This is a genomic window from Paenibacillus radicis (ex Xue et al. 2023) (assembly GCF_024722015.1).
In the GTDB taxonomy this organism is placed as follows: Bacteria; Bacillota; Bacilli; order Paenibacillales; family NBRC-103111; genus Paenibacillus_S.
Genome location: NZ_JANQBD010000015.1, coordinates 172,854 through 230,524, shown reverse-complemented (window position 1 = coordinate 230,524; position 57,671 = coordinate 172,854). Strand labels below are relative to the sequence as shown.

58 protein-coding genes (2 of these 58 cut by a window edge) are annotated in these 57,671 nt (G+C 45.0%); 8 read left to right on the top strand and 50 right to left on the bottom strand.

Annotated elements, in window-relative coordinates; genetic code table 11:
• Window positions 1-50, bottom strand: partial view of a YjcZ family sporulation protein gene (locus NV381_RS21015; RefSeq protein ID WP_258215236.1) — the 5' portion only. The gene continues 49 nt to the left of window position 1, outside the view; the window shows 50 of its 99 coding nt (coding positions 1-50); its start codon is at window positions 48-50; its stop codon lies beyond the left edge, outside the window.
• Window positions 51-609: 559 nt separating this feature from the next.
• On the opposite strand from NV381_RS21015, the gene NV381_RS21010 reads away from it, so the two are divergent.
• On the top strand, window positions 610-1,347 hold the full coding sequence (locus NV381_RS21010) for a DUF4352 domain-containing protein (RefSeq protein WP_258215235.1): 738 nt from the start codon (window positions 610-612) through the stop codon (window positions 1,345-1,347).
• Between the two features lie 314 nt (window positions 1,348-1,661).
• Here NV381_RS21010 and NV381_RS21005 read toward each other — a convergent pair whose 3' ends face one another.
• From NV381_RS21005 to NV381_RS20985, 5 genes are all read right to left on the bottom strand, one after another.
• Window positions 1,662-1,970, bottom strand: a complete 309-nt coding sequence (locus tag NV381_RS21005) for a YolD-like family protein (RefSeq protein WP_258215234.1) — start codon at window positions 1,968-1,970, stop codon at window positions 1,662-1,664.
• A 48-nt stretch (window positions 1,971-2,018) separates the two neighbouring features.
• Complete coding sequence (locus tag NV381_RS21000; RefSeq protein WP_258215233.1) at window positions 2,019-2,426, bottom strand: hypothetical protein; 408 nt, start codon at window positions 2,424-2,426, stop codon at window positions 2,019-2,021.
• Between the two features lie 144 nt (window positions 2,427-2,570).
• Window positions 2,571-2,798, bottom strand: coding sequence for a hypothetical protein (locus NV381_RS20995; protein ID WP_258215232.1), 228 nt, complete (start codon window positions 2,796-2,798; stop codon window positions 2,571-2,573).
• A gap of 87 nt (window positions 2,799-2,885) precedes the next feature.
• Window positions 2,886-3,077, bottom strand: a complete 192-nt coding sequence (locus NV381_RS20990; RefSeq protein WP_258215231.1) for a hypothetical protein — start codon at window positions 3,075-3,077, stop codon at window positions 2,886-2,888.
• Window positions 3,078-3,218: 141 nt separating this feature from the next.
• A complete protein-coding gene (locus NV381_RS20985; RefSeq protein WP_258215230.1) occupies window positions 3,219-3,908 on the bottom strand; it encodes a peptidylprolyl isomerase in 690 nt (229 codons plus the stop codon).
• Between the two features lie 689 nt (window positions 3,909-4,597).
• Between NV381_RS20985 and NV381_RS20980 the strand changes: the two genes are divergently transcribed.
• Complete coding sequence (locus tag NV381_RS20980) at window positions 4,598-5,257, top strand: non-canonical purine NTP pyrophosphatase (RefSeq protein ID WP_258215229.1); 660 nt, start codon at window positions 4,598-4,600, stop codon at window positions 5,255-5,257.
• Window positions 5,258-5,336: 79 nt separating this feature from the next.
• Here NV381_RS20980 and NV381_RS20975 read toward each other — a convergent pair whose 3' ends face one another.
• On the bottom strand, window positions 5,337-5,450 hold the full coding sequence (locus tag NV381_RS20975) for a YjcZ family sporulation protein (RefSeq protein WP_258215228.1): 114 nt from the start codon (window positions 5,448-5,450) through the stop codon (window positions 5,337-5,339).
• A gap of 248 nt (window positions 5,451-5,698) precedes the next feature.
• The gene (locus NV381_RS20970) at window positions 5,699-6,361 is read right to left on the bottom strand and encodes a glycoside hydrolase family 73 protein (RefSeq protein ID WP_258215227.1); all 663 of its coding nucleotides are present in this window, start codon (window positions 6,359-6,361) and stop codon (window positions 5,699-5,701) included.
• Between the two features lie 890 nt (window positions 6,362-7,251).
• Here NV381_RS20970 and NV381_RS20965 point away from each other — a divergent pair.
• Window positions 7,252-7,578, top strand: coding sequence for a hypothetical protein (locus tag NV381_RS20965; RefSeq protein WP_258215226.1), 327 nt, complete (start codon window positions 7,252-7,254; stop codon window positions 7,576-7,578).
• Window positions 7,579-7,662: 84 nt separating this feature from the next.
• Here the strand turns inward: NV381_RS20965 and NV381_RS20960 are convergent, their stop codons facing one another.
• The 4 genes from NV381_RS20960 to NV381_RS20945 form a co-directional block, all read right to left on the bottom strand.
• Window positions 7,663-7,914: a YolD-like family protein gene (locus NV381_RS20960; protein ID WP_258215225.1), complete on the bottom strand. Its 252-nt coding sequence runs from the start codon at window positions 7,912-7,914 to the stop codon at window positions 7,663-7,665.
• Window positions 7,915-8,103: 189 nt separating this feature from the next.
• Window positions 8,104-8,559: a phage holin family protein gene (locus tag NV381_RS20955; protein WP_258215224.1), complete on the bottom strand. Its 456-nt coding sequence runs from the start codon at window positions 8,557-8,559 to the stop codon at window positions 8,104-8,106.
• A 203-nt stretch (window positions 8,560-8,762) separates the two neighbouring features.
• Window positions 8,763-10,106, bottom strand: coding sequence for a TrkH family potassium uptake protein (locus NV381_RS20950; protein ID WP_258215223.1), 1,344 nt, complete (start codon window positions 10,104-10,106; stop codon window positions 8,763-8,765).
• 256 nt (window positions 10,107-10,362) lie between these two features.
• Entirely contained in the window at window positions 10,363-10,977 is a 615-nt protein-coding gene (locus NV381_RS20945; RefSeq protein ID WP_258215222.1) for a nitroreductase family protein, read from the bottom strand.
• A gap of 165 nt (window positions 10,978-11,142) precedes the next feature.
• Here NV381_RS20945 and NV381_RS20940 point away from each other — a divergent pair, with 165 nt between their 5' ends.
• Window positions 11,143-11,700, top strand: coding sequence for a DJ-1/PfpI family protein (locus NV381_RS20940; protein WP_258215221.1), 558 nt, complete (start codon window positions 11,143-11,145; stop codon window positions 11,698-11,700).
• A 106-nt stretch (window positions 11,701-11,806) separates the two neighbouring features.
• On the opposite strand, the gene NV381_RS20935 is transcribed toward NV381_RS20940, so the two are convergent.
• Window positions 11,807-12,661: an RNA ligase family protein gene (locus NV381_RS20935; RefSeq protein ID WP_258215220.1), complete on the bottom strand. Its 855-nt coding sequence runs from the start codon at window positions 12,659-12,661 to the stop codon at window positions 11,807-11,809.
• Between the two features lie 103 nt (window positions 12,662-12,764).
• Here NV381_RS20935 and NV381_RS20930 point away from each other — a divergent pair, with 103 nt between their 5' ends.
• The gene (locus NV381_RS20930; RefSeq protein WP_258215219.1) at window positions 12,765-12,992 is read left to right on the top strand and encodes an alpha/beta-type small acid-soluble spore protein; all 228 of its coding nucleotides are present in this window, start codon (window positions 12,765-12,767) and stop codon (window positions 12,990-12,992) included.
• Window positions 12,993-13,072: 80 nt separating this feature from the next.
• Here the strand turns inward: NV381_RS20930 and NV381_RS20925 are convergent, their stop codons facing one another.
• From NV381_RS20925 to NV381_RS20835, 19 genes are all read right to left on the bottom strand, one after another.
• Window positions 13,073-15,451, bottom strand: coding sequence for an S-layer homology domain-containing protein (locus NV381_RS20925; RefSeq protein ID WP_258215218.1), 2,379 nt, complete (start codon window positions 15,449-15,451; stop codon window positions 13,073-13,075).
• Between the two features lie 209 nt (window positions 15,452-15,660).
• Complete coding sequence (locus tag NV381_RS20920; protein ID WP_258215217.1) at window positions 15,661-16,119, bottom strand: carboxymuconolactone decarboxylase family protein; 459 nt, start codon at window positions 16,117-16,119, stop codon at window positions 15,661-15,663.
• Window positions 16,120-16,231: 112 nt separating this feature from the next.
• Complete coding sequence (locus NV381_RS20915; RefSeq protein WP_258215216.1) at window positions 16,232-17,107, bottom strand: RNA polymerase sigma-70 factor; 876 nt, start codon at window positions 17,105-17,107, stop codon at window positions 16,232-16,234.
• An 82-nt stretch (window positions 17,108-17,189) separates the two neighbouring features.
• A complete protein-coding gene (locus NV381_RS20910) occupies window positions 17,190-17,624 on the bottom strand; it encodes a DUF350 domain-containing protein (RefSeq protein ID WP_258215215.1) in 435 nt (144 codons plus the stop codon).
• 33 nt (window positions 17,625-17,657) lie between these two features.
• Window positions 17,658-18,938, bottom strand: coding sequence for a glutathionylspermidine synthase family protein (locus NV381_RS20905; RefSeq protein ID WP_258215214.1), 1,281 nt, complete (start codon window positions 18,936-18,938; stop codon window positions 17,658-17,660).
• 62 nt (window positions 18,939-19,000) lie between these two features.
• Window positions 19,001-19,303, bottom strand: coding sequence for a hypothetical protein (locus NV381_RS20900; RefSeq protein WP_258215213.1), 303 nt, complete (start codon window positions 19,301-19,303; stop codon window positions 19,001-19,003).
• Window positions 19,304-19,381: 78 nt separating this feature from the next.
• Window positions 19,382-19,846, bottom strand: coding sequence for a hypothetical protein (locus tag NV381_RS20895; RefSeq protein WP_258215212.1), 465 nt, complete (start codon window positions 19,844-19,846; stop codon window positions 19,382-19,384).
• Window positions 19,847-20,004: 158 nt separating this feature from the next.
• A complete protein-coding gene (locus NV381_RS20890) occupies window positions 20,005-20,262 on the bottom strand; it encodes a DUF2164 domain-containing protein (protein ID WP_258215248.1) in 258 nt (85 codons plus the stop codon).
• A gap of 76 nt (window positions 20,263-20,338) precedes the next feature.
• Window positions 20,339-21,679 (bottom strand): right-handed parallel beta-helix repeat-containing protein, encoded by a 1,341-nt coding sequence (locus tag NV381_RS20885; RefSeq protein WP_258215211.1) that lies wholly within the window; start codon window positions 21,677-21,679, stop codon window positions 20,339-20,341.
• Between the two features lie 159 nt (window positions 21,680-21,838).
• The gene (locus NV381_RS20880) at window positions 21,839-23,611 is read right to left on the bottom strand and encodes a hypothetical protein (RefSeq protein WP_258215210.1); all 1,773 of its coding nucleotides are present in this window, start codon (window positions 23,609-23,611) and stop codon (window positions 21,839-21,841) included.
• Window positions 23,612-23,640: 29 nt separating this feature from the next.
• Complete coding sequence (locus NV381_RS20875) at window positions 23,641-24,870, bottom strand: efflux RND transporter periplasmic adaptor subunit (RefSeq protein WP_258215209.1); 1,230 nt, start codon at window positions 24,868-24,870, stop codon at window positions 23,641-23,643.
• A gap of 68 nt (window positions 24,871-24,938) precedes the next feature.
• A complete protein-coding gene (locus NV381_RS20870; RefSeq protein WP_258215208.1) occupies window positions 24,939-26,552 on the bottom strand; it encodes a DHA2 family efflux MFS transporter permease subunit in 1,614 nt (537 codons plus the stop codon).
• Between the two features lie 45 nt (window positions 26,553-26,597).
• Entirely contained in the window at window positions 26,598-27,251 is a 654-nt protein-coding gene (locus NV381_RS20865; RefSeq protein WP_258215207.1) for an HlyD family secretion protein, read from the bottom strand.
• Window positions 27,252-27,277: 26 nt separating this feature from the next.
• Window positions 27,278-27,703 carry a MarR family winged helix-turn-helix transcriptional regulator gene (locus NV381_RS20860; RefSeq protein ID WP_258215206.1) on the bottom strand — a complete coding sequence of 142 codons (426 nt, stop codon included), beginning with the start codon at window positions 27,701-27,703 and terminating at the stop codon, window positions 27,278-27,280.
• Between the two features lie 166 nt (window positions 27,704-27,869).
• Complete coding sequence (locus tag NV381_RS20855) at window positions 27,870-28,157, bottom strand: stage VI sporulation protein F (RefSeq protein WP_258215205.1); 288 nt, start codon at window positions 28,155-28,157, stop codon at window positions 27,870-27,872.
• 107 nt (window positions 28,158-28,264) lie between these two features.
• Entirely contained in the window at window positions 28,265-30,319 is a 2,055-nt protein-coding gene (recG, locus tag NV381_RS20850) for an ATP-dependent DNA helicase RecG (RefSeq protein WP_258215204.1), read from the bottom strand.
• A 1-nt stretch (window position 30,320) separates the two neighbouring features.
• On the bottom strand, window positions 30,321-31,172 hold the full coding sequence (locus NV381_RS20845) for a DegV family protein (RefSeq protein ID WP_258215203.1): 852 nt from the start codon (window positions 31,170-31,172) through the stop codon (window positions 30,321-30,323).
• Between the two features lie 51 nt (window positions 31,173-31,223).
• Window positions 31,224-33,092: a DAK2 domain-containing protein gene (locus NV381_RS20840; RefSeq protein WP_419182285.1), complete on the bottom strand. Its 1,869-nt coding sequence runs from the start codon at window positions 33,090-33,092 to the stop codon at window positions 31,224-31,226.
• A 69-nt stretch (window positions 33,093-33,161) separates the two neighbouring features.
• Window positions 33,162-33,524 (bottom strand): Asp23/Gls24 family envelope stress response protein, encoded by a 363-nt coding sequence (locus NV381_RS20835; protein ID WP_258215246.1) that lies wholly within the window; start codon window positions 33,522-33,524, stop codon window positions 33,162-33,164.
• 255 nt (window positions 33,525-33,779) lie between these two features.
• Between NV381_RS20835 and rpmB the strand changes: the two genes are divergently transcribed.
• Window positions 33,780-33,968, top strand: coding sequence for a 50S ribosomal protein L28 (gene rpmB, locus NV381_RS20830; RefSeq protein WP_028550362.1), 189 nt, complete (start codon window positions 33,780-33,782; stop codon window positions 33,966-33,968).
• 140 nt (window positions 33,969-34,108) lie between these two features.
• On the opposite strand, the gene spoVM is transcribed toward rpmB, so the two are convergent.
• From spoVM to NV381_RS20740, 18 genes are all read right to left on the bottom strand, one after another.
• Complete coding sequence (gene spoVM / locus NV381_RS20825) at window positions 34,109-34,189, bottom strand: stage V sporulation protein SpoVM (RefSeq protein WP_258215245.1); 81 nt, start codon at window positions 34,187-34,189, stop codon at window positions 34,109-34,111.
• Between the two features lie 516 nt (window positions 34,190-34,705).
• Window positions 34,706-35,362 (bottom strand): ribulose-phosphate 3-epimerase, encoded by a 657-nt coding sequence (gene rpe / locus NV381_RS20820; protein ID WP_258215202.1) that lies wholly within the window; start codon window positions 35,360-35,362, stop codon window positions 34,706-34,708.
• A 2-nt stretch (window positions 35,363-35,364) separates the two neighbouring features.
• Window positions 35,365-36,345: a ribosome small subunit-dependent GTPase A gene (gene rsgA, locus NV381_RS20815; RefSeq protein WP_258215201.1), complete on the bottom strand. Its 981-nt coding sequence runs from the start codon at window positions 36,343-36,345 to the stop codon at window positions 35,365-35,367.
• The gene (pknB, locus tag NV381_RS20810) at window positions 36,345-38,618 is read right to left on the bottom strand and encodes a Stk1 family PASTA domain-containing Ser/Thr kinase (RefSeq protein WP_258215200.1); all 2,274 of its coding nucleotides are present in this window, start codon (window positions 38,616-38,618) and stop codon (window positions 36,345-36,347) included. Before pknB ends, rsgA begins: the two co-directional genes overlap by 1 nt.
• 6 nt (window positions 38,619-38,624) lie before the next feature.
• On the bottom strand, window positions 38,625-39,404 hold the full coding sequence (locus tag NV381_RS20805; protein WP_258215199.1) for a Stp1/IreP family PP2C-type Ser/Thr phosphatase: 780 nt from the start codon (window positions 39,402-39,404) through the stop codon (window positions 38,625-38,627).
• Between the two features lie 8 nt (window positions 39,405-39,412).
• Window positions 39,413-40,495, bottom strand: coding sequence for a 23S rRNA (adenine(2503)-C(2))-methyltransferase RlmN (gene rlmN, locus NV381_RS20800; protein WP_258215198.1), 1,083 nt, complete (start codon window positions 40,493-40,495; stop codon window positions 39,413-39,415).
• 100 nt (window positions 40,496-40,595) lie between these two features.
• A complete protein-coding gene (gene rsmB / locus NV381_RS20795; RefSeq protein ID WP_258215244.1) occupies window positions 40,596-42,002 on the bottom strand; it encodes a 16S rRNA (cytosine(967)-C(5))-methyltransferase RsmB in 1,407 nt (468 codons plus the stop codon).
• A 173-nt stretch (window positions 42,003-42,175) separates the two neighbouring features.
• Window positions 42,176-43,123, bottom strand: coding sequence for a methionyl-tRNA formyltransferase (gene fmt, locus NV381_RS20790; RefSeq protein WP_258215197.1), 948 nt, complete (start codon window positions 43,121-43,123; stop codon window positions 42,176-42,178).
• Window positions 43,120-43,599 (bottom strand): peptide deformylase, encoded by a 480-nt coding sequence (def, locus tag NV381_RS20785; RefSeq protein ID WP_258215196.1) that lies wholly within the window; start codon window positions 43,597-43,599, stop codon window positions 43,120-43,122. Before def ends, fmt begins: the two co-directional genes overlap by 4 nt.
• A 92-nt stretch (window positions 43,600-43,691) precedes the next feature.
• The gene (gene priA, locus NV381_RS20780) at window positions 43,692-46,322 is read right to left on the bottom strand and encodes a primosomal protein N' (protein WP_258215243.1); all 2,631 of its coding nucleotides are present in this window, start codon (window positions 46,320-46,322) and stop codon (window positions 43,692-43,694) included.
• 2 nt (window positions 46,323-46,324) lie between these two features.
• Window positions 46,325-47,536, bottom strand: a complete 1,212-nt coding sequence (gene coaBC, locus NV381_RS20775) for a bifunctional phosphopantothenoylcysteine decarboxylase/phosphopantothenate--cysteine ligase CoaBC (protein ID WP_258215195.1) — start codon at window positions 47,534-47,536, stop codon at window positions 46,325-46,327.
• A gap of 63 nt (window positions 47,537-47,599) precedes the next feature.
• Entirely contained in the window at window positions 47,600-47,815 is a 216-nt protein-coding gene (rpoZ, locus tag NV381_RS20770) for a DNA-directed RNA polymerase subunit omega (protein WP_258215194.1), read from the bottom strand.
• The gene (gene gmk, locus NV381_RS20765; protein ID WP_258215193.1) at window positions 47,816-48,436 is read right to left on the bottom strand and encodes a guanylate kinase; all 621 of its coding nucleotides are present in this window, start codon (window positions 48,434-48,436) and stop codon (window positions 47,816-47,818) included.
• On the bottom strand, window positions 48,426-48,686 hold the full coding sequence (gene remA, locus NV381_RS20760) for an extracellular matrix/biofilm regulator RemA (RefSeq protein WP_009672664.1): 261 nt from the start codon (window positions 48,684-48,686) through the stop codon (window positions 48,426-48,428). The genes gmk and remA overlap by 11 nt, the downstream gene beginning before the upstream one ends.
• Window positions 48,687-48,756: 70 nt before the next feature.
• The gene (locus NV381_RS20755; protein ID WP_258215192.1) at window positions 48,757-49,638 is read right to left on the bottom strand and encodes a YicC/YloC family endoribonuclease; all 882 of its coding nucleotides are present in this window, start codon (window positions 49,636-49,638) and stop codon (window positions 48,757-48,759) included.
• A 39-nt stretch (window positions 49,639-49,677) separates the two neighbouring features.
• Window positions 49,678-51,570 (bottom strand): bifunctional homocysteine S-methyltransferase/methylenetetrahydrofolate reductase, encoded by a 1,893-nt coding sequence (locus NV381_RS20750; RefSeq protein WP_258215191.1) that lies wholly within the window; start codon window positions 51,568-51,570, stop codon window positions 49,678-49,680.
• 104 nt (window positions 51,571-51,674) lie between these two features.
• On the bottom strand, window positions 51,675-52,514 hold the full coding sequence (gene dapF / locus NV381_RS20745; protein WP_258215190.1) for a diaminopimelate epimerase: 840 nt from the start codon (window positions 52,512-52,514) through the stop codon (window positions 51,675-51,677).
• A gap of 166 nt (window positions 52,515-52,680) precedes the next feature.
• Window positions 52,681-55,467: a calcium-translocating P-type ATPase, SERCA-type gene (locus NV381_RS20740; RefSeq protein ID WP_258215189.1), complete on the bottom strand. Its 2,787-nt coding sequence runs from the start codon at window positions 55,465-55,467 to the stop codon at window positions 52,681-52,683.
• A gap of 184 nt (window positions 55,468-55,651) precedes the next feature.
• Here NV381_RS20740 and NV381_RS20735 point away from each other — a divergent pair, with 184 nt between their 5' ends.
• Entirely contained in the window at window positions 55,652-57,478 is a 1,827-nt protein-coding gene (locus NV381_RS20735) for an Rqc2 family fibronectin-binding protein (RefSeq protein WP_258215188.1), read from the top strand.
• A 149-nt stretch (window positions 57,479-57,627) separates the two neighbouring features.
• Window positions 57,628-57,671: the 5' portion of a hypothetical protein gene (locus NV381_RS20730; RefSeq protein ID WP_258215187.1), read on the top strand. Its footprint extends 235 nt past the window's final position; 44 of the gene's 279 nt are visible here — the first part of the coding sequence; it begins with the start codon at window positions 57,628-57,630; its stop codon lies beyond the right edge, outside the window.

Below are 57,671 nucleotides of genomic sequence, written 5' to 3'. Positions count from 1 at the left end.
ATTACTCCCGTACTAGTCCAAAGGCCTACGCCTGCACAACTTGCCCCCATAGATAACAGCCTCCTTCCATTTAGCCTACAACATATTATGTATATTGCAGATTTATTGATTGGACACTTTAAAATAATAGGCCCATTGCAAGCAAGACATTTCGTTCCCTATTGAGATATGGAGCAATGTTTCAATTTCCAACATAGATATCCACTGAATAGGCACCCTTACTATTTTTCAATTAAGCACAGGAATAATTCCCTGTCTTACAATGCATGATTTAAATCTTGAAGTGAAATGAGTTTATCATCTCCTTAAGAACACTAATATTTAATTGTATTAATTTTTGGAATGTCATTCGAAAGTACTTATATCTATTATCCAATTAGTTGAGTTAATGAAGTCTTTTAAAATGGACGTCCAACAATTCTATCAGAACATGAATAAAATCGATCTATTACCTCATCCATAATATTACATATATTTTGTCGAAATGGTATAATAGGCCTACATTCTTTGTTATAGCAGCTAGCTTGACCCAAATACTAAGGGTAGATGGCTCAGTAAGGGAAGCCAAGTACTGCCAGAAAAAGTCCTATCCAAAATGAGGTATTAATCATGACATCGACAATAATAGAAAGTCTAATGGGAAGTCTCTTTTTAATAATGGGAGTTGTTTCACTTGTCCCAGCTATCATCTTGTTAATATTGAGAGTGAACCTATTTAAATATTTTTTCCTAGCATCAGGAGTTGGTTTTTATTATTTTTTAATTATCTTGTTAGTAGTCCCCTATATCCCACCATTTGGATCTATGTCCACAGAAGAATCGAGGGAAACCTCCAAAGCTTTAGTAGAAGTGAATCTCAATGCCCTATCAACGGATAAAGCTAAAAAGGAAACCGATTTGAAAATCAAAGCCGAAGAAGCTGCCAAAAAGAAAGCAATGGATGAAGAAGCTGCTAAAAAGGCTGCGGCCGAGAAAGCGAAAACTGAATTTGAGATGAACGAGACCATAGCTGCTGCAGACAGGAATTTTAAGATAGAAGGGATTAGAAGAGAGCCTGCAAACTTTAGAGATGCCTCTAAGGGATTAGAATATATCTATGTTACCGTTTCAACTGAAAATAATGGCGACAAGAAAATCATCTATAACCCTAGTCATTTTAGGATGGTACAAGAACCCAACTTTCTTATTAGCAGCAAGCTACGCACGTATAAAGAACTGAGTCCTGGCGAAAAAATCACTGATGAAATCCAATTTTCTCAGAAAATTAATGAAACAAATATACAGTTAAAATGCGACTTCGAACCATTCACTTCATTTAATAAAATTTATTTAATTCATTTACAGTGAGTACCATAATGAATCCGGGTCTGCTCCTGATAGGGTATTGGTCTAGGATACATGGAACATGGTGGCGTATCTACTCCAGTTACTGCTCAGATCCCTACTAGTTCATCGGTCTCCACCGTGGAAGCTCTTGTTCCCGACTTTGAATAACGCGCAAAGCCCCAGGCTGCACTTCAATATATCCGGTTTCAACTAGTTTCTTAATACAAGAACGTACTTGGTGTCGGGGGCGAACAGAAAGTCGGCAAATGTGCTCTAAATCAGGACGAGACCAATTATTCTGGTACAAATTCCAAAGGATGCGTAATATTTTCCTTTCAGTATCCTGCATCATGCAAATCCACCCTGATTACATCTGAAAATTGAAACACTTCCCATGAAGGTCCAGACTCGACTTTTATAAGAGCATATCGCGGATCTATACTTGTTACAATTCCAAATATAGTCCGGTTTCCACTATCTCTAAACAACGTAATTGAAGCCTCCAGATTTTGCGATTTCGAGACTTTTAATCTCCTGAATAATTCTTGCTGATCCTCGTCTGTTAACGCTGGTTTAGTCAATTTCATTTTTTTCTTCTGACCATAAACTCTATTGATCCGATTCTTATGTTCCGGTAACATCATTCCACTACACTCCCATATACTGTTTTCTTCTAGTTTTGTTCTCATTGTTCACTCGCTATCTGTTAATGAAATATCCCAATACTGGCTACCCTTTTGAACAATGGCTGCTCTGACCTTCTTCCATTGAATCAAAAGATTGTGATCATAGCCACGGCATATGAATTGAGCCTGTACGCCATCTTTGGCGCGAATTTCTTCTAAAATCTTGATGTCTCGTTTTCTCAACTCTACCCTAAGCTCCATCAATTCCGAGTGGACACTTTCATGCGCATTGCTGAGACTCAGGGCATAAAGGACATTCAGCTTCAAGTTAGCTTGTTTAATTTTCTGGATATCACTTTGAAGCACATCAAGCATGATCGATAATATAAGCTCCATTTTAACTAATAGAAGCTCACCGGGAGTAACTAACTGCGCTGGATTCGTTTGAATGTATTTGTTCATCTTATCTGCCACGAACATCGCCTCCGCTCAAAAGAGAACATATGTTTGTATATTATCCAGAATAACGAACATTTAATCTAATTTCAATAGTAATTTCTAAGTATGAGCAAAAAAAATCCCCACCAGCCTGAGCTAGTAAGGGATACATCTACTCGTTTAACTTTCATTCCGCAATTTTTGCTTGGATGCTGTAACCTTCTCTGTTTTTTTATCCGCTATTTCAGATACTGCAAGTAAGCCCATTGATAATCCAAACATGATGCAGACCATTAGTATACCTAGAAGTATGTGGTTATTGATCTCTAAATAAATCATGAGAGGAATGGAGATCATTAGGCAGCAATACAAAGCTACTCCAATATGGTTTGCTGTCTTCCTTGTCATTATAAGCCCTCCACTAAATCGAGTTCTTATATTTTATTCAGAAATGCAACTATTAGACGTGTCAGGTCATATCTAAATGAAACTTCATTACTCGGACTCTTTCGCTGGATACTCTGCTTTTAATGCGTCTAGGCTATCGAATCTCGGTGTCTCGAACATGAATTTAGCCGGTGCTTTCTCCGTTCGGTCTTTGAGAATATGTCCGTAATATTTTCCGTTCTTCTCAAATACACACATAGTGCGTCCTGCTTCGTTTAATAATGGATACCGTTCGATCATGCCGTTGCACCCCCATTAAGTTCTAATTAAATTCTATCATATGGGATCTATTTGCAAAAGAAAAAAGCCTACGGAATACTTCGGAGTAGAATTGAAAAATTACCGGTAGTTACATGTGTTCGTTTATGGGCGTTTCAATTATCATTTCTCTGTCACGGTTATTGACTCAATGAATACTTTTTCAGACGGATGGCTTAATTCTCCGGTATTATTAGCCTTTTCAACCTTTGTATCAGCAATTTTTAATACCGTATCCATGCCAGCTGTAACTTTGCCAAAAATCGTATAGTTCGGGTATTGATCCAGACTCTTGCTGTCTTCCCCCGTACAAATAAAAAACTGACTACCATTAGTGTTAGGACCTGCATTAGCCATTGCAACAATACCCGGTTTGTATTTATACGTTGAGCTCAATTCATCTTCGAATTTATATCCGGGACCCCCAGTACCATTACCATTAGGATCACCTGTTTGAACCATAAAGGACTTTATAATTCTATGAAATAAAATATCGTTATAAAATCCTTCCTTTGACAGAAAGACAAAATTATTGACCGTTTTTGGTGCTGAGTTTGCAAATAACTCAATTGTGAAGTCACCTTGATTGGTCTTGACAAGAGCTTGATAAGACTTATTCGAATCAATAATCATTGCTGGAGGACTTGCGTATTTCTTCTCGATAACTACTTCTTTTGCACTTTCACTTTTGGTTATCTCCATCTTCTGCTCCACTACATTACTATTGCGCGTTACTGAGCTATTATCGCCTGTATTAATAAAGTGCAAGGAAGTGGCAAGAATCAATAAAATCCCTATAATACTTGTCCCCATTGTTGTCTCTCCTTATGATTTAACTACTTACAAATTTGAGTGCATTGGCTGCTACACTATTAAAAAAATTTCCCGGGCAACCGCAAAAAGTGACGAAATCTCTTAAATATTGTTATATTGTAACATAATTGAATTTCGATTGTATCCCAGGTGTGCTGTGCTTCCGAAATATTTTGATCCTCTCTTATTTCCTCTCTAACATATAATTCCATTAAAAGACCCCTTGAGTTTATTTGATTTATATCCACAGATAAAATCTGTTATTTCATTGTATATACTACCATAATTTTACTTTCTATTGTTGAAAAATATCGGTGAGCACTTGTCCTCTTCGGACCATCATTCCGCATAAATTTCTGCAAACCTGCAGTTACTTTTTATAAGTGGTAGCATTCGAGAAAAATAAAGGTTAAAGTGCAGTAATTTTCATCCAATACGGTCAGTTTCAGCTAAGTATGAAAAAAAAGATGCACTTTTGCATGAATTTAAGATTCCTACGATAAAGCGGCCAAAAGGATGTATGAATGCAGTTTTTTTGGGGAGAATCCAATCATATCTTGTGCGCTGCCAGTCCGATTTTCTTTAAAAAGGGGAAATAAATAGGGCTCTGTCTTCCCTTTTCTTCCCTCAATACTTTGACTACTATAGGATTGAAGGAACAACATTAGATAGAAGGATGTGGGAGCGCAGTGGAAATTTTATTAGCAACATGGAATCGCCAAAAGCTTGCTTGGATGGCAAACGGTCTGCAACAGGTTGGCCTTCCGATTCATATACTGCGAGACGGCGAGATTCCCGAGGCGGAGGAGTCCGGTAAAACTTGCGAGGAAAATGCGTTGTTAAAGGTTAGGGAGGTCCGGGCAGCTAAAGAAGCGAGAATGTCCGCTGCTCATAGAGCCTCTTCTTCCCTGCCAACATTATCGGAAAATAAGGCTACATTTGACACCATTATCGTTGGGGAGGACTCCGGCTTATTCATTGATGCATTAAATGGATTTCCAGGCGTACGAACCGCCCGGTTTGCTGCGGGAACCGATAATGATCGAAGCCAAATTATACTTGAGCGTATGCTCAGTCTGAAAGAGGGCCAACGAAAGGCCTGTTTCGTGAGTGTAGTCGCAGTCCAATTCCCGGATGGCCAGGAGGATGTTTATCGGGGTGAGTTCCATGGGGAAATTTCTTTTGCTCCGATGGGAACATTGAGTGAAGGTTATGCTCGTATATTTCAATTGTTGAATGGACAAACACTGGCCAGTCTTAACCCTGCACAGTGGGAAGGCCGAGATCATCGCCGCCAAGCTTTGTCATTAGCATCAGCGGGAATACTTAAATGGTTGGAACCCCGCTAATAAAAAACTAGCGGGGTACGTAGAAATTCCCTGACTAAACAAAAAACCTCAATCCCGAAGGAAAGAGGGCTGATGTTCATTAGATAAAGGCACGAGAAACGATAACAAGCAAGATGAAAAGTACGAGAATCACACCCGTAGAAGTAAACACACCTGCACAGCTACAGCTGCCTGCTCCAACTCCCAATCCCATAGTTTCTTCCTCCTTCCGCTCTAGCTGCTGTAGTTTATGAACCAATGAAGCCATGCGATTGGACTGTTTTAATAAATAGGCATTTACCAAGGGTAATAAGTCGTTCCAAATTTGATAGATTATCATACGATGTGGTATGGATCGGCCGCCAACTGGTCCATTATTTCCCCATAGATCCTTCTGGATAGACGGTTGCAGATATTGCGCCGTCTATTGTGCGTGGGAATGAATCAGCAATTTCTACTGACTTAAACTTCTATCTTCCGGTCTATACGGCCATCCAACACAGTATTTAAAAAGGCCAACTCCGAAGCTGTCAGCGTCCTGTCTACTATTTTTTGCATCCAGTTCCAGTCCAGTTGATCGGCATTATACGCTTTCCCCATCACTTGGTACAGCATATCCCACTGCCATTGCTCTAGTTTCATTGGCATATTCGTTTCATCCTCCTCAACTATAGCCTTTGCTAAAAGGTCATATGGTGCCAAACTGTTATTTTCAATGATACTGATTAACTTCGATGCATAGTTCGCATCAGTCGCGTAGCCTGCCGTCTGCAAAGCTTTGGCTGCCCCTACATAGTCTAACTCTGAGCATCGATCAAAAAATCCAGCCTTAGTATAACGGCTGTTTTGCACAAGAAAATTGCTATGATCGGTTACACTGCCTTCCCAACTGGAGTAAACACGAAAACCATCCTTAATCGTAACGAATGCTCCATTGATATATTCTTGCGTAGTAAGCTCTTGCCCCGTACCTTTAATGCCAAACAGGTTATTGCCAGGAGCAATTATCCCCCATGCTGATTCTAATGCTGCTTGAGCTATCGTAATAGATGTCAGGATACCTGTGCGCTTTTGATCCTCCACTGCCAGAGGAGTCAGTATTTCAATAAAAGATTTTTTATCCACAGCATTCCCTCCGTTCTCTTATATCTTATTCAGAATGGGACTTGCCCGAATCATGTAATTGTCCCTGTAGCTTAAGCGATTTATTATGGATCTGACCGGCTGCTGTATTATCCATATACTTATACATTTTACACATAAGTAGTTATAAACAATATGCAATTCTGTTATATGCGTTTGTATGTTATATTTGTGTTGTCACAAAACATTCAAATAATTCATTTCTACTCGGAAGGTGATTTAATGGATACCGATCTTGTTGTATTGGGTTTTATCATTTTACTTTCAACCATCCTCTATCTTCCAGGCAAATTGATATTAAAAAAGAAAAAGAACTCTAAGATCATAAACATTGAAGACTATAAAAAGAGCAAGATAAACAAGGAGCTCCCTTAACATTTACATAATAAAAAATGCCCTCATAGTCGATGCAACCAAACTCCACTTGCTGCGCGGAAATTGATCGAAATAGTGCAAATATGTATCGAATTTCTAATATTTCTATGGTAATCTGAATTTGACATATAGGGAGTTGAAATGAGGGAATAAGAGGATGGTTTTATTGTTTCTTTTTCTTGCTTCTTTATCTGTATACGTTTGCTATCGCTACTATGAGACCGTTGAAGTGGTTTTATTTTTGCTTGGATTTTACTCCTGTATCTTTTGGTTGGTCGTTGCGGCCAAGTGGATAACCGGTTAGTTAAATATAGATTGCTTTACGAAGTCCTCTGCGAATAGAGGGCTTATTTTATTTCATTGGCAAACGAAAAATCGACTGTTACTTCAGAAAACGAGAACAGATGTTACGAAAAATTTATTATTTCATGTCTGTTTGCCGATATATGTAGAGACAGATAATTGAGCAACAAATTGAAAGGCGGCTGAGAACGTACATGGACATTGAAAAACCTATTGTAACTAATGAGCGTTATGTCACGACTATTGAAATACTGGAAAAGTACGGTGCCAGAACCACACATTTAGAAATACTGATAGAACTAGGAAAAGTGCCCTCTGTAAAAGATTATATAGATTTATTCAGGGAACAGCTGGGCGTTGAAACAGAGATTAAGGATATTAATACTATGCCTCACTTTGATAAGCAGAGGTATTATTTGATGGATTTCAGAGTTCTGGAAGGGGCAACTCAAGAACTGCGAGGAATTAGAGTATTACGTACAAGCAAGGACTTTACCTATACACCGGTAACTAAAATATAGATTTTTCAAAATCTATTAAATCAGCCCTCGATTCCATTCTAAAAGGAAAGAGGGCTTGTATCTTGTATCCGGGTATTCTCAGAGCTAATCTCTTGGACTATCAACTTTCATAATATCCATAAACGGCACCTTCGTCAGTTCTTCGTTACGTTGAATATGTACCTTGCCGGTGCGCGAGTCTAAATTGGTAATCCACCCTCGCACTGGCTCCTCCCATCCCCAAACCGTCAGCTGAACCTCTGAATTCTCATTTTTGGCCTCAGTCAGCTGATTACCAATCTCCTCTAGCACAAACTCGTCTCGCGTCGGGCGCTTTGCTACTTTTGCCTTTGCCATATCGATCTCTCCCCTTATCCCTTTATTCTGTAAACTTGCCATTCGTTCCTAAATAATCCGCTGATATAATGTTAATGCATAGTAAATTAAATAATTTCCAACAAGACAGAACGAGGCAACAAAAAACCTCGGAATCATCCCCCGAGGCTTCCTACTCTATCATACCAAAACCTATCACAAAAGGGCTAATTATTTACCTTCTCCTTTATCTTTCAGTTGCTCCAAAAATTGTGTGATAATTCTAGGCAATGGTACACCAAGCACGCCGAGATTCTCAACAACCGACAACCCTTCTCTGCCAGCATAAAAATAAAGCACAAGGGTTCGAAATACGGGCGCCTGACCGCCAACAAACTCATCTAGCAATACGGATAATGCAATGACTCCCAGGACAATCGCCTTACGAATGCCACCCCAGAACATAATCTCACTATTTACCGTCTTTGTTTTGATTGCTCCTAGCAAGCCGCTTATGTAATCAGCCACCATGAGGTAGACCATTACTTTAAGGGCGATATCCCATCCCCCCAGAAATTGTGTTGCAATGATACCAATAAGCGAAACCGCAGACCCTATCAATGTCTCCGTTCTTTTATCGCCTATTGCCGCTGAAACTAGTAATGGCACAAGTTTGCTAGCTTCCATATAGTAGCATCAACCTCCCTTTGTACAAACTATGTAAAAGGGTTCCAAATGGTTTGGTCATGCTCCTAATTTGAATAAATGGACAGCAGCTTTTTGTAGAAATGTGCAAATTTGACTCCATACTTTAGTAAAGAAAAAGACCCCTAATTGGAGTCTTTATTCAAAGCTAAACCGGATTTACAAGACACACTATGTACACAGCATCAGCCTATTGTGATTTTGCCTTCCGGATATCGGTACAAATCTTTTTTATGTTTGGGTAAGAGAGAAAATGCTAAAGTCAACAGTCCTATCCGCCCGGTAAACATGAGTAAAATAATAATGATTTTACCTGTGAAGGTTAAATGCTGCGTTAATCCCATACTCAGTCCTACTGTACCAAATGCAGAAGCGGTTTCGAACAAAATCATTAGAAAATCCTGCCCCTGTAGAACGGATAATATCATAGTAAAAGTAACGACAATAAAAACAGCAATTACAGTTAAGGTTACAGCCTTATAAATATCCTTTTGAGGGAGCCTGTGACGAAACATAACCACATCTTCTTTGCCCCGAATCATTGATAACAAAGCCCCTACCAAAACCGCAAAGGTAGTTAGCTTAATCCCTCCTCCAGTTGATCCCGGTGCCGCACCTATAAACATCATTATAATCATAAGGAATTGTGTTGCCTCGTGTAAATTCGCTATATCAATAGTATTTACACCCGCTGATCTTAAGGTGATGGATTGAAATAATGATGCAACTATTTTCGTAGTCCAACTATGGTTTCCGAGTGTATTCGTGTTGGCATATTCAAATATAAATATACAGACTGCGCTGATCGCGGTCAGTATGGCCGTCGTAACTAAAACTACTTTAGAATGTATGGACAGCTTTCTTGTTTTGGGAAAATCCATAATATCTGAAATGACAATGAAGCCTATTCCACCTAACAAGACGAGCGCCATGGACACTATATTAATAAAATAATCATCGATATAAGGGGTTAAGTTCGTAAAGCCACCCATCAGCTCAAAACCTGCATTATTAAAGATAGACACCGAGTGAAAGATAGAGAAATAAACGGCTTTTCCCAGTGGCATTTCCTGCGACCAACGGATTAGAAATAAGACAGCGGCAATACTTTCTATCGTTAAGGAATAAATAAGAACCTTACGTATAAGGCGAACGATACCCTCCATCGTATTTTGATTTAAAGTCTCAGTCAGAATTAACCGGTCGCTTAGTGAAACCTGTTTTTTCAAAGCTATGGCAAACCAGGTTGCAACGGTCATAAACCCAACCCCGCCGGCTTGAATCAATAACAATAAAATAATTTGTCCGAATACGGAAAAATGAGTGCCTGTATCTACAACAATTAGGCCAGTTACACAGAGTGCAGAGGTGGCTGTAAATAAAGCGTCGATAAATGATATTGTATTCCCGCTTTTGAGAGAGATCGGCAAATACAAGAGAAAAGTACCCAAGCAGATAATCAATGCAAACCCGCCCGATAACACACGAGAAGGAGTCAGCTTAATAAATTTTGATAAACGCAACTTCAAGCACCCCAATTATTTTATTTCGATTGCGCCCATTGTTCACATATTAATTTGATACATTAAGATGATGCTCAAATAAACCAAATTCTATTATACAATATAAACGGAATGTTATACAGCGAGTATACACGAATCAACACTCCTTGAGGGCGAACACCTTATTAACGTTCGGCCAAGCCCGATATAGATGCATTTTTTATTCAACAAAAAAACTGCCTGGATATTCCCGGCAGCTTGTTAAGCCTATTTCAACTTTTGCTTATTTCTCAATAGCACCTTCAAAAACAACCTCACTCAGTGGAAGTCGGCCATTAGGCAGCTCACGAGCTTGAAGCGCTTCAGACAGTTGGCTCTTGTCACCATGATAACCGACCGCTATAACGGCATGCAGTTCAAACTCATCCGGCACATTTAGCAGCTGGCGTGCTTTTACACGGTCAAACCCACCCATTGCATGAGTCACAAGCCCAAGAATGGTTGCTTGCAAAGCCAGGGAGCCCCATGCTGTTCCACTGTCGAATGCATGTGCTACGTTAGCGTCCCCGTTACCTCTTAACTTGTTGGATGCTACTACTATTAGTACGGGTGCTTTAGATGCCCACGCCAGATTAAATTCGTTAATGAATTGATGGAAGAGATCGAGATGCTCTTGCGTTTTGGCAACAATAAATCTCCAAGGCTGGTCGTTCGAAGCTGATGGAGCCCAGTGAGCAGCCTCTAGAATGGTATTAAGGTCTTCATCACTCACTTTGCGATCGGAATAAGCGCGAGGTGACCAACGATTCAAAAACAAAGGGCTAACTGGAAAATCGGACTTACGATTATTTTCTACCTCTGGAGCCAATACAGTGAGATTGGAAGTTTCGTTACTCATCAATAAATACCACCTTTCGCATCGGAATTAACTTACTTAAAGATAGCACACAAATGATTGTTTAGCAACCATAATTTGTTACTTCCCTCTTTACAAGAATTAGGATTTGCATCACAATTGGACTATGGGAACCATCCATAATATACCAAATCAGGAGTGATCCAATTGTCCAAAAAAATTCTTCTCATTACCGGTGATGCAGTAGAAGCTCTGGAAGTATATTACCCATATTTTCGAGTTTTAGAAGAAGGCTACGAAGCTGTAATTGCATCCCCTAAGAAAAAGGTATTGAAAACTGTCGTTCACGACTTTGAAGGATGGGATACTTATACAGAAAAACCGGGATATCAATTGGAATCCCACTTATCCTTTGAAGAAGTCGATCCAGCGGAATATGACGGTCTTATTATACCCGGAGGCCGTGCCCCTGAGTACATTCGGTTGGATCCAAGCATACCTCGAATCTTGACCCACTTTTTCGAAACTAATAAGCCTGTTGGTGCTATATGCCATGCGGTCCTTGTACTTAGTGCATTGAAAAATAATACTTATTTCGAAGGACGCACGCTAACCGCCTATACAGCTTGTCGCCCTGATGTAGAGCAGTTGGGCGCGACCTATGCGGCAGATACACTGCATGTAGACGGAAATATTGTATCTGGACACGCTTGGCCGGATTTGCCAGGATTCATGAGGGAATTTCTTGCGCTAGTCAAGAAATAATAGCATTAAGCAGCCGGCCAAGGTTTGCCGGCTTTTTTCATTTAACAGCATAAAAAACTTCCCTAGGTTCCTATAAAACAGAAGCCGGGAAGTTTATCATTATTTATTATACGAAATTCATAAAAACAGGTGCTCTCAGCATTCCATGACGGGTAAGCCCGCGATACATAACCCTACCTTTTATACCAGGCTGCAGATACACAAAACGGTCATTTTCGGACGTCACCCATTTTTTACTGATGGCATAAAAGGCAATTTCCTGCATTGGATTTACACCCTGCTTAATAATGCCTGCTGGCCGCTTATTTCCATTCTCCTCCGTTTGTATAAGCCATCCTAGCTCATCCTTACAGTAGCCTATAATATCAACCTCCGCATAGCGGGTGTTAATTATTTTCAACCAATCATGCGAGCTTCGCGAAACATAAAGACTGTCTTTACGTTTGGCTACTATCCCCTCCATCGATTTCTCCACTACCGTATGAAATAGATCATTTCCTTTATCTTCAGTCTGCGGCACAAGATGAAAATATTCGTTTGGGATCAATTTAGACTCCAAAATAGAGCGTCGTTTCATTAGCGGCAAAGTACGCAAATCTCTGCCTCTATAGAAAAGCACGTCCCACACCACAAAATGTACAGGCCTTTGACTAGCATAGGACTGAATTCTATGTTTACTTTTTAGTTGTAATCGTTCCATTACCAATTCATAGTCAGATTCACCCGTATCCGGATCTATACAGCACACTTCACCATCAAGCACTATATCCCCATCTGCAGGCACATTTAAAAGCTCGGGATACTGTCTTGTACATTCTTTTTGGCCGCGCGTGAACAAACGCGTTTCATGCGCGTTAGCAGACAGTATAACCCGATGCCCATCGAGTTTAGGTTCATAAACGAAAGCCGAATCCGAGAATGGCTCATCTATTGATTCCAGCAGCATCGGTGCGATAAACATTGGCATCACCCAATTTCATTGTAACATGGACTTCGCTATGAATAATTAGGGAAAACATGGAGATGATATGTTTACTTTCAAATATAACCAGGAGGTGCTTTTCATGGCAACAGGTCAATCCAGAAACAGTAATCAAATTGTGGTTCAACAAGCTGCATCTGCTTTAGAAAAATTGAAATATGAGGTGGCTCAAGAGCTGGGCATTCAAATTCCTCAAGACGGTTATTATGGTTATATGGCATCCCGGGATACAGGAGCCATAGGTGGACATATGGTTCGCCGTTTGGTACAAATAGCTGAGCAGCAGTTAAGTAATGGAAACCGGTTCTAGGTAAAATGGGTTACTTTCAAAAGCAAAAAAACAGGCTTGGTCTCTAATCTGACCTTCGCCTGTTTTTTGTTATCTGTTTATTACCAGCCTCTATTTATAGGTGAATCCTGCAGTTCCGAGCGAACTTGTAAAAACTTGTAGAACGTAGTGGCAGCTTGTGCACGAGTAATTTGCTCTCTAGGCTTAAACTTACCAGCCTCAAGCGGCATAATAGTCAATCCGTTAAGTATGGAAATGGCCCCTTTGTTCTTTACCCCTTCCAAATCAGTTGCGCTTGCCGCAAAAAGTCCTTCCACTTGAGCCAATTTACGGTAACCAAGAGCTCTAACAATAAGGTCAGCCATCTCCGATTTAGTTAACGTTGCATCCGGCTTGAAAGTATCCGAGTTACGGTCTATCAAATTGAGATCGATCGCGTTTTCAATATAAGCGAAATATTTATTATCTTTGGCAACGTCACTGAAGCTCGCAGTTCGTTCAGCATAGGCTCCTGCTGCCATTGGGTAATACCCTCCATTAACAGACGCCAGCAGCATTTTAACCATTTCCCCACGAGTGATCAACCCATCAGGCTGAACTTTCCCGTCCACCACATCAAGCGCTTGATAATCAATCATTAGTCTTAATGCTTCTTCAGCTGGGTGGCCTGTAATATCGGTTGGTGCAGAAACCGGCTTAATTACTTGAATCGTTTCTCTATTCTTCCACTCACCTGTTGTCGCATCCAGGAATGAAGGCTCTCTGAATTGAACCTTTGACTTCAAATTATAGACAAGCTTCGTTTCAGGCTTTTGTGGCGCCTCTTCGGACGGCTTGATTTCACCCGCAGCAACCATCAGGTTATATTTATCCATGGCCATAGTTGAGCCATAATAAGGGACACCCATACCACCCTTCATGAACGTTATATATTGCAATTCAACCTCATATTGGGAGAGCAGTATCTTCTTGGCGTCGTCATCTGAAATTACCTTAGGCTTTTCAGACGGATACGGTATCGAAGTTATATTGCTATAGAAATCCTGTATATCGCCTGTTTTGCGATCCAGATTGATATTAACGGATTCATACTCCGTGTACACTCCGTTAACGATACGGCGGAAACTATAATTAAAATTAGGCATGTATTGCATCTTTTCAACAGGTATATCATAGATTTGTGGCTCCAGATACAACTCGTGTGCATAAGCCGGAAGCAGCTTTTGAATATAAGTGGCTGCCTTCTCCTTCAATTGATCATAGCTTAGGCCGCTTGTATCCTGAGCAGCAGTTGCATCTGCTGAGGCTATCCGGTAATTATATTTGGAATAACGCAACACGGCGCCTGTATTACTGTCTACCGTTGCATGGATAGACGGATTATCCTTCTCTTTTCCCGTAGACCAGCTGAGATCCCACTGAATGGAAGTGCTGCCAGTGCGCGGATCGTTATTTTCTTGATACGATGCATTTTCCAGCTTGGCATCTGCAGGGAGCGGGAGAAGCTTGGATACTCGTTCTATAGCCTGTTCCTTAGTTAGCTTCAGCGGTTGCTTCGGAAATTCCTCCAATTGTTTATCACTTGCAGCAATGGACGCCGGACGAGCACTCCTCGGTGCTCCTGTGTACAGAAGCGCTTCACCGCTTTGTGCATCAATCATGAACGGTTCCATTTGATAAGAAATCAGAGGGGTTGCTTTTCCGATCGGCGTGTTTGGAAATATGTATTGCAGGCGCGATTCGGCAAGCTTCTTAAATTGTTCGTTAGCTTGTTCAGTAGTGAGCTTATTTTCCGTTGTTTTAAAAGTGAGCTGAGAATCCCATTGCATATTATAAGAAATGATTTGACCTTCTCCATCTACAGTCACAGAGATTGAATTTTGCGGAAACACAACCCCATTTACAACTCTAACATACTGGAATGGATACTGAGCTGAGCCGGTTAGAGGCTTGCGATAGCCTTGTTCGAATTGGTCATAATATTTAAGTTGGTCCTTTTCAGTTGGATTTGTCTTCGCAATGTAGTCTAAGGCAATTTGTTTGGCATGCTCCAGATCAACCTTGGGAGGAAATACAGGCTTTTTATCCGGATCATAGTTATTGATATAATAAGAAATTAGTTGCCCAGTATCCGAATCAATTGAAACGTTAATGTTTCCATAATACCGCTTCTGATCCTGCTTATTGAAATTCATATTCCATGTTCCTCGACCGCTGCCGCTACCGTAAGCATTATTATAACCGACTCCTTGCAGTGTAAAGCCGTCCGGAATCTTCACGTACTGTTTGGCAAGCTCGATAGCGCGTTCCCGATTAATTTTTGTGTCAACCGGAGCTTCCTCATTACCGATTGTTTTACCCATGCTTATGTCAGGCTGTACGGCCATTACATTAGCAGCTTCAGGCATCATAGCAGAAACCGGCGCTACAGAACCAAGCAGCATAATGCTAGTGATACTGGCAATTCCTAATTTTTTCATATTAATTACCGACCTCTTCCTGTGAAGGTTATTTGATGTTACCAGAAAAGCGGCTAATCCAATACGAACAAAGCTCATCCGGTCAATTAGATGCTTTTCTTAATACATGTACTATAACGAACCTCATTTGGAAAAAGTTGCACTCGACAGCCCTTAAAAAAAGAAAAATTCTCAAACGCCGGGGCGAGTGAGAATTTGGGGTTGAAAAATTATTTGGCAGCAGGCTTGTAAGCTCCAGGCACCATTCCTGTCGAGATGGCTATACGGTTCCAGCAATTGATTGTGTTGATAGCCATAAGCAGTGTAACAAATTGCGTCTCGTCAAAATGCTCGCGGACTTTATCGTATATTTGCTGAGGCAAGCCGGCATGAGATATTTGAGTCACTGCTTCTGTTAGCTCTAATACCGCTCTCTCCGCCTCCGTATAGAATGGAGCTTCACGCCAAGCATTCAGCATGTAAATTCGCTGTTCCGTCTCTCCCATTGCACGCCAATCCTTCGTATGCATATCAAGGCAATAGGCGCAGCCGTTAATTTGTGAAGCACGGATTTTGATAAGCTCATATAAGGATGCATCGATACCGCTGCTTTGCATAAATCCCTCTAATTTCAACAAAGCTTGTAAAGCTCCTGGGTTGGCTTTTTGATAATTCATTCTTTCTTTCATAGTTAAATCTCCTCCACTGGATCATTATTTGTTTGTTACATATTCTTAGACCAGTGTCTGCACTTATTTGTGACATGTTCAAAAATATTTGTTTAACAAAATAAGCTTATGCTTATATAGCCCGCTTCAACTTATCCGGATTAACGACAAAATAAATAGTTTGGATCGCAGAATGGTGGGGAGCAGCTCTAAAGCATATAGCTAATTGCGGATCACCATCTCGAACTAGCAGCAGACCGGGCTCGCCATTGATAGCAATCGGACGCAGCTCGCCACCAAATGAATTTTTTCCTTGAATCCCTTCCAAAAACGCTTGAATACGTTCCCTGCCTGTAATTGGAAATATCGCTGCCCTTCGCTTCCCGCCTCCATCGCTAATAAGAACGGCCTCATCCGCAAGCAGATGCACAAAAGATGCAAAATCGCCTGTCCTTGATGCATGAAGAAAGCTGTTAACCAAATCCTTTTTATGGCTAATACTGTTTGAAGAAGATAGTGGATCTTCCATCTCTTGCTGTATTTTCGGTTTGACACGACTGTATATTTTACGGCAATTAGCTTCCGTTTTATCCAAAATATCCGCAATCTCGCTATATTCGTACAACAGCACCTCTCTGAGCAGAAACACAGCTCGCTCCACCGGATTTAGCTGCTGCAGCACAACAAGTAAAGCGTAAGATACCGTCTCCTCTTGGACCACCTGCTCCTCCGGGCTTGCAATTGTTTCTCCGATATCCGGCTCAGGCAGCCAAGACCCTGGATACACTTCCCTTTGTTTACGCGAAGAGCTCAAAAGATTCAGACATCGGTTTGTCGTCATTTTGACCAGGAAAGCTTTCTGATGCTGGATCTCATCCAGTTGAACCCGCTCCAGCGAAATAAACACATCCTGAACTATATCCTCGGCATCAGTAAGGGAGCCCAGCATGCGGTATGCTATCGAGATAAGCAGCGGCTTGTAATCCATGTACAGCTTTGCCAATTTCATTGTTCGAACCTCTCCTTTAATAGCAAAGAAGCAGCCTCTCATTGGAGACCGCCCTCTTTCCTGCCTGCTTCGTAAGTATGTATCAATAACTGATTAATGATGCCATAAGCACACCGGTAACAATACTAAGAATGAATGAGAACTGGCCTACCGCAAGGTTACCTTTTGGAATTTCTACCAGCACCTTAAACGGAGTCAGCAGCTCAAATAAATAAAATACAATGATTTGAAAGGCTATGCCAAGCAGCCCCCACACGATCAAATCCAGCAGCCCGACAGAATGGTATACCGCTGAAGCAATTACTAGCACTTGCCCCAATATTTTGCCTCCCAGATCGTAGGCAGCTGCGCGGGCCGCTCCAACTTTGACAGGATCGGTTACATCGCTGCCCTCTTTGATCAATTTAAATTCGCTGTATGGCGTGGTGAACAGGAAAAAAAAGATGCCAATAGCTAGCAGCGGCACGGCAACCCCTAAATAAATTAAAAAATTAACAATGGAATCCAATTGCGTCACTGCATTTCCCCCTTGTTTATTGGTGCATAACTGCTACTTAAAACCTACAGGCAAATAATAGGATAAATTATTGGTGATGGGACCACCTACACGTGGAATAATAGCCGAGGCTCTGCCTCCAATGACAAAGCAGCCCCAGAGCATGCTTCCTCGCGTGCTGCCATTTAATGTCTCTATGTCAATTGTCGGCAGCTTCGTATATTGCTGATAGACCATTGGCTGTTGACTATACTCATCGGCATTGTTTAGATCAAGGGTTGATCCATCGGCGTTATAAATGGACACTCCGCTGCCTTCCCGCCCAAATATAGGCTTGACCACATAAGGAGAAGCTCCCATTTCCGCTCCCTCAAAACGATTTTCCAAATAAGTGGGAAGCATATGCGACTCGATAATTCGATGCTCCTCTGAGGAAAAAAAATGCCCTTCCTCATGCAAGCTCCATATTAAAGCTTGCAATGCTTTTGTTTGCGCCAGAAAGCCTGAAGGAGGGTTGATAACGGCAAGCTTTCTATCTGCAATCAGCTGCAGAACATGTTCACCTGTCGGGTAACCGTCTTCGTCATGTTCCTCTGCAAGCTTCTCAAGCGCATGCAATCGATACAGCACCTGGACAGGCTGCAGTTGCTCCATATCGTCCATGACCCACAGCCTGTCGTCTAACACCCGCAGCTGTGACAAGGGAGCGAATCGTGCAGGGAGTCCGGAGCGCTCCAACAAATAACGAGTCGTACCCGCATCCTCGTCATGCCAATCCAATGCGCTGAAGCAAATCTGCTCTGTTGAATAACCTGCTTCTCGATATACGTTTATAGCTTTATCGAATGCCGTCCTTAACATGCTGTCACAGCCGGCATTCGGATCCTCCGCTCCGTAAGCAGCGCATACATGGCCGTTCACATGAAACGCTTCTACAATACCAGTAGGAGTATCACTGTTGAACTCGAGCATCTTAATCTCCTGCCCGTTAACGGCAAAATCGAAACGGCCGACTAAAGTTGGCAGCATCTGCTCCAAGCTAAGTCTGACCGCGCCAAACGAAGCGCGCGGAAGCCCAAGCTGCTCTAATAGAGCATCATCTGACTGCTGTACGATCTGTACCGTACGTGCGTAAATCTGAGTCAGCCCTTCCGCTGCTTGAAGTATTCGACCGTGGAGTTCCCTATCGATTCGATAAAGATCCGCCAGAGCGTACTCATCTCCATACATGCAGTCCCAGTTAAAGATCCCTTCCTGCCGCAGCGGAGTATAGATGGCCTCTCGCCGATCCGCATAAGACATAGCTGCTGCGGACGCTTTACGGTGATGCTCCATGATATTCGCGTCCTCCTTTCAAGCTTTCCTTCTATTGCGGTACTCGACTAGCCAATATTCTTTTAGCTGGAGCTGGAGCCCCCGCTGCTCCCAATGCCGCCATGTCCTGAAGCGCCTTTCGAAATACCCGATGAACCATCCGACGGTGAAGAGGTTGCAGAAGAGGTGCTTCCACCCGAATTTCCTGTTGAACCATAGTATCGCGAAGTCGAGCTGCCACTCCCATTATCACAATATCCGTCATTATTTTGATCGACACAGTTCGAATTAGCCGGTGTGTTTGAACACCCAGGTGCTGCCACAAGCGCAGCGGCCACAAACAAAGTGACGATATGATGTGTTTTTCCAATCTTTTTTTGCTCCAAAGCGTTCTCCTCCTAAGAGTTTTGCTTTAGCAAAACTAAACTTCGAAAGCATAGCTCAAGTTTTGAAATTAGCAAAACCTACTTCAAAAGATCCAGCTCAGATTTCACCGCATAAATGACAAAAGTCTCACGATCTTCATCAATTTCCGTTGATGTCCGGTACCATTCCTGCCCCTCTAGATATAAATAGTTGGCTTCCAGATGAAGCAGCACAGCAAGGGTATCTTGGAAACTATAACAATGGACCAATCGATAATCAGCGCCAAATTCTCGGTACTCACGGAGCTCCAGCTTTAGTCCCGGTGTTTGACCAGAATCACGCTTCTCCCAAGACATTACCCGTTCGTCATCCGCCCGCTTCACATAGATGACATAGCAGCCATCCTCAATAGCATTGGATGTTTTCTCGTAAACTGCGCTTTCTTTTACCAAGTAATCACAAGCAAACCGCAGCGCAGTCTCTTCCCGTCCTATCCGATCATAGTAATACAGCAGCGGGAAGTCGCTGTCTTCATCATATAAACGATACTCCAATCGCGGCATAAGCATGCTCCTTTCTCGTCTACGGCTATTCCTCTGCCATTAGCAAGCAGTAAGTTATACGCGCAAAAGGACCAAAAGATTCGTGGGCCACCCTTCCTAAACTCATAAATCAGGAATAGTTCATGAAGCCTCAACGCTTATGGTTACGATAACTTTTGTCATTTTCGCGGGAATTGATGCGGCTTCTCCAGAGCATACATATCTTCCTCCACCGCTGCAACCCGTTCTCGAACATACTGACGACAATCGTCAACCGCCTGATTATAGAAAATAGGGCCTGCCTGTTTCACAAAAAAATCCAGCAGCTGCTCAGCCGCCAAATGCCCCAGTTCTTCATTGCGTTCCTCTTGAAAATAATGCTGAAGCATACTGATGATCTGTTCTTTTTGCTCCTTGGGAAATTTTAAATTCGTAATTTCAATCAGCTCCTCTGCTCATAGCTAAAGCCGCCCCAGATTTTATAGGACGGCCAACCATTCCGAACCCTTCATACTAAAATCCTACAGTCGCTGTATCCGTTCCTGAATCGGATAATCCGGCTATATTGTCAAACCCCGCATTACCGAAAACCGTATTGCTCTGACAGCGTGCAGAACCAACTCTTACAGCTGCTTTGGAGCTTTGAAATATACTGTTGCCGGTAACAATATTTTGTTTGGCGGAAGAGGCCGATCCGACTCCAACTGTATCTAGCAAAATCCCTGTTTCTGTCCAACGCACCTCATTGCTTTTTACGGTATTCGCATCTCCATTGAATACGGAAATACCAAGTGGTGTAGTATTGATTGTATTGCTTGTGACAGTGTTACCAAATGGACGGTCATCACCGCCATTATCTGCTGCATCCAACTGAATTCCGCCTGAGGCTGAGCGGGATATAATATTATTTACAACTGTATTATAAGTGCAATAATCTTTCAGTCGTATCCCAAAGGTGCAGCTAAACTCCTGATCGCCCAAATTCGCCCCAGAGATCAAATTCCCTTGTATTAAATGATAGGAGCACGCCTTCAGCTTCGAAGTAACCAATATGGCTGCATCTTTACAACCTTCGATTACATTATCGGCAATTATTGAATAGCTGCTTCCTGCAGTTACATAAATGGCATTTTTGTTCACATTTTTGAATTTATTTGTTTGTAATATATTATTGCTTCCACCTTCAACAACAATACCATATCCCTCATTAGGGTTTTCCGTTCCCACGATGAGCGTAAATATACAATTGGTGACATTAACATGCTGGGAGCGCTCCACATGTATGCCTTTCGTAACTCTGTTGAACAAGCAGCGGTTAATCCGAACATGCTCCGAATCAAAAATATAAATGCCGCATTCGAAAATGGATGATAATGAGGTACTAACAATCCCGCTTCCTTCAAATGTAAGGCTGTCTATAGAAAAATGCTTGCTGTCCGAACCGCTCTTGATCATATGCAGATTGGTATCTATCGACCTGATAATAGTCACTCCTGCTCCTGCACCAAGAAGATGCACTTTCGAGCGCATAAACAAGCTGGATTTTATAACATAATCTCCCGGTGGGAGGTACACCGTCCCGCCTTTATCAGCTGAGGCAGCATTAATGGCAGCTTGTATATAAGGTGCATCATCTTGTCCATAACGGCCATTTCCTTGAGCTCCATAATCTTTAACATTATAATAAAAGCTCGTATCTATGACAGGAATAGTCGTAGCTGCACGAGCCTCCCCAGGAAATCCTGCTCCTGCTGCAAGCAGTACGCCGGCCGCTCCTAATGAAGCTAACATTTGTCTGCGAGTCATTGGTTTACCCGTTTCTTGTTCTTTATCGTTCGGTTCTATTGGAAGCAATGTCAATCCTCCTTAATTTCTATAAATCTTTCAAATTGTCCCTATTTATTTCTTAATAGATAGATTCAGTATAAATGGAAATGAGGCCAGCATCAATATTGAAAAAAAAGCCCTCAATTGAGGACTTCATTTTCAATACTTCAATATTCGTTGATTTGATTATTTTAACACCTTCAGCAAACGTCTTGCGGGTCCCGATGGCGTATCAATCATTTCGTACAATTTAAGGGTAAGCGGGTATTCCAGCTGCTCGGATAATGCAGTGTTTAGATAATAGATCTGGCTGCCATTAATAATCCGGTTCTCCCCTGCCAAATCTACGATTTTGGAAGCGACCTTTTTTCCATCCGTATTTTCCAGCTCAAAAGCAAGCTTCGAAAATGCTGTATTTGTAACAAGATTATCAGTCGGATGCACATCCAAATCCAGCTTTAGCTTGTAGGTATAGTTTAGTGTAAAGGTGGCTGCATTACTTAACACATAATTGCTGACAGACCAGTTTTTCAAATCAATATCATAAGGGTACAACGATAATTGATTGGCAGGAACTTCAAGCTCCCTTTCTACCTGAAGATCAGCACGCGCTATCACCGTCTTGTAAGGAGCCGCTGTTTGTTCGTCATAAACACGCAATGAAAATTGTCTATTTTGTTCAGATAATGGCAATAAGAAGGTATAGGCTACCACCAGGCTCGCATTAGGCGCAACCTCAATCTTGGAAGTCGGCTTCTTGCCGCTATAAGCGCTTCCGGCAGTTGAAACAAGCTCTGTGCCAAAGTCCGGTACGGTCAACGGCTTGCTGCTGCTGTTAGTCATTTTTAGTTTGACAACTGCAGTTTTGTAGCCTTGACCTTCATTTTCAAATATCTGGACATGCATTACAGAAACGGCAAGCGCAGGATCGACTATGACATTCAGAGGATCAAAAGCTAGCGGCTGCTGCAAGGAGTAATTTGGCGCTATCAGCTCTGTAGCTTCCGCCACCGGCTGCGATCCTGTTACAGCAGAGAGCCCTATATGCAGCCTGCCCACGGAATAGCTGACTGCTGGCGGCAGCTCAGCATCTGCGGTGCGTGCTGCGGGCTGGTAGCTTTCCGGTGTCATTATATTCAGGCCGGTCAGAACCGTATCCTGGTCGGTAGGAATCGAAAAGTACATATATTTCTGGGAGCCTGCATCCAGAGATTTTACACTTTTATCAGCACGATTGCCTGCATAAATCTGCTTGTCAGATCTGCCATTGATCGTAAAGTCAGGTATCAGCTCTGTCCGATCACTTGGATTTTGGACACGCAGTGTTAGCAGCTGTACCCGCTTCGTCCCATCACGCTCTTCTGTCAAGCGAATAGGTGTATAAACAAGCGGCGAGGCTAAGGAAGGAATTGAAAAGGATTCCTCCCATTTTTTCGTAAATTCCGGTTCAGATAAAGAATCGTCAATTCCTTTCCAGCTTAACCCCTTAACAGGTACGGACAGAAGCGTCGTTTCCACCTTCGGATATACATCCTTATTAATATCAACCCAAGCCAGCTCATTCAAAGTGATATCCTGCTTGCGGTCCAGCAGTACCATATAACTCAGCTCAACCGTTGCGCCACTTTCCACAGCCTTGACATTATTCGCGCTAGGACGAAGGACGAAAGCTTTGTCATCATTCATAACCGCTCTGAGCTCGCCGTCCGGAACGCGGGCCAAAGAACTCGAATGATTCGTTAATTTTACAACCGCAGCAATACGTGTTCCGCTATATGTATGCTCGTTAAGCAAGCTTTTTACCTCTAATTGAAGCTCATTCGTCAAAGCAGCCGGCAAGGTTAATTGAGCACCCACTTCCAAAGCAGCAGCAGAGGCAGCCGAACCTGTATATGGTATTGAAAAGCATAGTGCTGTAGTAAGAAGCATGACTAGCATTTGATTTTTTTTCTTATTCATAGCTGATCCTCTCCCTGATCCCGCTTTATTCATTTGATGATTTCCACCTTTTCTTTGTCCAGCAAGCCCTGCCCGACCGAAATGACAATTTGCTCCCCTTCCTTCAAACCGCTTACGACCTCACGATAGCCGTTTACCGCGCGGCCGAGCGTGACTTTTCGTTTCTCGACCTGCTCGCCTGCCAGCACATAAGCGTACATCTCATTACCTTCCTGAGCAACGGCGGAGGTCGGTAAAGCCAACGCATCCTGTTTGCCCCCGTCACCCAACAGCAGCTTCACGCGTGTGCCCGGCTTCAGCTTGAAGCCATCATTTTTAGCGGTCAGCTCCATTACAAATGTTTTGCTCTGAGGGCTCATAACATCCGCTAAATAAGTAACCGCTCCTTGAAATTTATCATTGCTGCCAGGGAGCGTAAAGCTTACTTCTGACTTACCTCTTGCAAGTTTCACTTGGGCTTCCGTAAGATCAGAGTGGATTTTCACAGGATCGAGCTGTTGAATAACACCGGCAACATAGCCCGACTGAATGGACATACCCTGCTCAGGAAACAGATCCGTCAAGATACCGCTGATCGGCGCCTTCACTTCGAGATCGGAGATCGTTTTATTGATATCCTCAACCCCTACCTCCGTGGTTTCCAATTGAATTTTCAATGTCGCAAGCGGATCCGTTGCCTCCAAATTAGCCAGCTGCTTCTGAGCCGTATCGAGATCCAATATTGCAGTTTTCCACTGTGTTTCAGCTTTCTCCAATTGGCTTTTTGCAGCAATCCCTTGATCATAATCATTTCTTAAATTATTGTAAGCTTTTTCGAGATCCGCGATTTGCATTCCCAATTTGCCAATAGTATTTTTTAATACCGCTTTATTCGTAGCCACATCTTCACGTGTTTTAACAAGCTGTGATTGCAACCCCTCGCGCGTAAGCTCCGTTTTTCGCTTTGAACGCTCCATGTCCGCTGTATCCAGCTTCAGGATGACCTCTCCTTGGCGAACAGGCTCACCGCGCTTTTTGAGCAGCTGCTGGACATCGCCGCCTACTTTGACAGTAACATTCACCTGGGAGGAGGATACGACATCCGCATCCTGTTCAACGAGCCCCTCCATAGCTTGCTTGGCAACCGGCGCCACTTTGACCTGCCGAAGCTGCGACTCCTTCGCAGATGTAACGGAACAACCCGCGGCTACAACAGCGCATAAAAGAATCATCGATGCAGGTGCTACTGTACTTTTCCATGCCGAAAATCTGTGTTTCATAGTTTATGTACCCCTTTGCCCAAAAATAGTAAACCTTTCCGAGGACATTCTTAACAGACCGTTTCTTTCTATTCACCCACTACATGCTCTTTGGAGGACCCTGGCCTTTTTACTGTCTTCAAGAACATCGACAGCACAACAGCAGCAAGCGCCAAGCCTGCGGTCATATAAAACACATCGTCCATAGCCTGGACCGTTGCTTGTAATTGAATTTGTCCATACACATAACCGATTGCGCTGCTTTGGGCTTGACCGAACGATTGTCCCACCGCCATATACTGGGATTGAATTTGGCTAATATTGTTCTGGACTGAGGCCGAGAACATGTTCATCTGATCGGACATCGCCGCCGAATGAAATATTCGCTGGTTGCTGAACATTAGCGCGAGCCAAGCGATACCAAACGATGCACTAACCTGCCTGATGGCATTCGAGAGTGCTGTCCCCTGCCCCATCTTGTGCATAGGGACGGTATTCATCCCGGCCGTTTGTACCGGCATCATAACAAGACCAACACCAACAGCACGAATCATTAGCCATCCAACAATTGTTGAGAATGGAGTTGTCACATCCAGCTGCCTTGTCAAATACAAGCCATAAGCCGTAATAATCATTCCGATAACAGCAAGCGGCTTGGCGCCTATTTTATCAAACAACGCACCAGCGATAGGCATCATCAGACCAGATACTATCGCTTGCGGAAGCAGAAGCAGACCTGTCTGGATCGGAGATAGTCCTGCAACATTTTCCAGAAAGACCGGCAGCAGGAATAAGCTTCCCATCAATATAACCATTGCCGTACTGGAAATCATCAGCGTAAGCGTAAAAGTGAAGTTTTTGAGCAGTGATAAATCCAGCATCGGCCGCTCAACAATAAGCTCAATAATGATGAAAGCAATCAAGCAAACAGTGGCAATTGAAAGAAAAATTATAACTTCCGTATTGTTCCAGCCCTTATCTGCTACAATCCCTACACCATATAAAAGTGTGGCAAGACCTGTGCTCGAGGTCACAAACCCCCATAGATCAAACTTGCCTGGGTTTTCAATCTTGTATTCCTTTAAAGCAGTTGCAGCCAGAAAAATATCTATAATACCTATGGGAACATTAATGGAGAAAATTAATCGCCAATCCAAATATTCCACTATGTAGCCACTCAGGGTAGGGCCCACTGCAGGCGCAAACATTACGGAAATACCGAATAGACCCATCGCCATTCCCCGCTTCTCAGGCGGAAACATACGAAACAGCATAACCATACTTACCGGCATTACCGCCCCTCCGCCTATGGCCTGGATAATTCGAAAAACGATCATCGAGTTATTGCTCCAAGCCGCACTGCATAATGCGGATCCAATAGTAAATACAGCTACAGAATATAGAAACACTCTTTTATAACCGAATCGATCACCCAAATAGCCGGTAATCGGTATCAGTGCACCTACAACAAGCGAATAAGCAGTCAACACCCATTGTATTTCCGTCTGACTGACACTGAACACTGCCATCATCTTAGGCACCGCTACATTAACGATGCTGGTATCGAGAATAGCCATAAAAACCGCCAAAATCATGGCGAGCATGGCCAGCCCTCTTCCACGTGCAGGAGGCTCTGTGCCCACAGGCGCATTAGTGTTTCCTTGAGCCGCTACCGGCTTCGCTTCGCCTAATTGATCCGTCATCTCTATCGTAACTCCTCTCCGAGGTTGAGCTAGGTAACGGCGAAGCTACCTCTCGATTTTTGTGACGGCATTCAACCCGGGAATAAGCCGCTTTCCTTGATAATCATCCAAAGCAATTTTCACAGGTACACGCTGTACAACCTTAGTAAAGCTGCCGCTCGAATTGGAAGAAGGTATTAAGGAAAAGGAGGAATTCGTGCCGAGACCAATTTTTTCAACACGCCCTTTAAACGCAGTGCCCGGGAAAGCATCAATGGTTAGCGTTACTTTATTGCCGGCCTTTACGTCATGAAGCTCTGTTTCTTCAATATTCGCTGTTACATACAGCTTCCCTAAATCAGCGCTCATTAATAATGCAGCCCCCGCTGCCACCGTCTGATCCTTAACCGCATTTGTTTGAATGATGGTACCGTCATCAGGAGCGATAATGTCCTGAGTTGTGGCGGCAACATTACCCCGTGCGGGAGCCGTCTCTACGATACCCAGAACATCACCCTTTTTGAAAGTATCTCCTTCCTTATAATTCCATTCAATCAGCTTGCCCGGCGCCATCGAGCCTATGGCTCGCAGCTCGCCTTGTACCTTGGAGTCTTCCGTGCTTATGTATTTACTGATCTGTTGATAATAATAAAACCCTCCGATAGCCCCTCCAATAACAACAACAGCAAGAACACTCAATCCGATTATTTTCTTTTTCATCTACCCAAGCGCACCATCCTTCAAAATCATTGTTTAATAATTAAATCCGTTGTCATTTTTCGGAGTAAACCAATAAATTGTTCCTGCTCTTCTGCCGTAAGCTTTTGCAGCATGCCAATTAAAATCTGATCCCTTGTTTCCTTCAATCGCATGATGGTTTCGGTCGCAGGTTCCGTAAGCTCTACCCATACAACACGACGGTCTGTTTCATCTCGAGTTCTATCGATGTGACCGGATATCACCAGACGATTAATAGCGATTGTGGTAGCACTTGTGGACAGGCCCAGCTCCTCTGCAAGCTCACCCACCGTAGTTCTCTTCTTACAAAGCAGCGTAATCAGCAGCAGCATTTGCTGGCGTGAGAAGCTGTGCTGCTCCGTGAATTGATCCTTGAACTTGGCTACTCTTCGGAATAATTCGTCGATTTGAGCCAAACTATCCTCAATGGCCATCGATATTTATCACATCCTTTAATCACCAAATAGTTTTATGGTAAAATTACTTTGGGATAAATTTACCACTCGCTTTCTCAAACCGTCAAATGCCATATTCAGCCAAAAACACGCAAAAAAAAGCAGACCCGCTGGTCTGCCTAAGTCTTTAACCGTTTTTCTCTCGCTATCGAAACATCCCCCACAACTTGATAAGATGAAATGTGTTGTTAGGATCGATTTTTTGCGAAATCACAAAATTCACCATATGCTCTATCTGTTTGTCGCTCAATTTCTCACCAAGCACCTTACCCAGCATACCGACAAATCGACGCACCTTGGCCCTGTCCTGCAGATCGTACTTGGTCACGCCCTGCAGAATCATTTTGATACGTTCTTTTGTATCCGGATTTTTCATTTTCGCTTTAACGCGTTCCACAAATGCAGGCTCAAATCCGAACTTTTGATAGCTCATGCCACAAATACCTCCGATCAAGGAAATGAGAAATTCACTCCTAATAAGTCTATGACGGGAGGCTCGGACATGTGTCTTATTAAACGGGACAAAACTTTACAATACTTTTAATCCAACAATTCACTGTCAAAAATATGTTCTCGCTGTAAATATTCACGCTGCTTCCAATAGGCCGCGGCTGTCCAAAAATCAGGATGCCGGACGAGTGCTGCCGCCTCATCGCGCGCTTGCTCCATAACCTCAAAATCTGTGACCATATCAGCAAGCCGAAAATCCGGCAGTCCACTCTGCTTGGTACCGAAGAAATCACCCGGGCCCCTAAGCTCCAAATCGCGCCGCGCGATCTCAAAGCCATCGTTGGTGTCGGTCATCGCCTTCATGCGCTGCTTGCCGACCTCATTCTTCGGATCAGCGATGAGCACACAGTAGGATTGATGTTCTCCACGGCCAACCCGGCCGCGAAGCTGATGAAGCTGCGACAAACCAAAACGATGCGCATCATATACAACCATCAAAGTTGCATTCGGTACGTCCACGCCAACCTCGATTACAGTAGTCGATACAAGCACTTGAGTTTGATTTGCGCTGAAGCCACGCATGACCTCGTCCTTTTCCGATGCAGGCATCCTCCCATGCAGGAGTGCTACCTTGTATTCTGGAAAAGCGAACTGCAATTGAGCGTGCACATCGATAGCATTCTGGACATCCAGCTTCTCCGATTCTTCAATTAACGGGCAAATAATATAGGCTTGCCGTCCTTCGGCAGCCTCGCGACGAATAAAGCCCAGCACCCTTTCAAGCATATCATGAGTTACTGCATAGGTTTTGATTGGCTTGCGCCCCTTCGGCAGCTCGCTCAATGTAGATACGTCCATATCTCCAAAGGCTGTTATCGCCAGGGTTCTCGGAATGGGTGTTGCTGTCATCGTCAGCACATCCGGATTCATTCCTTTGCGCCGCAAAATACTCCGCTGATTAACGCCGAAACGATGCTGCTCGTCGGTTACAACGAGCCCCAGCTTGCGAAAGAATACATCCTCCTGGATTAAGGCATGCGTCCCGACGATCACATCGATCAACCCCATCTGCAGAGAGGCCAATACATCCCGTCTCTGCCGGTCTGTCAGGCTGCCGGTAAGCAGTGCAACACTAATGCCATACGGCTCGAACAAACGCTCCAGAGACCGTTTATGCTGCTCAGCAAGTATTTCGGTCGGCACCATCAGCGCTCCTTGACAGCCTGCTTTAACAACAGCGAACAATGATGCTGCCGCTACTACAGTCTTCCCAGCGCCAACATCCCCTTGAAGCAGACGGTTCATGCAGAAGGACTGCTGCAAGTCGTGTAAAATTTCGGCCAGCACCTTCTTTTGCGAATCGGTAAGCTTGAAGGGGAGCGCCCGTACGAATGCCCTCACTTCAGGCAAATCAAGCTGATGGGCAACCCCATCAGCCCGGTCATGATTCAATGCTCGGTAAGCCTGCATTTTCAGCTGAAACAAGAACAGCTCCTCGAATACCATCCGTTTGCGTGCACTCAAACCCTCTGCCATGGAGCCTGGTAAATGCAGCAGAGCCACTGCTTGCTTACGGGGCATCAGCTCATATTTGTCCATCAGCTCCTGCGGAAGCACCTCAGGAATGAGACCGCCATATTGTGTAATCGCCTGTTTGGTTGTTTGACGCATCCATTTTTGGGATATAGCTCCGGTAACCGAATAAACAGGCTGCAGCGTTCCGATCTGCGTAGTCCCTTTTCCCGGAAATTGTGACTCTGATACGGTAAGGTGCAGCCTTTTCTGATCCCACTTTCCGGTTAATATAATTTCAGTGCCAGCCTGCAGTTGATCTTTGATATAGTGTCTGTTAAACCAGACAGCCGTAATAAAGAGCGAGTTTACTACAAGCTTGCAGGTCAATCTTGATTTGATTCGACCATACATCTGAACCTGCGGCATTCCCGCAATGGTTCCTTGGACTGTGATCTTATCCCCATCCTTCACCTCTGTCAGATCACGCAGCGTGTAATCTTCATACCGAAAAGGATAGTAATCAAGCAGCTCACCGACCGAAGCAATGCCTAGTGTCAGAAGCTCCTCCGGCTTCTTCCCCTTGACCCCATGCACCTCTTTAACCGGAATTTGGTATAAATCAATGGTCATATTAAACCGGATTAACGAACACAGCTACGGCTCCGGGACCGGTATGCGTTCCTACAACAGGACCAATTTGTGTATAACGCGTGCTCTTGACAACGAAATTTTGCAGCATCATTTCATTGAATAGTTCAGCATTGTCCAGAGCTGCTGCATGCGCAATTGTGATGTTCAACGGCTTATCTCCCAAATCCTGTTTTAAAAGTTCGATAATCCGAGCCATCGCTTTTTTCTGGCCTCTCACTTTATCAACTGAATAGACAGTTCCTTCATCAGACACTGACAAAATAGGCTTAATATTTAACAGCGAACCTACCAGAGCGGCGGCTTTTCCGATACGGCCTCCTTTTTGCAAATACTCAAGCGTATCCACCAAAAAATAAAGCTTCAATTGTTGACGCATCGAATGAATCAGGTTGATTATCTCATCCTTGCTTCGCCCCGCACGAGCAGCCTCCGCCGCTGCAACAACTATGGAGCCAAACCCATAGGATGCTGATTTGGAATCAATAACCGTTAGATCTGCACTATCATCCATCATCGATTTAGCCAATATTGCAGATTGATAGGTTCCGCTTAACCCTGAAGACAAGTGAACCGATATAATTGAGGTATCCGCAGCTTTAAGCATCCTTTTATACGTTTCCACAAATTGTACGGGCGAAGGCTGCGATGTTGTAGGAAGAACAGCAGAACTCGTCAAATTTTCAAAAAAAACTTCTGAACTCATATCTATTTGGTCACGATAAGTATCCATACCGAAATGCACCTTTAATGGAATAACCTCAATGCCTAATGCTTCTTGTAAATCAGCTGGAATATCAGCTGTACTGTCAGTAACGATCCGAATTTGACTCAAAAACGACTCCACCTCCACTTCCCCATCTTCCCGGTAATAAATACGATAACTTTACTCGGCGGATATAATATAATAATAAAGCGGTTGACCGCCTGCATGAACCTCTACTTCCACTTCTTTATACGTGTCCTCGATATAGCTCACAAGCCGCTCAGTCTGATCGTGCTCCGCTTCTTCACCCGTATACAAGGTAACAATTTCTGCTCCATCATTCAGCAAGCTATCTACCAGTCGCTTACAGGAAAGTAATAAATCAGGCTCGGCTGATACAATTTTGCTGTTGTGGATTCCAATGTAATCCCCTTGTGCAATGTCCATATCATCTATACGCGTATCACGAACCGCATAGGTAACCTGACCGGATTGAACCTGACCAATAGCTTTATGCATACTATCGGTATTCTCCTCAAGTACAGCGTTCTCCTGAAAAGCAAGTACTGCAGCAATACCTTGCGGTATCGCTTTGGTAGGAATAACTACCATTTGTTTGTGCTCTACTAGATCAACCGCTTGTCTGGCCGCCATAATAATATTTGAATTGTTGGGTAATACAAACACGGTATGAGCTGGGACAAGCCTTACAGCATTCACGATATCCTCCGTACTCGGATTCATGGTTTGGCCTCCATGCAGCACCTGGTCCACGCCTAGGCTGTTGAAGATATTGGAGATTCCTTGTCCGGCAGATACCACGACAAAGCCGTATTGCTTTAATTCTCTTACATCCTGCACCGTACCCATCGACCCATGATCAACTACAGAAACTGCTTGCTGAGAATCGTTGGTTATCGCGGCTCCGCTTCTGCTCCCATTAAGCTCTTCGGCCTCTTCAAGCAGGATATGCGTATGCTGGTCACGCATATTCTCGATTTTGATCCGGCTTAAATCACCATATTGCATGGCATGGTTCATCACTGTTCCCGGATATTCCGCATGGATATGCACTTTGACCAAATCATCGTCAGCCACAACAAGCAGTGAATCTCCGAAGTTGGACAGCTCCTGCCGGAATACCTGTTCATCGAAGATTAAGCCTGTCAGCTTCTGCTTCTGCGCCTGCAGAGTAACCATAAATTCCGTGCAATATCCGAATTCGATATCCTCTGTTGACAGCTTAGCTTGGGCCCGCTTAGGTTCCCCGATTGTAGTTCCTGCGCCCCCGATTACAGCGGCATCAATAGCAGATGAGCGATGAACCGGGTTTGTTCCCGTTTGTACAGCCCCATCAGGTGCAGTAGCAATAAGATAACCCGGACGAGCTTCCGCCTCGTTGTCTTTACTGCCAGCTCCCTCTTCACCTTGCTCCAACGCTTGAAGAAAGCCTTCGTAAATCAACAGCAAGCCTTGGCCGCCCGCATCTACTACTCCAACCTGCTTAAGGATCGGGAGCAGATTCGGCGTATTAGACAGTGCCTCCCTGCCTTTATTGCACACTTCTCTCATCAGCTCAACCACATTCGATATGCGTTCTGCTTGCTTAACCGCATGCTTGGCCGCTTCCTTGGCAACGGTTAGAATCGTACCCTCTACCGGCTTGACAACCGCCTTATATGCCATGGTGACGCCGTTCTGGAGAGCTGCCGCCAGCTGTTTGGCATCGATGGAATCCGCTTCCATTACTTCTTTTGAAAATCCGCGAAATAATTGAGACAGGATTACTCCCGAATTGCCGCGCGCTCCCATCAACAGCCCCTTGGCCAGAGCATCCGCCGATTTACCAATCTGTTGAGATGAACGCCGCTTCAGCTCTTCAACACCGGATGTTAAGGTCAGGTTCATATTAGTCCCTGTATCCCCATCGGGTACAGGAAACACATTGAGCGCATTGACCTTTTCCACATTTTCTCTCAGCTGCTGCGCTCCCTTTTCCACCATGCGGATAAAGTCATTCCCATTAATACGAACTAGATGCTTGCTCAACAAACATTCCCCTTCCTACTTCAGAGTGAATCCATTCCTTATGCTAAGCTGGACACTTTCTCTCTGAAATTATTCAGATACCCGAACCCCTTGAACATAAATGTTCACTGATTCCACCTGAAGCCCTGCAACCTCATTTAATACATATTTAACTTTCGTTTGAACATTATGAGCTACTACTGATATTTTAGTTCCATAGCTGACAATAATATATAAATCAATTGCCGTCATACCTTGCGCATCACGACGTATCTCTACACCACGGCTCAAATTATCTTGACGAAGCAACTCTGCAATCCCATCCTTGAGCTGATTGCGCGATGCCATTCCAACAAGTCCATAACAATCCAATGCAGCTGAGCCTGCCAATACAGCAATAACCCCATCCGCTACCCATACTTTGCCATACTCTGTAGCCAGTTCAATAGCCATCATCAAAAGCTCCTTTGATATAGATTAGAATGGACTAACTTTTATTTTACTATATCAGCGGACAGAAATAAATAAAATATACGTCCACCGCTGTAGGGGCAATCAAGAAACTTGCAGAAAAACATCTCTGGAACATTGACGTTATTTATTACCTTGTGATATGATATTTAAGTGTGTTTTTTAACAGGATTTGCATACGGAGAGATCGCTTTCGAGGATCTTTGATCATCGTAGCTTTTAAGGAGGTGTCATACAATGTCCCGCAAATGTTTTATTACCGGTAAAGGACCCGGAACAGGCAACCATGTATCTCATGCTAATAACAAGTCGAAGCGTACTTGGGGTGTTAACGTTCAAAAGGTTCGTATTCTTGTGGACGGAAAACCAAAGCGCGTTTATGTAAGCACGAAGGCTTTGAAATCCGGAAAAGTTACTCGTGTGTAATCTTTAACCACCGACGACAAAAAGCACCTGGGGCCCAGGTGCTTTTTTTAGTTACGTAAGTATAAGCTTTTATTCTGGGCTTCGCTTAAAATTCTTTCAACCTGTATGGACACATAGCGAAGCCTTTGGATATTTAGGGATTAGTTCTTGCTGAACGTATTAAGTACGGCTTTGACTAGTCCGCCTAACAACCTCGGTAGCTTGATTGTATAAAATCTCATTTCTGCCCCTCCTTCTAGGTTGCGTTTAACCAGCTGTAATTCCTCAAGCATCCTGTACTTAAGCTGGCTGCACGCTGCTATTCCCAAGCATCATGTTTCATCATACTCCATTATATTCCTCTATTTTCAAAACGTGCCTATCCATTCTAATCAAGCCCCAAAAAACAAAAAGGCTACAAAAGCCGGAACTTTTGTAACCATATTATGCAGCTGAAAGCTGATTTATGAACGTGCATGGACATGAATGTTTGTTAAACTGAAGGTGGCAATGTGCCCGCTTGAATTGTGAGATATATCGCATAAATAACGGCAAAGAGGAAATATAACACAATGGTACTCACAACAAAAGCAATCCGCATACCACGACTATCATACCTTTTAAAAAACTGGACTCCTGTATATAGCGCTCCTAAAGAAAATAGATATTTTAATAAGTCCTGAATTTGTGAAAAAAGCGTCAACATACCAGCACAAAGCAGACTAAAGCCTAGCACGGTCAGAAATCTCATAGCCGTCTCACACCTCGCCGCGAATATGCCGTATTGCTTCTGCTCGATCCGGTTGATTAAATACGGCATTCCCCGCTACCAGTACATTAGCCCCGGCCGCAGCCACTTGTCTTGCTGTTTGGGCATTAATCCCGCCATCAACCTCTATGTGTACATGCTGCAAGCCGCGCTCATCCAACATTTCTCGAAGCTTGGCAATCTTTGGCAGCATTCCAGAAATAAACTGCTGGCCGCCAAATCCAGGATTGACTGTCATAATGAGAACAAGGTCCAAGGATTCATTCATTACGTACTCAATCGTTGATAAAGGGGTAGCAGGATTTAATACGACACCCGCTTGAATACCCTGCTCTTTTATTAAATGAAGCGTGCGATGCAGATGACGGCAAGCCTCAACATGTACAGAGATCAGGTCGGCCCCAGCTTTAGCGAAAGCAGGTATGTAGATATCCGGATTCTCAATCATCAGATGAACATCCAATGTGAGGGCCGTATGGGGACGGATGGCCTCCACAACCAACGGGCCGATCGTTATGTTTGGAACAAATTGTCCATCCATAACATCCACATGAATCCAATCGGCACCTCCACGTTCCACATCGGCTATTTCAGCACCTAGCTTTGAAAAATCTGCCGACAAAATAGACGGTGCTATATTAAGCATAATCAGTACCTCCTTTTTCTCTCTTTAATTTCTGTAAGAAAGTGCAAATAATGATCGTAGCGGGATTCAGCAATTTCTCCCTGCTCCTTGGCTTCAATAACTTTACACCCAGGCTCGTGCTGATGCTGGCAGCCGCGGAACTTACATTCAGCTGCGTAGATCCGAAATTCCTTGAAGCATGAGCTTAGATCTTCGGCTTCCTCAACTTGTGCAAAATCAAGCTGGCTAAAGCCTGGAGTATCCGCAACAAGCCCGCCATTTTGCAAACGAATTAACTCCACATGACGAGTCGTGTGCTTTCCTCTTCCAAGCTTCATGCTGATTTGGTTTGTTTCTAGCTGCAATCCGGGCACCATAGCATTCAGCAATGAAGATTTGCCGACACCAGACTGACCCGCGAATACGCTGATTCGACCGGAAAGCCTCTCAAGAATCGGTTGGATCCCAATGCCCATTTTGGCACTAGTTACGACAACCTGGTACCCAACCTTCTCATATAATTGAACTATAAGGCTCATGCTGCTAGTCTCGGTAGCCACGACTGATCCGGACTTGGAATTAGATCCGCTCCACACTTGGGATTGCTGTTGTGTATCTGGATGAACGGCTTCATCGACTGAAATTAAATCCTGTTTGGTCAAACAAATAATGGTCTCCAAACCGGCGCTTTCCGTGTGCACCAGAAATTTATCCAGCAGCTGCAAATTCAATGCAGGCTCCTGCACGGCAAATACCAGGACAGCCAGCTCCACATTAGCAACCTGTGGGCGGACCAGCTCAGAAGTGCGCGGTAAAATTTCATCTACGGTGCCTTCACCATTTTCAGTCAATCCATAAAGCACCCGATCCCCTACCAGCGGGGACTCTCCGCGTTTCTTAAAAATTCCACGAGCCCGGCATTGGACCGACATCATATTTTCTCCATCTTCAGGCAGCACATAATAATAACCGCTTAGAGCCTTTACAATAAGACCATGTGGCATTAGCTTCTGCCTCCTGTGCCGGTGCCAGAACCCGGTGTGGCGTTTGCTGGATTTGGTGGTTGCGTTCCTTGTGTTCCTTGTGTTCCCTGAGTTCCTTGCGTTCCTTGATTACCCGTACCGGTACCAGGGTTCCCTCCTGAATTGGCTGGCGGTTTCGTCCCCGGTGTTGTGCCTGCTCCAGGTGTAGTAGTTTGGCCCGGCACAGTCGTTCCCGGCGTTGTGGTGCCAGGAGGTTGAGTACCAGGTGTCGGAGTGCCAGGTGTCGTTGTTCCTGATGAACCGGCGGGAATAGGATTAAACGGCTTGCCGTTCTTCTGAGCGATAAAATCATCATAGGTAACGGTTATCATATCAGCCAGTACATTGTCCTGCTTGACCTGAATGACAGCTCGCTTATCAGGTGCTACAACCAGACTTACATCGACTGTACTTGCTTTGGTCACTTTGGTAATTGTTTTATATTCAAAGTTTTCATATTGAGCATCAGACAATACAAGCTTAACGGTCGTTTCCTTACCTTCCTTCGACGGCTTGATTGGCACGGCAATCTTCATAGGCCCTGCTTCTTCTGGCAGTCCGGAGCTTATAATCAGCTTGATTTCGGCTCCTGGTGAAACCTCATCATTGTATTTGTAAGGGAATTGCGTAATTACCTTACCTTTAGGCTGTTTATAGCTGGCTTCTACATTGATGCCGTCCTGAGCAAGCTTCAAATTGCTGACGGTAATCCGGGATTTGGCCTCTGATTCACTCAATCCTTCTAAATCGGGCATTTTGAACGTTTCTCTCCCCTTGCTCACCGTTAACATGACAACAGCAGTGGCTGGATCCAATTCATCATTCAATGCCGGCGTTTGTAAAATAACGGTCTCAGGTTCTTCATTCACAAATTCCGGCTTCAGCTTAATTCTGTCTTCCGTTATGCCAAGTGCCATAATCGCCATTTTGGCATCCCCCAGCTTCTTGCCAGTGACACCCGGCATTTTCAGCTTTTCAACACCTTTGCTGACATACAAGGTTTCTTTAGAATGAATCTTGAGCTTCATGTTCAAATGATCCTGCCGAATGACCACATCTTTGGGCACATCCTTGGAATTTTCAAAAATGACCTCAGACTCCAGATTGGCTGCTTTCAGTATAGCCTGGGCTTCGGATATCGGCTTTGTAACAACCGACGGCACCTCAACCTCTTGAATAACGAACTTGGCTTTCACTACTCCTACCATGTACCACATTCCGCCGAGTACCAGCAATAGAACAATAATCCATATTAACGGCTTTACCCAGCGGTTTTTCTTTTTTTCTTGAGGCTCCTCAGCATCTCTTGTGGGGCTGACATCCCTATCTCCGGCTGAGAGCGAATACTGGTCTGGACGGATTGCAGGAATAACACGCGTTTTCTCTTCATCCAGTTCATCATCGTCCATGAAATTGATTTTAGCTTCATTGCGTCTATGCGGGAGCAGACAGCTATCCAAATCATCCAGCATTTGTTTGGCCGTACGGTAACGCTCCGCCGGATTTTTACGCATGGCTTTCAAAATAATATTTTCCACGCTTTGCGGAATAAGAGGATTGACCTTGCGCGGCTCCTCCACTTCCTCCTGTAAATGCTTCAATGCTACACTTATCGGACTTTCCCCCAAAAAAGGCAGCCGACCCGTAAGCATCTGATACATTACAATGCCGAGTGAATAAAGATCTGATTGCTCACCAGTAAAGGTTCCTTTGGCATGCTCAGGTGAAAAATAGTGGACAGAACCGACAACAGAGCCGGTTTGGGTTATTGTAGATGATGTGATGGCACGCGCAATACCAAAATCCGTAACCTTCACTCTGCCATTTTTGCCGATTAAGATGTTATGAGGTTTAATATCACGATGAATGATTTGATTATGATGGGCGTGATCAAGCGCATCACAAATTTGGCTGGCGAAATGGACGGCTTCCTCCACCTGCAGCGGCGCTTTTTCCTTGATAAGTTCATTTAAAGTAGTGCCTTCTATATATTCCATAACAATATAATGGATATCTTCTTCCTGACCAACATCATATATGCTGACTACGTTGGAGTGGGATAGCGATGCCGCGGCTTGGGCTTCACGCCGGAACCGCTGGATGAATTCCTCGTCATGTACATACTGCGAACGCAGAATCTTAACAGCAATATGGCGATGTAGTAATATATCGAGTGCCTTATAAACAATTGCCATCCCGCCGCCGCCAACACGCTCAAGTATTTCATAACGTCCTCCCAGCTGCTTACCTATCATTCATCATCACCTCTCTTCGCCGTCAAAATGTGCATTATCCTCTGATTCACCTAAACCATTACTGACAAGCACAAGGGTAATATTATCATCACCGCCAGCTTCCAACGCCTCATTAACAAGCCGTTGAGCCTTGCTTTCCAGAAGCCCGTCCCCATTAACAACGGCAAGTAATTGATCAGGGCTTACAAGACTGCTTAGGCCATCACTACATAAAAGTAAAATATCGCCTTGATTCCATGACAAGTCCCTTACATCCACTTCAATTGTTGCTTCTGTCCCTAGCGCTCGAGTCAAAACATTACGTCTAGGGTGATTTCCTGCTTCCTCTCGGGTGATTTGGCCGCTTTTAACCAATTCATTCACAAGAGAATGATCCTCTGTAATCTGCTCGATGCCTTGAACATTTATCTGATAGGCGCGGCTGTCACCTATGTGCCCAACAACAACGGAACTCTCGTCCGCCAATACCGCTACAACGGTAGTTCCCATACCATGATAGCTTTCCCGCTCGGCGGCGAAAGCGAAAATCTTCTCGTTCGCAAGCTCTACCGCCGATTTCAAGATGGTTTTCCGTTCCTCGACAGTCGGACTTTGTGGAATTGCTTGCAATTCCGAATAAATAACATCAACCGCAATTTGGCTCGCGATGTCTCCGGCCTGATGGCCGCCCATTCCATCTGCAACTATGGCCAATACGAAGCCGTTCAAATTTTCCTGCACAACCGCTCGGTCCTCATTGACCATTCGGACTTTTCCGATATCCGTTTGACTGGCCGTTTTGATCATGGTTCTCCTCACCTCGCACCTGACTCCATATGCTTTGCACGCAGCTGCCCACAGGCTGCCGCTATATCGCTTCCCTGTTCTCTTCGTATCGTCGCATTAACTTTGTTACGCTCCAATATACGCTGGAATGTAAAAATATCGTCCCTGGGTGTCCTTACATAGTCGCGCTCGGATACGTAGTTAACCGGAATTAAATTGACGTGAGCCATTGGAAAGGATTTAAGCACTTGCCCCAGTTCTTCTGCATGTTCGGGACGGTCATTAACCCCACCCATCAAAGCATATTCAAACGTAATTCTTCGACCGGTTTTGGCCACATAATATTGACAAGCTTCAATTAAATCAGCGAAAGGAAACCGCCGGTTGACGGGCATCAGCTTAGAACGCAGCGTATCATTAGGTGCATGAATAGAGATTGCCAAATTAATCTGCGTTTGCTCATCGGCGAATCTGTATATGTTCGGTACAATACCGCTCGTAGAAACGGTTATATGGCGTTGACCGATATTCAGACCTTTAGGATGAATCATAACCTTCAGAAAAGCCATCATGGCGTCATAATTTTCAAACGGCTCGCCGATCCCCATAATAACGATGCTGCTAACGCGTTCATTAGACGCATCCAACAGCTGCTGGGCTTTGACCACCTGGGCAATAATTTCACCCGAAGTTAAATTTCGCTTTAGTCCGGTCAATGTAGACGCACAAAAGGTGCAGCCAATTCGGCAGCCTACCTGTGTGGTTACACAGACGCTGTTACCATAGCTATGCTTCATGATGACAGTCTCAATGGCGTTTTTGTCAGACAGCTCGAACAAAAACTTCACCGTTCCATCCTTCGATTCATATTTAGCAACTTCTTCCAGGGTGACGAAATCAAAATGCTGCGCCAGTTTATCTCGAAGAGTTTTGGGCAGATTCGTCATCTCTTCGAAGCTTGATATTCTTTTCACATACAGCCAGTCAAAAATTTGTCCGGCACGGAAGCCTGACTCATTATTATCTTTGACCCATTCCTGCCATTGCTCCAAAGTCAGATCGTATACATAAGGTTTATCAGGCTTATACATTTTTTGTTTTGTCAATTCCATTATTTATCACAACCCGCTTTATCAATTGGAGTACAGTAACAAATCTACGAAATGTCGTTTATCACTGCACATAGATTAGATTTTACCATATCTCTTTTATTTACGCTCGTTTACGCAGCTTGGCTATAAAGAAGCCGTCGGAATGATACTCATAAGGATAGATTTGCAGCGGCTGAGGCTGGTCCCATTCGAATTCAGGATGTGCCTTCAGAAACTGTTTAACCATCCCCTCGTTCTCGTTATATTCCAGTGTACATGTGCTGTAAACAAGCACACCTCCTGGACGGAGCAGCGTATGAATATGTTCCAGAAGCTCGTGTTGAATTACACAAATGCCTTCTATTTCCTGTTCACTTTTGTTCCATTTCATATCAGGCTTGCGCCGGATTACACCAAGCCCTGAGCAAGGAGCATCCAGCAGGATGCGGTCAAAGCTTTGCTCGGCAAATTGCTCCCGCAGCTTACGTGCATCAGTGACAACCGTGTGCACCGAGCTGAGACCAAGCCGCTCTGCTTGCTCTTGAACCAGCTTCTCTTTATGTTCATGAATATCGCAAGCCCACAGCTCGCCGCGATCTCCCATTTTCTCAGCTATATGTGTCGTTTTACCGCCGGGTGCTGCGCAGCAATCCAATATTTTTTCTCCTGGCTGAGGATCAAGACTGAGCGCAACCAGCATTGAGCTCTCATCCTGGATAGAAAATAATCCATCCGCATACCAGGATGTTAAGGCCATGTTGCCGCCGCCTCGGACGATAACGCCATCGGGCGCCAATTCAGATGCTTCTGCCTCAAGACCCGCTTGCTGCAGAAGCTCAATCAGCTTACTGCGGCTCTGCTTCAGCGTGTTGACTCGTATACTGACTCGAGGCGGAACATTATTAGCTTCGCAAATTTGCTCCGTCCGGACTTCACCCAGCTGGCTTATCCAGCGCCGTACAAGCCATTCCGGATGGGAATGGGTCAAAGCGATCCGCTCTGCAGGCGGCAGGCCAGCTGGAAGCTGCAAGCTCTCCTTCTGCCTGATGATGTTGCGCAGCACTCCATTAACCATCCCTGAGATCCCTTGATGCCCTTTGCGCTTGGCCATATTGACAGCTTCATTAACGACAGCGTGATCGGGAATGCGATCCAGGTAATAAATTTGATAGAAGCTGAGTCTTAGCAAGCTGCGAACCCATGGTTCAAGCTTTGCCATTCCTTTTGCAACAAACCGTCCTAAAAAATAATCAATCGTATTCAATCTCTGGATTGTGCCATATACGATTTCGGTAGTTAAACCAACATCCGGTTTACCCAAATTATATTTGAGTAAAATTTGATGCAGCAGCAAATTGCTGTAAGAACGATCCTGCTCAATCCTAAGCAGCACATCCAATGCAGCTTCTCTCGCGCCGCCTTTTAGCTTGCTTCCATTTGAACTGGCCGGGTTACCTCCGCCACTGCGCTTATCTGCTGCTTTCGGGCTAGAACCATGGCCGCTTTGACGACCTTTGCCTACATTCATGGCGTCGCTCTTTCTTTTCTTCGCAGGCTGTTTGGTCACCGTGTTCAAATCACCAGATCTTCCGTTAGCACTGCCGCCTTGTTTGTTTTCCTTTATGTTGTCTTTTCCGATGCCGTTATTCAACTTGTATGGCCTCCTGCTCTCTTTCCCCGATTCCGGTTACAGTTATTTATTTAACCGAGAACCGTTCCAGGCGTCAATTGGCCGCCCCGTGCAAACTGCCCGGCGTCCATCGCCTTCTTACCGGCAGGCTGGAGCTCTGTAATGGTCAGCAGCCCTTCTCCCGTTTCTACCTGTACGCCTGCTTCGCTCACAGCAACGACAGTACCTGCAGCCCGCCTCGCTCGTCCGGCAGATGCATCAATGGAATCCGGCTTTGCGCAGGACCAGATTTTCAATACATCTCCGTTCCATATTGTATAGGCACCTGGACGCGGATTTAACCCACGCACCTTGTTCCAGATGGATAAAGCCGGCTGATTCCAATCAATTAGCTCCTGCTCACGGCTTATATTCGGTGAATAAACCGCCTCCGCATCATTCTGTGCTACTGCTTGTACATCGCCTGCCAGAAGCTCCGGCAGCGTCTCCTTTAACAGCTGAGCTCCTGCGATGCTAAGCTTATCAAACATAGAGCCCGTTGTGTCCGTATCCTCAATGGGTACCTCCACATGGCTAATCATGTCTCCAGTATCTAATCCTTCTGCCATGTACATGATAGTCACACCCGTCACCGCATCACCGTTCATGACGGCATAGTGGATCGGTGCGCCTCCGCGGTACTGAGGCAGTAAGGAGGCATGAATATTAATGCAGCCCAGCTTCGGAATGTCCAGCACGGCCTTGGACAATATTTGCCCATATGCTGCAGTCACAATTAAATCAGGCTGCAGCGCTCTCAATGCCTCAACCGACTCAGGACGGCGCAGCCGCTCCGGCTGAAGCACGGGAATACCGTGCTTCTCTGCAGCCGCCTTAACCGGTGTAGGAGTCAGAATCCGCTTGCGGCCGACAGGTCGGTCTGGTTGAGTCACAACCCCGACCACCTGCACCCCGCTTTCCAGCAAAACAAGTAAAGAAGGCACGGCAAATTCCGGCGTGCCCATAAAAACTACTCTCATGCTTCACCGCCCTTAGGGTCAACCCGGTATACCTTATCAGCTAGGTCTGTATACAACACCCCGTTCAAATGATCCACTTCATGCAAAATGCATCGTGCCAGCAGCTCCGTACCTTCTACGACGATTTCATTGCCGTCACGGTCGAGTCCTTTCACAACTACCCGAAGCGCACGGCGAACATCACCGTTCATACCAGGAATGCTCAAACAGCCTTCAGGACCAAACTGCTCACCTTCGGTTTCGATGACTTCAGGATTAATCAACTCGATCAATCCCTTCTCATCCCCAACATCCATTACAATAACACGTTTAAGGATGCCGATCTGCGGCGCAGCCAAGCCTACACCTTCCGCATCATACATCGTATCGGCCATATCATTCAGAAGCTTATGGATGTTTGAGTTAATTTTGGTTACAGGCTTGCACTTCTCACGCAGAACTGGATCGGGATCCTTTACAATAATTTTAATAGCCATTTATTAACACACCTTTCTTTAGAGACAAAGCTCAATAAAATAAATTTTTATGAATAAAACAAATAATAGATTCTCTTAAAAAGAGTTAAGCTTTACATCAATACCTGCGGATCAACATCGATACTAATCGTCAGCTTGTGCTGTCTCTCCACATCTTCAAACGATGCGACAGCTTGCTGTACAAGACCCGAAATGGAAGCTTCACCCCGATATTTTATCATGCATTGGAACCGATATCTATCCTTGATGCGGGCAATTGGCGATGCCACAGGGCCCAAAATTTCAATCGGGAGCGGAGCCAATGATTGGGCAAGCTCCTTCAGCCTTGCTGCCAACGCTTCTGCCGTCCTCATAAGCAAAGGTATTTGTTCATGCGATAAAGTGATCAAGATAAGCCGATGAAATGGCGGATATTCATGGAATTTACGAAGCGTCATTTCTTTATCCTTAAAACTGTTGTAGTCATGTCTGCTGGCGCTAATAATGCTGTAATGCTCCGGCGCATACGTTTGTACATACACTTCCCCTGGCAGCTCATGCCGTCCAGCCCTTCCTGCTACCTGCGTAAGCAATTGGAATGTCCGTTCTGCAGCACGAAAATCGGGCAGGTTAAGCACCGTGTCAGCCGCTAATGCTCCCACCAATGTAACATGGGGAAAATCAAGTCCCTTAGCTACCATTTGCGTACCTAAGAGAAGATCAGCTTGACGGTTGCCGAACATGGTCAACCATTTCTCATGGGAGCCCTTCTCGGTTGTTGTATCTACATCCATACGGATTACCCGGATTCCGGGGAACAGCTTGCTCAATTCTTCCTCCACTCGCTGTGTGCCTGTGCCAAAGTGACGGATATGCTCGCTGGTACAGCTTGGGCAAACGGTCACCTCACGTTCAGCATAACCACAATAGTGGCATCGTATGGCGCGCGAGCTTTGGTGATAGGTTAAGGAAATATCACAATGAGGGCACTGCGCGACATATCCGCATGTGCGGCACATCACGAAGGTCGAATATCCGCGGCGGTTCAGCAGCAAAACTATCTGCTCTTTCTTGTGTAACCGTTCTTCAATCGCTTTATACAAGGAACGGCTGAACATCGAGCGGTTTCCCTCCCGAAGTTCTTCTCTCATATCAATGATATGCACACGAGGAAGGGGACGCCCCTCAACGCGATTATTCATGGTTAGCAGCTCGAATGGAGCTGCCTGCTGTTGAATAGTGCCACTCCATGCGGCTTGGGAGGTTGTTGCAGCTGTAATAGAACCTCTCGCTGCCGAATCGGATTTGGCAGCTGCAGTATAGCTATTTCCAGTTGCCGTCGACATTTGCTCCAAAGCTCTATCCGAATTCTTTCGCATCGTCCCATACATACTTTCAAGCGATGGTGTAGCCGAGCCTAGCACTACTACAGCCTGATGCTGTCCAGCACGAGCAACGGCTACATCGCGTGCGTGATATTTGGGGCTCTCCTCTTGTTTGTAAGAGGATTCATGTTCCTCATCTATGATAATCAACCCGATTCGGGTAAAAGGGGCAAAGATAGCCGAGCGCGCACCAATTACAACGCTCACCTGCTTGAGCATTATTTTGCGCCATTCATCGTATCGCTCACCAGGAGATAGTCGGCTGTGTAATACAGCTACCAAATTGCCGAAGCGGCCTTTAAACCGCTCAACCATTTGTGGCGTCAAGGAAATCTCAGGAACCAGCACGATTGCCTCGCGGCCTTGATCCAGACAGGTTTGAATCGACTGCAGGTATACCTCCGTCTTACCGCTTCCAGTAACTCCCTGCAGCAAAAATACTTGATGCCTGACATCCAGAACAGCCTGTGAAATTCGATCGAATACTTGCTGCTGCTCCGGCATTAACGGCAGTGGTTCCGTTCTGCGAAAGTAACGCTCCGCGTAGGGATCACGGAACACTTCAACCTCTTGTATATCCAGCCAGCCTTTATCCGCCAATCCTTTGACTGTGCTCGCGCTGATGCTAAGCTCATTTAAAAGCTCACTAAGCTTAATCGGGTATGGCCGTTCCGCAAAGTATTGAAGCACTTCCTTCTGCTTAGCCGATCTTCCCGGCAGCTGCTCCGCCCATTCCAATAGCTGCGATGGCTCCTCATGGGGAATAACCGTCAATATCTTTTTGGTAGCCATCCGGTCTTTGATCAGCTGAACCTCAACTAAAGTACCCTCCAGCATCAGCTGCTTTACGGAACCACCGTCTGCAGCGAACTTTTGCAGTAAGGTTTCGATTTCTACCGATCCCTTTTCACGGACATAGCTAATGATTTCATCCTGCACCGGCAGCAACATCGAATGTTGGCCTATGGTGTGCTTTTCATCATTGCGCTTACCAGCCATAGTATCCGAAATTTTCACATGCCGTTCGTACTTCGCCTTTAAAGCACCAGGTATCATCGCCTGCAGTGCCGTAATTTCGTGGCATAAGTACGTGTTGCTTATCCAACTGGCTAACTCAACCAGATCAGGTGTTAAGGGCGGGTACAAATCCATTACTTCAGCAATCGGCTTCACCTTGGCCGGGTCGTAGTCCACATGATCCTGCAATCCGACAACGAACCCTTGCAGCTTCCTTGGGCCAAAAGGGACGCCTACCCGGCTGCCAACCATAACCCATTCTCGCAATTTCTCCGGTATAAAATAGTCAAACGCGCGGTTTGTTTGTTTTGCAGGGACATCCACAATGACTTTTGCATACATCATTAGTTCGTCCCTTCTCCCTTCGTAGTCCGTTCAGCAATGAGCGTTAACAGTTCTCGTGCTACACCCTGTTTAGTCATGATAGGCAGCGATTTTACCAAGCCATTCTTATCGTACAATCGGACGACATTCGTATCTGTTCCGAAGCCTGCGCCTTCCTGCGTAACATCGTTGGCTACAAGCAGATCACAATTTTTCTTCAACAGCTTGCCCATCGCATATTCGTCGATACGTTCAGTCTCGGCTGCAAATCCTACTAAGTATTGATGCTTTTTCATCCTGCCAATGGTTTGTAAAATATCTTCATTCTTGACCAAAGTAAGGGTCATTTCTTGTTCATTTTTTTTAATTTTTTGCATTGCACGCTCCGCAGGCCGATAATCGGCTACAGCTGCAGCTTTAATTACAATATCGGAATCAGGGAATCTTTCCAAAACAGCCTCCAGCATGTTCTGCGCAGATTCAACATGGATTGCCTTCACACCTTCGGGAACCGGCAAAGAAGCCTTTCCAGTCACAAGTGTTACCTCCGCCCCCATACTTCGTGCGGCTTCCGCAATCGCATACCCCATTTTACCAGACGAATCATTGGTTAAATAGCGGACAGGGTCAATTCGTTCAACCGTTCCACCTGCGGTAACCAACACTTTTTTGCCGCGCAGCTGCCCTTTCTCCATAAAAAAGCGGTGTATCGCTTCTACAATCTGCTCTGGCTCCTCAAGCCTTCCCTTGCCAACATATCCGCAAGCCAATTGTCCAGTTCCCGGCTCCACAAATAACACCCCGCGTCGGGCCAAAGTTTCCATGTTGGCCTGGACTGCGGGATGGGCGTACATATGGACATTCATCGCCGGAGCAACAAGTACTGGAGCTGTTGTTGCCAAGAGGGTTGTGCTTAACATATCATCGGCCAAACCATGCGCCATTTTGCCAATTATATTGGCCGTAGCCGGAGCTACCACAACAAGGTCCGCACGATCCGCCAAATCAATATGGGATACAACGGAAGCATCCTTTTCATCGAATGTATCCACAATCACATCGTGTCGAGATAGTGTTTGAAAGGTTAGAGGTGCTATAAAACGGGTGGCGGATTCGGTCATGATGACGCGCACATCAGCCCCTGCTTGAGCCAATTTACTACAAATTGCAGCTGCTTTATAAGCAGCAATTCCCCCGCTAACGCCAAGAACGATAGTTTTATTTCGAAGCATTCCCTTTTCGCCCCCAATTGTCGAGAAAAAAATAACAACCACAAGGGTTGTTGGTAGAACAGCTTACTTTACGATTTCTTTGGTAGGAAGCTTCTCGTAAGAGATATGCTCCTCATAAATCTCTTCCAATGCAAGTCCTACATTCTTGTACGAAGCTCTGTTACGAACCTCCGTTTTTGCTCCATCACGCAGCAATCTTGCACGCTTTGCCGCGGCAACAACCAACGAATATTTGCTATCCACTTTATCTAACAGCTTGTCAATTGAAGGGTATAACATTTATTTCACCTCTGCCATCCATTGTTTTATTTTACTTACGACTTTGTCCTTGCGGCAATGCTCAGCTACTATAATCGATTGGATACTTGAGCAAGCATGCTCAACATGATCGTTAACAATAGCATAATCATAATGCTCCATCATGCGAATTTCATCCATGGCTACTGACATCCGGCTGCGGATCGCTTCCTGTGATTCCGTTCCCCGCCCAATGATACGGCTTTCTAACTCATCCATTGACGGAGGCAGCAAAAATATGAACACACCTTCTGGAAACGACTTCTTTACTTTCAAAGCGCCTTGAACCTCAATCTCCAGAATAATATCCTTGCCGGAGTTTAGAGTATCCTCAACAAACTTACGAGGTGTTCCGTAATAATTACCAACATATTCAGCCCATTCCAAAACTTGATTATCTTGGATCAACTGCTGAAATTGTTCCCTTGTCTTAAAGAAATAATTCACGCCATCCACTTCACCCTCACGAGGAGCACGTGTCGTAGCTGAAACCGAGTAGATTAAATCAGGTGCACATTCCCGAAGTGCTTTACAAACCGTACCTTTACCAACTCCGGAAGGTCCTGATAATACAATCAAAATCCCCTTGTCACTACTCGTCATGATCATCGTCCTTATTGGAAAGTCGATGCGCCACCGTCTCAGGCTGTACCGCAGATAAAATCACATGGTCGCTATCGGTTATAATCACTGCTCGGGTGCGGCGTCCATAAGTCGCGTCAATCAACATGTGACGATCGCGTGCTTCTTGTATGATCCTCTTGATCGGCGCCGATTCCGGACTAACGATAGAAATGATCCGATTTGCGGATACAATATTACCGAAACCGATATTAATAAGTTTGATAGCCATCTATTTTCCTCCCACAGGCTTTGCTACAACAAAGCCGCCTCGTAAGCATTCATTAGCTTTCATTAGCCTTCTATTCGATATTCTGAATCTGCTCTCTCATCTTCTCCAGCTCGGCCTTCATTTCCACGACAAGTGCTGTGAGACCGGCATGGTTTGCTTTAGATCCGATTGTGTTCACTTCCCTGTTCATTTCCTGTACAAGAAAGTCTAATTTTCTCCCAACCGGCTCCATAGAGTCCAGCAGCTGTTTGAATTGTTGAAGATGACTTTGCAGACGGGTTATCTCTTCATCCACATTGGCCCGTTCGGCAAATACCGCAACCTCTGTAGCTAAACGCGCCTCATCAATAACGGTTTGCTGCAGCAGCTCCTGAATGCGTAAACGCAACTTAGCTGTGTAATCCAGCACGGCTTGAGGAGCCAATCGTTTGGTTTGCTCAAGAAAGGATTCCGTAGCTTCAATCCGCTGCAGAGTGTCCGCATATAAATGGCTGCCTTCCGTTTCACGCATATGAAGAAGCTGTGTAACCGCAATGCCTACGCACTCTTTAAGCGCAAACTCAATTTCCTCTTCCGTAACTTCGACCGTTTCCTTAATGGAAATCAAATCAGGGATACGCAAGTAGTCCTTCACTTCCATCACTTCATGCAGGCCAAATTTGTCCTTCAGCTGCTCAGCCGCCGAGCGGTAAGCTTCTGCTAAAGTCCAATTCAGCTCTGCCGTTTGATTCGCTGCAGAGCTGCGTTCGATCGTTACGAACAGATCTGCACGTCCTCGTTTGATCCGCTCCAGAATGGTGCGTTTAAGTAAATCCTCATACTTTAACCATTCGCGGGGCATCCTTACAATGACTTCACAATAGCGATGATTGACCGATTTCAGGTCCATTTGCACGCTATAGCCAGCAAAGGCGCGGTTTGCTTGTCCGAATCCGGTCATACTGCGAATCATCGCATTTTCACATCCATTATCCTATATTAATTCATTTTGCTAGTGGGTACAAGTGGAAATAGCTCTCCCCGACTTCTCCCATACATAATTTGTCAGCTGGACGGTCATCTCATAAGAGAGAAAAGGTGTCATCAGATAGATTCCGTTAAAATACTTCATCGCCGTATCCAAAAGCTCCTTGGCGATCTGCACGCCCATTGCCCGGCCTTCCTCACCCTTCAAACCGCTCATACGCTGGCGCACCTCATCGGAAAGCTGGATGCCCGGTACTTCATTATGCAAATATTCCGCATTGCCCCCGCTAGCCAGCGGCATAATGCCGATAAAAATAGGAATGCTTAAATGTTTCGTCGCCTCGTAAATTTTCTCAATCAACTGAGCATCATATACCGGCTGTGTCATAATATAGTCCGTACCTGCTTCTATCTTCCGTTCCAGTCTTTGCACGGCTTTATCCAGATGCTTGACGTTAGGGTTAAACGCAGCGCCTACAATAAAGTTCGCTTGTTTCTTGAGCGGCTTGCCGGAGAAAGCTACCCCTTGATTCAGCTGCTTGATCATACGGATAATCTCGAATGAGGTCAAATCATAGACAGAGCTCGAACCCGGCAGATCGCCAAATCGCGCTGGATCTCCTGTTACAGCGAGCACATGATCAATTCCAAGAGCATGCAATCCCATCATATGGGATTGAGTCCCAATCAAATTGCGATCACGGCAAGCAATATGAATCAACGGACGTAATCCTGTCTGCTCTTTTACCAAATAACCGAGAGCCAAATTGCTCATTCGAGTTACAGCCAATGAATTGTCTGCCATAGTCAAAGCGTCGACTTTTGCTTTTTTAAGCGCGTGTGCGCCCTTCATAAATTTCTCAATATCCAAATCGCGTGGCGGATCCAGCTCCACAATAACCGTATGGCGCTGCTTCACCAAATCGATGATATTAGGCTCAACCGCTGCATTCGTTATTTCATCAACCGATTTTGCTACCGATTCACGTTGAGGCAGCTCAACTACCCCTGTTGACTGCGACTCATTAACCAAGGCGGTCGGATCCGGTGTATACATAGCAATCGCCTTCGACATCGCAGCAATATGCTCAGGCGTAGTTCCGCAGCATCCGCCTATGATACGCGCTCCCAGATCAGCGAATTTCAGTGCCGTTTCCGCAAAATATTCCGGCGTTGCCGCATAGGTAAAGCGACCATCGACATAATCGGGTATACCTGCATTAGGGAAAATAGAATAAGGCAATACGTCGCCTGCTGCAGCTACTTTTTCAAGTGAACGTAAAAGGCCGTTAGGACCGCTTCGGCAGTTAAAGCCAACAACATCAGCACCATTCTGCTTCAGTTTGGCAAAAGCATCATGCAGCGTAACGCCATCTTGTGTCGTCCCCGTTCCTTCCGTAGCGAACTGGCATATAACCGGTAATGAACTGAGCTTGCGTATTATTTTTAGAGCGAGCAGCAGCTCCTCAAGATCATAGAATGATTCCAATAACAGCCCGTCCACTTGCGTGTCCAATAAAATCTCAATTTGTTGACGCAAATCTTCTTTTATTTTGACAGTTCGAAAATTTTTGCGCATTCCTGCACGAATGGAACCAATTGCCCCCACGACATAAGCATCGCTGCCTACTGCTTTGCGAGCCAAATCAACGCCCGCGCGGTTAATAGCCTCAACATTCTCTTCGAGTCCGTACTTGGACAGCTTCTCGCGGTTAGCGGAGAATGTATTTGTTTCAATTAATCTTGCGCCCGCCTCATAATAACGTTTATGAACATCCGCTATTACATCCGGCTTTAACAAATTTAATTCCTCATAAGATATACCTACAGGAAATCCCATCTGATACAAGTATGTCCCCATGGCCCCATCACCAATAATAATTTGCTGGCGGAGCGCTTCCCTCAAATCAAGCTTCATCCTCTACCGTCCTGCCTTCCCTTTTCATTTACACCACAAGGTTAAACGGCTGTTCATTAGCAATAGCTGGCGAAACAACCCAACTTCGCAACGAGCGCGTTTTATTAGTCAAGAATACCCGTATACACCTGCTCGGCAGGCCCAGTCATATATACATGGTTGTCAGCCTCGCTCCATTCGATAAACAAATCTCCACCTTTTAATGAAACGGTGGCTATTCTATCGGACAATCCATTCAACACAGATGATACCAAAGTAGCGCAAGCGCCCGTCCCACATGCCAAGGTTGGTCCTGCTCCACGTTCCCACACCCGCATATCCATAGCGTCTCGTGATTTGACTGTCGCAAATTCAACGTTCACTCGTCTCGGAAACAACGGATGTACTTCAAGCTTCGGTCCCCACACTGCAAGATCGATTGCCGCTGCGTCCTCTACATAAATGACACAATGCGGATTCCCCATCGAGACAGCGGTAAAGTGAAATACTCGTCCAGCCACTTCAATAGGATAGTTCAGCACTTGCTCCTGATCGATAGTAGTAGGTACCAGCTTTCCTTGAAGCACGGGCTCTCCCATATCAACACGAACGGCAGTTACTTTGCCATGCGATACAGTAAGCTGTACCTGCTGTGCGCCCGCTCCCAACGTCTCGATAGATAGCTCGGTTCGAGAGGAATCAATAAGATTATGCTCGTATATATATTTAGCGACGCAGCGTACCGCATTGCCACATTGTTCGGATTCCGATCCGTCTGAATTAATAATACGCATTTGGTAATCTGCTTTATCTGAAGGCAATATATAGACTAAACCATCAGCTCCGATGCCAAAAAAACGGCTGCATAATTGAACGGCGAGCTCGCTTGAGTTCGACGGCAGCTCGCTTTCGCCCGCAACGACGATAAAATCATTACCTAACCCATGCATTTTTGTAAAATTCATGATCTCTCCCGCTTTCAATCATTCTAGAGTTCCTTTTGTTTAGCCACTATCATAACGCAAAACGAATAGCATGCATAGTTTTTCCGCAAAATTTTAACCGATATTCCCGGAAAATGCAAAAAGCCCGCGCTCATGGGTTTTATTCCCCGGCACAGGCTGTTGTTGATTATCTGGTTATAGGTTTTGCGTTACCGTAATGAATAGGCTTGCGTTTGGCAGGCTTGCTCATGACACTGCCGATACCCATCAGGAACGTTGGAATTCCAGCAAACACAAGCACGATAATCCAATCCTGCCAGCCGAGCGGAACCGTTTTGAATATCGGCTGCAACTGTTTGATGTAAAGCACAGCTAGCATGAGCAGCAATGAGGAAATGACTGCTAATACTAAATAACCATTTTGCAGCGGATTGCGATGAAAAATCGAACGGGAACTGCGGCAATCAAACACATGAATCAGCTGAGCCATAACTAATGTAGCAAAAGCAACGGTTTGTGCATGAACCAATGTGTCTGAGTCGCCATTAGGTCCCTGGTACAAGACAATCAAGAAAGCCGCAAGCGTGCACAGACCGATTAATATACCCCGGCTAATAATTTTCCAGCCCAGACGGCGGGCAAATATGTTTTCTCGTGCCCCTCGCGGCTTCTGCTGCATCAAATCCTTCTCAGCTTGATCGACGCCAAGAGCCATGGCGGGAAGACCATCGGTCACCAGGTTTACCCATAAGATTTGGATTGGGATAAGCGGCAGCGGCAGCCCGGCCATCATGGCCAGAAACATAGTCATAATTTCTCCAACGTTGGAAGCAAGCAGATAGCGTATAAATTTACGAATATTTTCGTATATACCGCGCCCTTCTTCAATGGCTGCAACAATGCTCGCAAAGTTATCATCGCTAAGCACAAGAGCTGCCGCTTCCTTGGTTACGTCTGTTCCGCTGATGCCCATCGCGATGCCGATATCAGCCGCTTTAATGGCCGGAGCGTCATTCACGCCATCACCTGTCATTGCAACTACGTGCCCTTTGCGCTGCAGCGACTTCACTATCCTCAGCTTATGCTCCGGTGAAACCCTAGCGTATACGTAAGCATCCTCCACACGATCATCCAGCTCATCATCACTCAGCTGATTCAGCTGCTGCCCATTTAATGCCAACCCGCCGCTTGGAGGCAAAATACCGAGCTGCTTTGCAATCGCTTCAGCCGTTCCCTGATGATCTCCTGTTATCATCACCGTTTTGATACCTGCCTTGCGGCATTTGGAGATAGCATCCCGCACTTCTTTGCGGGGAGGATCGATCATCCCTGTTAATCCGATGAAGACAAGCCCCTGTTCAACGTCATCCTCATCTGTAAAGCTGTCGGTTACCTTCAGATCGCGATATGCGAGACCCAACACCCGAAGTGCATTTTTGGCCATGCCTTCATTTGCAGCAAGCACCTTTTGCTTCAACGTCGTAGTGAACGGAATCACCTTATCGTCCCATAGGACGTAACTGCATTTGTGCAGCAGCAAATCAGGCGCTCCTTTGGTACAAACCATCCGGCCGCTTTGATGCTCAACCAGTACGGTCATCCGCTTCCGTTCCGAATCGAACGGGAATTCTCCTATCCGGCTGTACTGCCCACCAAGCAGCTGTTGGGTCGCTCCCGCTTTGGCTCCAAGCACAACCAGTGCCCCTTCGGTTGGATCTCCTTTGATGTTCCAACTGACTGAAGGCTCCTCGGTCGCCTGCTTCTTGCGTTTGGCCTCCCCCTTTTCTTCAACCAGTACGGCGTTGTTGCAAAGCACCGATACTTGCAGCATCCGGTTCAGCATCAAATTGTTGTGGATGTCCACTTGGCTGCCGCTGCTTAGAATATCACCGCGAGGGTCATATCCATCGCCGGTAACCTCCAACACATTGCCTCCCAGCCACAGATGGGTTACTGTCATTTTATTTTGCGTCAGTGTGCCAGTCTTGTCGGAGCAGATAACCGATGCACAGCCGAGAGTTTCAACGGAGGGCAGTTTGCGCACGATTGCTTTTCTCTGAATCATCCGCTGTACACCCAAAGCAAGCGCAATAGTGACAATGGCCGGTAATCCTTCCGGAATAGCTGCAACAGCTAAGCTGACTCCAGCCAGGAACATACCGTAAGGCTCCTGTCCGTGGACGATACCTGCTATGACGACAACTACAGTTAAGGCTAGCGCAACGATAATTAATATTTTCCCCAGCTGCTCTAAACGATGCTGGAGCGGTGTTTCCATGGACTCTGTGCTCTGGATTAAGTCAGCTATTTTACCCATTTCCGTATTCATACCGGTGCGTACAACGATGCCTCTGGCAGTACCCCGCGTAATCATAGTGCCCATAAAACCGAGATTTCTTTGGTCGCCGAGTGGCACTTCCTCATTGTGAAGCGCATTCGTATGCTTATTGACAGGCACAGATTCTCCCGTTAAAGCAGATTCCTCCGCATAAAGACTGTTCGCGTCAATAAATCGAATGTCTGCCGGAATCCGGTCCCCGCTCTCCAGGAGGACAATATCCCCAGGTACTAGATCCCTTGCAGGAATTTGATATAGCGTACCCTCTCTCATTACCTTTGCATGCGGAGCGGACAATTCCTTTAATGCACGAAGTGAGCGCTCTGCCCGGAATTCCTGAACGAAGCCAAGAATCCCATTCATAATAATTATGGCGATAATCGTCACCGCATCCAAATATTCACCCAGCAGCCCTGAAATGAGTGTAGCGCCCATCAGCACCAGCACCATAAAATCTTTAAACTGATTCAAAAATAAAGCGATCGGCGATATTTTTGCCCCTTCGGATAATTCATTGCGACCATGCTCGTCCATACGCTTCTGCGCTTCTTCTGACGACAGCCCTTTTGACGGATGAATTTGCTGCGATTGCAAAATCTCCTCCGCCGTCATCTGATACCACTTTTTCTGACTCATCTGCTCATTCCCTCCCAAAAGGATCAAACAACCTCTAGAAATAAATGTATTCAGACAAGCTAAAAAATAGCACAATAGAAGGAATGGGATCGCAGACTTAAGTTTTTGCCGAAAATATGGCATGATAGAGTATATCTTCTTAAGCCCTTATCTAAACTAGAATTTGAATGGAGTTGGAACCAACATGTCGTTTGACGGTCTAGTCGTCCACAGCCTCGTGCAGGAACTGCAGGCCTGCGTGGGCGGCCGAATTAATAAAGTGCATATGCCATCAGGCAATGATATTGTATTGCAGCTTCGCGCTCAAGGCAGCAATGTAAAGCTGCTTCTGTCCGCGAATCCCACATACCCTCGTGTTCATGTAACTGAACAAACCTTTACTAACCCTATGGAAGCTCCGATGTTTTGCATGCTGCTTCGAAAGCATTGTGATGGCGGCGTCATCGAAAGCATCACTCAACCGGGGCTGGAGCGGGTCATCCGACTTCAAGTACGTCAACGTGACGAAATTGGTGATGTCAGCAGCAAAGTCATCATTATTGAAATTATGGGACGGCATAGCAACATTATTCTGGTTGATCCTGCAACAGATACCATTATTGACGGCATTCATCATGTAACGCCAGCGATCAGCAGCTATCGGATTGTCATGCCAGGAAGCAGGTATACCACCCCACCTGAGCAGTACAAAAATCATCCGTTTCTTGTGGATAAGGAGCGCTTCATCACTCTGCTCACGCAACCGCCAGCAGAGGCTCCGCAAGAAGAGGATGTTTTAAAAAGCTTGAATAGCCTTGGCAAAGCGGCACCACAAACGATCAATGAAGAAACATGGGAACAGCGTCTTGTTGCCCGATTCAGCGGCCTCAGTCCGCTCGTAGCCAAAGAGCTTGTATATCGCACGCAGTATCCTTTAACAGTGGCGAACACTCCCGAAGCAAACGCAGCGCTCTTGTGGGAGCCATTCCATGGGCTTATGGAAAATCTCAAGCAAACCAGCGGAGAACCTCACATTTGCGAGCAGCCTGATACAGCGAAGCAAGCGTTCTCGATAGTAGAGCTAACTCACCTGAATGGTGAGATCAGGCGGTATTCTTCTGTGAGTGAATGCTTGGAAGCCTTTTATGGAGACAAGGCTGAACGGGATACCGTCAAGCAGCGGGTATCCGATTTATTGAAATTTCTGCAAAATGAGCGCAACAAAAATGCGAAAAAAATGGAGAAGCTTCAAGAAACCTTGGAGGAAGGCCAAGATGCGGATAAGTTTCGAATTATCGGAGAGCTGCTGACCTCCTCTATGCATCTGGTTCAGAAGGGTGATAAACAGATCGAAGTTATTAACTATTACGATGAGGAGCAGCGCCCAATCTTTATTACACTGGATCCGCTGCTCACACCTTCGGACAATGCTCAGCGTTATTTCAAAAAATATACTAAAAGTAAAAACAGTCTAATCGCGGTAAAAGAACAGCTTCTGCAAACCCAAGAAGAAATTCTTTATTTGGACAGCCTGCTCCAGCAGCTTGGCACCGCTTCGCTCAGCGATATTGAGGAAATTCGTGAGGAACTGATCGAGCAAGGATATATTCGCGACCGCAGCAAAAAAACACGGAAAAAGAAAGCCAATCAGAAACCGCTGCTATCCTGCTTTACTTCTAGCGAGGGAATTCCCATTTATGTTGGGAAAAACAATACGCAAAACGAGTATTTAACAAACCGGCTGGCCCAATCCGCAGATACTTGGCTGCACACAAAGGATATTCCCGGCTCACATGTAGTCATCCGCAGCGTACAATTCGGTGAGGCAACTCTCCATGAAGCGGCACAATTGGCGGCGTATTACAGCCAAGCCAAGTCATCAAGTCTTGTGCCCGTGGATGTAACAATGATCAAGCATGTCCGCAAGCCAAGCGGTGCCAAGCCTGGATTTGTCATTTACGATCACCAGAAGACATTATTCGTAACACCGAATACTGAAGAAATCAAACAAATGCCTGTAAGCATCAAATAACAGTACTGTAAGACAGGCAAGAAAAATGTCTTACGCCATCCTTGATGTACGATCTACGTTTTGTGCGCTTTGGAGAGATGGGTGTAGGATTACGGCCGCTGTTGAAGTCGAGTTCCTTTGAATGAATTACTTACAGCGGGAGGAACACGATGTTCAAAGGTAGGTTGCATACCCGAGCAGTTACCGAAGGAGA

Coding starts and splice junctions, on each gene's coding strand:
- NV381_RS21010 (WP_258215235.1), top strand. CDS start 610: ATGACATCGACAATAATAGAAAGTCTAATGGGAAGTCTCTTTTTAATA.
- NV381_RS21005 (WP_258215234.1), bottom strand. CDS start 1,970: ATGATGTTACCGGAACATAAGAATCGGATCAATAGAGTTTATGGTCAG.
- NV381_RS20995 (WP_258215232.1), bottom strand. CDS start 2,798: ATGACAAGGAAGACAGCAAACCATATTGGAGTAGCTTTGTATTGCTGC.
- NV381_RS20990 (WP_258215231.1), bottom strand. CDS start 3,077: ATGATCGAACGGTATCCATTATTAAACGAAGCAGGACGCACTATGTGT.
- NV381_RS20985 (WP_258215230.1), bottom strand. CDS start 3,908: ATGGGGACAAGTATTATAGGGATTTTATTGATTCTTGCCACTTCCTTG.
- NV381_RS20975 (WP_258215228.1), bottom strand. CDS start 5,450: ATGGGATTGGGAGTTGGAGCAGGCAGCTGTAGCTGTGCAGGTGTGTTT.
- NV381_RS20965 (WP_258215226.1), top strand. CDS start 7,252: ATGGACATTGAAAAACCTATTGTAACTAATGAGCGTTATGTCACGACT.
- NV381_RS20960 (WP_258215225.1), bottom strand. CDS start 7,914: ATGGCAAAGGCAAAAGTAGCAAAGCGCCCGACGCGAGACGAGTTTGTG.
- NV381_RS20955 (WP_258215224.1), bottom strand. CDS start 8,559: ATGGAAGCTAGCAAACTTGTGCCATTACTAGTTTCAGCGGCAATAGGC.
- NV381_RS20945 (WP_258215222.1), bottom strand. CDS start 10,977: ATGAGTAACGAAACTTCCAATCTCACTGTATTGGCTCCAGAGGTAGAA.
- NV381_RS20935 (WP_258215220.1), bottom strand. CDS start 12,661: ATGTTTATCGCACCGATGCTGCTGGAATCAATAGATGAGCCATTCTCG.
- NV381_RS20930 (WP_258215219.1), top strand. CDS start 12,765: ATGGCAACAGGTCAATCCAGAAACAGTAATCAAATTGTGGTTCAACAA.
- NV381_RS20925 (WP_258215218.1), bottom strand. CDS start 15,451: ATGAAAAAATTAGGAATTGCCAGTATCACTAGCATTATGCTGCTTGGT.
- NV381_RS20920 (WP_258215217.1), bottom strand. CDS start 16,119: ATGAAAGAAAGAATGAATTATCAAAAAGCCAACCCAGGAGCTTTACAA.
- NV381_RS20915 (WP_258215216.1), bottom strand. CDS start 17,107: ATGAAATTGGCAAAGCTGTACATGGATTACAAGCCGCTGCTTATCTCG.
- NV381_RS20905 (WP_258215214.1), bottom strand. CDS start 18,938: ATGGAGCATCACCGTAAAGCGTCCGCAGCAGCTATGTCTTATGCGGAT.
- NV381_RS20895 (WP_258215212.1), bottom strand. CDS start 19,846: ATGCCGCGATTGGAGTATCGTTTATATGATGAAGACAGCGACTTCCCG.
- NV381_RS20880 (WP_258215210.1), bottom strand. CDS start 23,611: ATGAATAAGAAAAAAAATCAAATGCTAGTCATGCTTCTTACTACAGCA.
- NV381_RS20875 (WP_258215209.1), bottom strand. CDS start 24,870: ATGAAACACAGATTTTCGGCATGGAAAAGTACAGTAGCACCTGCATCG.
- NV381_RS20870 (WP_258215208.1), bottom strand. CDS start 26,552: ATGACGGATCAATTAGGCGAAGCGAAGCCGGTAGCGGCTCAAGGAAAC.
- NV381_RS20865 (WP_258215207.1), bottom strand. CDS start 27,251: ATGAAAAAGAAAATAATCGGATTGAGTGTTCTTGCTGTTGTTGTTATT.
- NV381_RS20860 (WP_258215206.1), bottom strand. CDS start 27,703: ATGGCCATTGAGGATAGTTTGGCTCAAATCGACGAATTATTCCGAAGA.
- NV381_RS20855 (WP_258215205.1), bottom strand. CDS start 28,157: ATGAGCTATCAAAAGTTCGGATTTGAGCCTGCATTTGTGGAACGCGTT.
- recG (WP_258215204.1), bottom strand. CDS start 30,319: ATGACCATTGATTTATACCAAATTCCGGTTAAAGAGGTGCATGGGGTC.
- NV381_RS20835 (WP_258215246.1), bottom strand. CDS start 33,524: ATGGCTATTGAACTGGCTACAGAGTATGGCAAAGTATGGGTAGCGGAT.
- rpmB (WP_028550362.1), top strand. CDS start 33,780: ATGTCCCGCAAATGTTTTATTACCGGTAAAGGACCCGGAACAGGCAAC.
- spoVM (WP_258215245.1), bottom strand. CDS start 34,189: ATGAGATTTTATACAATCAAGCTACCGAGGTTGTTAGGCGGACTAGTC.
- rpe (WP_258215202.1), bottom strand. CDS start 35,362: ATGCTTAATATAGCACCGTCTATTTTGTCGGCAGATTTTTCAAAGCTA.
- rsgA (WP_258215201.1), bottom strand. CDS start 36,345: ATGCCACATGGTCTTATTGTAAAGGCTCTAAGCGGTTATTATTATGTG.
- pknB (WP_258215200.1), bottom strand. CDS start 38,618: ATGATAGGTAAGCAGCTGGGAGGACGTTATGAAATACTTGAGCGTGTT.
- NV381_RS20805 (WP_258215199.1), bottom strand. CDS start 39,404: ATGATCAAAACGGCCAGTCAAACGGATATCGGAAAAGTCCGAATGGTC.
- rlmN (WP_258215198.1), bottom strand. CDS start 40,495: ATGGAATTGACAAAACAAAAAATGTATAAGCCTGATAAACCTTATGTA.
- rsmB (WP_258215244.1), bottom strand. CDS start 42,002: ATGAATGTAGGCAAAGGTCGTCAAAGCGGCCATGGTTCTAGCCCGAAA.
- fmt (WP_258215197.1), bottom strand. CDS start 43,123: ATGAGAGTAGTTTTTATGGGCACGCCGGAATTTGCCGTGCCTTCTTTA.
- def (WP_258215196.1), bottom strand. CDS start 43,599: ATGGCTATTAAAATTATTGTAAAGGATCCCGATCCAGTTCTGCGTGAG.
- priA (WP_258215243.1), bottom strand. CDS start 46,322: ATGTATGCAAAAGTCATTGTGGATGTCCCTGCAAAACAAACAAACCGC.
- coaBC (WP_258215195.1), bottom strand. CDS start 47,536: ATGCTTCGAAATAAAACTATCGTTCTTGGCGTTAGCGGGGGAATTGCT.
- rpoZ (WP_258215194.1), bottom strand. CDS start 47,815: ATGTTATACCCTTCAATTGACAAGCTGTTAGATAAAGTGGATAGCAAA.
- gmk (WP_258215193.1), bottom strand. CDS start 48,436: ATGACGAGTAGTGACAAGGGGATTTTGATTGTATTATCAGGACCTTCC.
- remA (WP_009672664.1), bottom strand. CDS start 48,686: ATGGCTATCAAACTTATTAATATCGGTTTCGGTAATATTGTATCCGCA.
- NV381_RS20755 (WP_258215192.1), bottom strand. CDS start 49,638: ATGATTCGCAGTATGACCGGATTCGGACAAGCAAACCGCGCCTTTGCT.
- NV381_RS20750 (WP_258215191.1), bottom strand. CDS start 51,570: ATGAAGCTTGATTTGAGGGAAGCGCTCCGCCAGCAAATTATTATTGGT.
- dapF (WP_258215190.1), bottom strand. CDS start 52,514: ATGAATTTTACAAAAATGCATGGGTTAGGTAATGATTTTATCGTCGTT.
- NV381_RS20740 (WP_258215189.1), bottom strand. CDS start 55,467: ATGAGTCAGAAAAAGTGGTATCAGATGACGGCGGAGGAGATTTTGCAA.
- NV381_RS20735 (WP_258215188.1), top strand. CDS start 55,652: ATGTCGTTTGACGGTCTAGTCGTCCACAGCCTCGTGCAGGAACTGCAG.